Raw genomic sequence first — 57,671 nt, 5'->3', positions numbered from 1 at the left:
CAGGACCTGACGGGTGCGCAGTGATCCGCCAAGAAGACAGGTGAGGATCACGATCGCCATGGTGAGCCCCCAACTGGTGAGTGAGGCGCTGAACGCAACGTCAGGCAGCATGTCTCGCCCGATCAACGCCTGCAAGTGCGAATAGACCGGGCCGATCATCAACACCGCACACCAATAGCCACCACCCCCAGCTAGCGCACCCAGCACCCCGAGTTGCGTGCCCACGAGCAGCGCGACCTGCCGCGGTGTACTGCCAAGCGTGACCCACAGTTGATACTCCCTGCGCAAGGCCTGAATAACTTGCCGGATGACCCCCGCCATCACGAAAAACAGCGTCAGGCCGCCAAAGATCATGGGCGAGACAAACATTGGGGTGGGGTCCACTGAGGGACCGTCCGCGCGCGTAATGACCGCTTGGATCGACGTGAGCCCGATCGTACACAAGGCGATCAGCCACCCCGAGACCCCGAACACAAAGCTGGCGGTCAGCCACAGCCGCCAGGCGTGTTTGAACTGCAAGAGGCCCAATCGGATCATACGTGCACCTCCTCAGACCCGCGCATCGCGGCAAAAAGGGCCCCCTCGCTGGGGTGCCGAAACGCGCATACGATCTGCCCATCACGCAACAACAACGCACGATCGGTCTGCGCGGCTTGCGCAATATCGTGGGTGACCATCACCACACAGGCCCCTGCTTGGGCGAGTGCCTGTAACCGCGTGAAAATGATCTGACGAGACACCGTGTCAAGCGCGCCAGTCGGCTCGTCTGCAAAAACGACTTGTGCGCGTTCAACAAGCGCCCTTGCGATCGCGACCTTCTGCTGCTCCCCACCCGACAACGCGGCAGGCAACTGCGTGAGCGACGCCTCAAAGCGGAGGTCGTTCATCAGCCGTTGCACGGCCGCCGCATCAATATGTCGGTGCGCGAGCCGCAGGGGGAGCACGATATTGTCAAATGCGGAAAGCGCCGGCAGCAAGTTATACGACTGGAAGATGTAGCTGATCACGGTTCGCCTCAGAACAGCTAGTCGCGTCGCAGTCAATTGGCTGATATCGCTGCCTTGAATGAAGACGTGGCCATCACTTAAAGGGGTCAGGCCGGAGAGACACCGCAATAGTGTCGACTTGCCCGATCCAGACGGGCCGAGAATGCTCACGAATTCCCCCGGCGATGCGGCAAAATCGACGCCGCGTAAGATCTCCTGCGTTGGCCGCCCTGCCCCAGACCGGACGCGCTTCATCACGCCGGTCGCTTCAATTATCGTTCCCATTGTTTTTCCCTCTGCTTCCGTCTACTGCCGATCAGGTGCTTTGGCGACCACTTGGTACACGACGGCATCCACATTGTAGCGGTAATACGCGCGCAGGAGCCGTTTCACGTGCCTTGTCTCCTGCCACAGCAGTGGCCGCAGCAGACAGACGATCAGCGCGGCAACGATCGCCCCCAGCAATCGCCCGAATGTGAGCACCTCAAGCCCCGCCCAGTTCTGCCAGAGGATAATGACGGGCGAGAGCAAGCACACGCCTGCCGTGCCCCACAGTGCCAACTGAGTCGAGATCAGCACGACCGCTGCCAGCCAGAAGAACAAGAAGTTGAACGTGAGGCTACCGAACAACGCAAAGAAGTTGAAGTGGCGGGTCACCACTTTGTCTTCGCCAAAAAAATAGCTACTTTCGACATCTAACAGCCGCGCCAGATCCTGGATGGCTGTCACCGGTGGGGTGTGGTGCCCACGCTCCCACCGTGCAACCGTCTGCTGCGTCACAAACAACTGATCGGCCACCTGCGCCTGCGTGAGGCCCTTCTGATGACGTCTGATGCGTATGCGTTCACCGATCGTTTCGACCATACCGTCAGCTCCCTTCCAACCTCCTTCATTAAGCCACATCGCGTCGCTGACGCCTAACAATTTATTTGATCGGTCCACCTTTTTGACCCGTTGCGGCACTTAACCCGGGAAATAACGCTGGTGTCAGCCCAGCGGCCGCCGCTCTGAGGCCGTTCAGTGGCCACGCTGGCGGCGACTGATGGTGATCCGGCTCGCTAAGGTTCACGATACCTACACTAAAAAAACGCACACAGCGCGTGCGCGTCTTGGACCGTCCTCAGTCATGGCCACTGCTCACAGTGCCTTGACCATATGGTTGTACCGGTGCGAGCCGATCATCAGCTCGCCCGCCTTGGTGTAGCCGACTTTGCGGTACAGTTGCTCGGCCCGCGGGTTAGTCTGGTCAACGTTCAGCGATAGCAGGCGTTCGCCGCGTGCCCGTAGCAAGGCCTCGACCCCGGTCAGCAGCGCTGTGCCGACCCCGTGGCCCTGCGCGCTCGGTGCGACCGCTAGGGTGTCGACATACCATTCACCGGCCGCAGTCTCAGTATCCGGGAACAGTTCTTGATCGGGCGCCATCCCCAACTCCGGCAACAAGGGGGCAAAGGCATCATCGATATGCGCCTCGGCCGCGTGGGGGTAACCGACGAGGATCCCGTCGACACCCGCCTCTCCGACGTGGACGAACGTCTGCGGGTAACCATAGCGGTAGTCTTTCAATAAAAAGGCGCGTTCGAAGATGGCGGTCAACTGCGCTGACGGCAACGCCATCAACTCAGGCACTTCCATCTCTTCGAAGACAATGTTGATCAGCGGCACCACAGATCGGGCGTCCGCCGGTTGAGCAGGACGGATCATACGACATCACGGCGTTCTCCCCGTCAACGCACGCCGCCGTGATCTCCCTCCTTTACACGCGCGCTGGCATCGGGTCGTATTCAGTATAGCACACCGCGATCGCACCCCCGAGGCCCGGTCAAAGGGGACCAAGTGCCGATCAGCCCGTCCGGGTCGATCATCGCGCCCGCCTGCTCGAGCAGTCCAGTCGCTTTTATGGCTCACCGCGCAGCCAAAGTCACGCAAGGTTTTTTGTCGGGGCCCACACAGCATGCCGCGCCCCATCATCCGCCGGTGAAAGAAGGCGTCGCCCCGCTTAACCCGCGGGCGCTCAAGGTGTCTCCAATCGTCACCGGTGGCCACTACATCTTGTGTGCAGGCCGGTTCTCTGCTACCATTGCGATGGTGACTCTGACGGCAGAAAGTGGCACCAGAACGACACAGATGAAGGAGCGAACCGGGTTGAAAGTAACGTTTAAAGACGTCACTTTGTCCTACGACGGGAAGAAAGACACCCTCAAGCATCTCAACTTCGAGATTCCTGACGGCGCGCTAGTTTCCCTGCTGGGGCCAAGTGGTGGTGGCAAGACAACGACCCTGAACCTGATTTCAGGATTGCTGCCCGCGACCAAGGGGCAGATTTTTTTTGGCGACACAGACGTGACCAAAAAAGACGCCTTGGCGCGCAAAGTCGGCATGGTGTTCCAAAACTATGCCTTGTATCCGCATCTGAGTGTCCGCGATAATATCGCGTTCCCGCTGAAGATGCAAAAAGTCAAGAAGGCGGACCGCTACAAGCGGGCAGAAGAGCTGGCGAAGCTCGTTCACGTCGACGACCAGCTGGACAAGAAGCCCGGCGAGCTGTCAGGTGGCCAACAACAGCGAGTCGCCATCGCGCGAGCGCTGGCGAAATCGCCGTCGCTACTGCTCCTGGATGAGCCGCTGTCGAACCTCGATGCACGCCTGCGCATCGAAATGCGCCAGGAGATCCGCCGCATCCAGCGGGAGACCGGCGTGACGACGATCTTCGTCACCCACGATCAGGACGAGGCCCTACACATCTCGGATCACATCATGGTCCTTGCGCACGGGTCGATCCAGCAATTCAGCACCCCGACCGCCTTGTACGAAGCGCCGAGCAACTTATTCGTCGCGAAGTTCATCGGCGAGCCAGTGATCAACACGCTACCGGCTGACGCGCTACGCGCCGATCTCGTCGCCAGTGTACCGGCCAGCATTTTGGCGCGTGCCGTCACGGCCGGGGTCCGCAGCGAAGCGATCGTTCCGTTCGACAACGGTCAAGGCATGGTCGCCACGATCCACGCCGGCTTGCGTCAGACGCAGAAGTTCGGGCGTGAGGCGACCGCGGAGCTGACCTACAATGGGGCCGTCCTGTTGTCCACCGAGATGGCCGGGCTGCCCACCGCACAGACGGAAGGCGACTTCTTCCTGACCAAGGCCGGCTTCTTCCTCTTCGATGAGGCCGGCGCGTTGATCTTTGGCGGTGACGACCATGATCAATGAGAAGCCGACGATCAAGTCCTCGCTGAAGGCACTGCTATACCTCTTGCCGATGCTGGTGATCACCCTTGTCTTCAACATCTGGCCGATCATCTCGAGTTTCTTGATGAGCTTCTACACGGACTACAACTTCTACACCGATCAAGTCGGCGGGCTCGGGCTCGACAACTTTATCACGCTGTGGAACGACCCAGATTTTCACTTGGCGGTCCGCAACACGCTGATCTTCGTCGCCGGCGTCGTGCCGACCACGGTGATCTTATCGCTCGTGATCGCCTTGCTGCTCAATCAGGTCAAGTGGCTCTCCGGATTCTTCCGGACCGTGTACTTCCTGCCGTTCGTCACCAGCACCGTCGCCATCGCCATGGTGTGGAACTGGATCTATCACTCCGATTACGGGCTGATGAACTACTTCCTCGGGTGGTTCGGGATCCATCCGATCAATTGGTTGACCGACCCGCACTACGCCCTGCTGGCGCTGATCATCATGAGTATCTGGAAGGGCCTGGGGTTCAACATCATCTTATTTCTCGTGGGGTTGAACAACATCGATAAGGGCTACTACAACGCCGCGGAGATCGACGGAGCCAACGCGCTGCAACGCTTCTGGAACGTGACGATCCCGCTGCTGTCGCCGATCACCTTCTTGGTCTCGGTCAATGGCATCATCGGCTCCTTCAAGGTGTTCGATCAGATCTTCGCCTTGTTCCAAGGCACGCCGGGACCAGGGAAGGCCGACTTGACGATCGTGTATTACCTCTATCAGAAGTTCTACACGGAGTACAAGTATCCGGTCGCCGCTGCCAGCGGTGTGGTCCTGTTCTTCCTCATCTTGCTCGTGACCCTCGTTCAGATGTGGTACTCGCGCAAGCATGTGCACTACTAGGAGGACACTATGGCCAAAAAACTAAGTAAGGTCCTGCTGTACGCGATCGTGGCGCTCGGCGCCTTGACGATGCTGATCCCCTTCCTGTGGATGATCTCAACATCGCTCAAGACCTCGCCTGAGACGATCAAGACGCCACCAGTCTGGATCCCCAAAGCCCTCCAGTGGGGCAACTACCTCAAGGCGTGGCAGGCGGCCCCGTTCGCCCGCTACTTCGTCAACAGCGTGGTCGTCACGACGGTCACCACCGTCGGCCAGCTGTTCACCAGTATCCTCGCGGCCTTCGCCTTCGCCCGCCTGAAGTTCTTCGGCAAGAACCTGATCTTTGTCATCTTTTTAGGGACGATGATGATCCCAGGCGAAATGCTGATCATCCCGAACTTCGTGACACTGTCCAAACTGGGCATGATCGACCACTATGCGGCCTTGATCGTGCCGTGGCTGGCCAGCTTCTTCACGGTCTTCACCCTTCGGCAAGCGTTCCAATCGACGCCAGAGCAGATCTACTACGCCGCCAAGATGGACGGCGCAACGGACTGGAAGTACCTCTGGACCGTCTTGGTGCCGATGAGCAAGTCGACCATCACTGCCGTCACCGTACTTCAAGTCATCGGCTCGTGGAACGCCTTCATGTGGCCGCTGATCGTCACCAACACCGAAACGATGCGGACGCTGCCGGTCGGGCTGCAAGCCTTCACGACCGACGCCGGCACGGAATATCAGCTCCTAATGGCCGCGTCGACGTTCGTCATCATTCCGATGGTCGTGTTGTACATGTTTTTACAAAAATACATTATTGCTGGGATCTCTAAGGCTGGATTGAAAGGATGAGTTCAACTCATGAAAAAGACTGTTTGGGGTAAGTCACTGCTCGGCGTTGCCGCACTCGCGATGGGCCTGGCCCTCGCTGGGTGCTCAAGCAACAGCGCCGACAAGAAGTCTGGTAGCGATTCGAAGGTCACCATCACGTTTTGGCACGGCATGAACGGCCCTTACGCCAAGGCACTGAACACCATCATCAAGGACTTCAACGACTCCGAAGATAAGTACGTCGTCAAAGGGACCGCGCAAGGCGACTACACCGCCCTGCAGCAGAAGATCATGGCCGGCGCGAAGAGCAAGAGCCTGCCGACCATCGCGCAGACCACCTACACCACCGTGCCGGACTACGTGAAAAACGGCTTCATCACCCCGCTCGATCCGTACATGATCGACGGGAGCGATAAGCTGTCTGCCAGCGACCTGAAGGACATCTACCCGGCCTTCATCTCTAGCTCCAAGTACCAAGGGAAGTACTACTCCATCCCGTTCTCCAAGTCCACGCGGATCATGTACTACAACAAGACCCTGATGGACAAGCTGGGCGTCAAGATGCCGACGAGCTGGGAAGACATCGCCAAGATGGCCCCAAGCTTGAAGGCTAAGGGCGTAATGGCCGTCGGCTTCGACAAGTCCTTCGACATGGAACTCGAAGGGCTTGCGCGCCAGAACGGCAACGCCCTGGTCGCGACCAAGGGCAAGTCCTTCAAGGCCAACCTCGACAGCAAGAAGACGCTTGAAGCGACCCACTTCATCTGGGACATGATCCAAAACGGTGAAGCTAAGACAGCCGGCGAAGACATCTACGGCGACAAGGCCTTCACCTCCGGCAAGACCCTGTTCTACGTGGGCTCCTCTGCCGGGGTCTCTCACATGAAGACCGGCGCCCCAAAAGACCTCGACTGGGGCACCATGCCACTGCCGACCTACAAGGGCGAATCCGCGACCGAACTGGCGGGTAACGACATCGTGATGTTCAAGTCCGCCTCTACCGACCAGCAAAAAGGCGCCTGGGCCTTCATGAAGTTCCTGATGAGCAAGAAGGAGACGATCAAGTGGGCCGAAGCGACCGGCTACGTGCCGCTGCGCAAGTCCGCAGTCGAAGACGCCGGCTTCCAGGCTTTCCTGAAGAAGGACCCGACCGCCGTGGCCTCCGTCGATTCCCTGGCCGCAGGGTTCCAGTCCACCGCGTTCATTGGCTTCACAGAGTACCGCAACAACTTGCTCAGCGCCGTTGATGCGATGCTGACCAAGAAGGAGACCCCAGAAAAAGCCATGGGCGACCTGCAGACCAAGACGGAACAGATCATCAAAGACAACAACTAGCCGTAGCACGCCCCCGCCTCAAGGCGTGAGGTGGGGCGAGACCGCTCAGTGAGCGGTCTTTTTTTGCCCGTCGACCCCACGCTAAAAATATGATACAGTAGACCGTTACCCAGAGACCGCCCCTGGGCGCAGAAAGGACCCTTATGACTCAAGTTAGATTTTTGAATGGATTGGCTACGATCGGTGGCAACATCGTGGAATTCACCCAAGGGGACAGTCGGGTGATCATGGACTTCGGCGTCGCTGCCGACCTGAGCGATGAGACCGTCGCGTCAGCGATCGCTGCGGGCAAGCTCCCAAACGTTCCCGACCTGTTGCTGCCAGACCACGCCGATGACTACGCCCATGAGGCGCTCTTCATCTCGCATCTGCACATCGATCACATGGGGGCGTTGCAGTACCTGCAGCGCGATATCCCGGTCTACCTCAGCGCGCCGAGCTACCGACTGTACCAGACGCTGATCACCCTCGGCCTCGAAGCGCCGGTCGCGAACCTCCACCCGCTACCTGCGGAGACACCGCTCACCGTAGGGCAGTTCACCGTCACCGGCTACCCCTCCGACCACGACGAACCCGGTGCGATGGCGCTGCTCGTTCACGACGGCCACCGTTACTACGGCCACTCCGGTGACGTGCGCCTGAACGGGCCGCACCGCGACCGCGTCGATCACTGGGCGGACGTGTTTGCCACTAAGAAGCTTGCGATGTTCCTACTCGAAGGCACGACCTTCTCTTTTGACACCGACACCCCGGTGGAGGACCAGGCCCACCCGAGCGCCCCGCTGACCGAAGCGACACTGGTCACCCAGCTGACGGCACAGCTGCGCACCGCCAAGGCCCTAGTCGCCATCAACCCCTACAACCGGAACTACGAGCGGCTGGCGAACCTACAGGCCGCGGCCCACGCCGCCGGCCGGGAGATGGTCTGGGAACCGGTCGACGCTGAGATCCTGACGACCATGACCGGCACCGCGCCGGATCAAGTGATCGACCAGACGGTGACACGTGATGCACTCAAGGCCGCACCAGCGCACTACCTGCTTGAGACCACCTTTGCCCACCGCGACTGGCTCGCGGATCTGCCGGTCAGCGCTTACGTGCATACGAACGGCGAACCGCTGGGCGACTATGACCCGCGCTTTGCGCAGCTGCAGGCCTTTCTGCAGGCCCACCAGATCCCACTGACTTTCCTTTCCTGCACCGGCCACGCGACCCGCACGGATCTGATCGCCCTGGCGCAGCACGTCGCTCCTCAAGTGATCGTCCCGTGGCACACCTTCAAGCCCGAACGCGAAGCGGAGTCGCTGGACGCGGCGACCCGGGCCGACGTGCTGCTGCCCGAAAAAGACCTCTACTACACGCTCGACGCAGATTAACGCCGACGCCAAAAAACCACGCTCAGTGAGCGTGGTTTTTTCGGTGCTAGATCAGATCACTTGCCGCTGACGAACTGCTGGAAGGCGGCCTTGACCGCGGTCATGAAGGCGGCAAATTTCTCGCCGGCCTTCGCCTTGGTCGTGCTGGTCGCTTCCGCGGTCCCGGTCTTGCCGGCGTCGATGGTCGCCTTGAAGTCAGCCAGGCTGGCTGCGACTTTGGCGCTAACCGCCTTGGCGTTCTCAACGATCGCGCTCAGCTGCGTCTCCGCTTCGGCTGGGGTCAGCTTCCCGGCGGCGGCTTGCGCCTTCAGGTAGTCGACATCGCCGTAGAAGGACCGGCCGGTCACGCTATCCTTGGTGTTGCCGATCCCGGCCTGCGCGAACGCTGCCTTGACCGTCGCGATGTCCCCAAGGACATACGCCTGGTTCAGGATCTGGTTCAGCGTCGTCTGCGCCTGCTTGTCGGTCACCGCGCCGGCCTTGAGCTGGGCCGTCAGGTAGTCGAGGTCGCCGTAGTAGGTACGGCCGGTCGCCGGGTTCTTCTCGTTGCCAAGCGTGCCGATCGCCTGCTTCGCCGCGGCGACCGTGTCCAGCATCGGGCTAGATGGGGTCGTTGTCGGGTCAGTGGTTGGATCAGTGGTTTCGCTCGGGTCCGTCGTCGGATCGGTGGTTGGCGCCGTCGGGTCAGTCGGATCCGTCGTCGGGTCCGTTGGGTCCGTGGTCTCACCGGTCGGGGCCGTTTCGGCGGCCTTTTCGGCCGCAGTCACGAGCGCCGCCAGCTTGGCTGTCGCTTGCTTACCGTCGAGCTGGTTGGCGTTGAAGGCCTGGATCAGCTCATCGAGTGTCGCGGCAAAAGTCTTGCCGGTCGCCGCGTCGGTCCCGTTGAGCTTGTCGCCGAGCTGTTGCTTGGCGGCGGTCACCGCGGCAGAGAAGGCAGCGGCGTCACGGTCGTGGCGGAACTGCGCCGCAGCCTTTTGGATCGCGGCCAGCTGGGCCTGGGCTTCCTCATCACTGAGCTTGCCCGCCTTAGCGGCTGCGAGCAGCGCATCGAGGTCGCCGTAGAAGGTCTTGCCGGTCGTCGGGTCGGTCTTGGCGCCGATGTCTGCCACAGCCTTCTTGGCCGCAGAGATAGCGTCTTGGATCGACTGGGCGACAGGCCTGTCGTAGTAGACGGTCAGTGTCCGGTCGACTTCGTTGCCGGTGCTATCGCCGACTGCCACTTCGATCGTGTTCTTCCCCGGCTTGAGCTTCACCTGGGTGGTGAAAGTCTCATCCGCAGTCTTGGCCCCGTTCCAGTTCAGGTTCCCGCTGGACATCTGGACCGCGTTCCCGTTCACGTAGACCTCCACATAGTCCAGGTTATCGGTCACCCGACCGCTGACAGTGAAAGATTCGTTTTGCGTGTGGATCGGCTGATCCGTCGGTTGATCCAGCGTCAGGACCGGTGCGACCGCATCCAGAATGTAGCTGACCCGCTCCTGCACGGTCTCGCCGGTCAGGGAGTTGCCGTAGACGACACTGAAGTCGTGCTTGCCTTGCGTGCCGATGTTCAGCTTGACACTGAAGGTCAGGTCAGACTTGATCTTGACGTTTTGCCCAGCGATCTGCAGGGTCGTGGTCGGGTGCTTGACCTTCCCAGACAGAGTGACTGTCCCGGTCGCTGCATCATACGTTGACGCGTCCGTCGCGAGGTAGTTGGTACCGAGCGTGATCCCGTTATCGAAGGTCACCGCGTCCTTGAGCGGCTCCGCATCGTACGTCGAGTTGACGGAATAGTCGAAGGTCGAGACATTCCCGTCCATGTCCGCCAGCGCAACGGTGATCTGGTTATCCCCGAAGGCAACAGGGATCTCATCGTCGATCTTCTGGTCGGCCCCGACGGTCAGCGGCAGGTCCACGCCGTTGACGGTGACCATCGCCATCGCCACGTCATCGGACACTTGCCCTTCGATCTTTACCGTGCCTTCGGAGGTCTGGGTCTGCCCGCCGTTGACGGTCAGTGTTCCAGCATCCGGCTGACCCAGCGCCACGTTGGTATCGTAGCTCCCGAGCAACTGGGTGTGTGCGGCATCCGCGTAGAACTTGATGGTCGAGGCGTAGTCTGCTAGCTCGACTGGCATCGTCGCCAGGAAGTTGCTGTGACCCGGTGCGTCTGGATCTGCCGCATTGTCGACCGTCATCTCCTGCGTGTCACCGTTGGCATCAACGTAGGTCCCATAAACATCACCGGTATAACGGCCGGTGAACTGGTAGACGATCTCACCAGCAAGCTGACCGATATCGTCGCTGGCGGTACTGATCGTCGTCGGCACGCCGCTATCGAGGACAAAGCCTGCGCCTGGTTGCCCTGGCATCTGGACCTTATCGTTGATCTCATCCGTGTAGTTCTGCGCGTTATCGCCGATGTAGAATTCGACTTGGTTATCCCCTTGGGCAAGCTGAGCCGCCTGCTTATCGGACAGCGCGACCTTGACCTGGGTGAACCCGTCAGCGGTGGTCCCAGTCTCTTCATACGGCTGGCTCATCGCCACGACGTTGTTGACCGCGGTGCTGATCACATGCGCGATGCCCAGGCCACTGTAGTCGTCCTTGATCGCGCCTGTCATGTAGTACTGGGTCTTGCCGTTGACCGTTTCAGCCGTCAAATCGAGATCCTTGACCTCTGGGGCCACGGAGTCGATCTTGAATGGCATGTCTAGGTATTGGCGCTGGGACTCGTCGGCGCCTTCGGCCACCGCCGAGACGCGGTACGTATACTGGCCATCCGGGGCCGTCTCGTACTGACCGGTCGCGGTGTTGTAGATCTTCGTATTCCATTCTGGCAGCGCGGCAACTTGATAGGTCCCAGCATTCTTATAGAAATAGGTCTTCCGCTGTGATGGGGTCTTCGACAGCGTCGCAACAACGTTCCCGCCTGCATCAAGGATCTGGTATTCCATGTCCTTCGCGTTGCGGAAAAGGTAGGCGTGTCCGGCCACATTCGCCGAGTTCGTCTCCGGGTTCGTCGAGATCGCCATCGCGTTGGTATCAATGGTCGTCCCGGTGCTCGTGCTCCCCAGGATCCCTGACCGCCCGGTGGCGTCCTTCGAGTACAGCAAGGTCTCGCCTGGGATACCGACGAGCTGGCTAACTTGCCCGTTGATCGGGTCGAAGATCGCCTGTGCGCCCCAGTCGCCGTGGAAGCCCATGTACGGGATGTTCAGCTTGGTCGCATCACTACCCGTGAAGCTCAGGAACCCTTCGACGTACTTATTCGCGTCGAACCCTGCCGGCAGCGTCAGCGTGAAGTCAACGGTAGTCTTGCCCCCGGCGGGCACTTCGATCGGGCCATTGGCCGTGACCGAGGCGCCGTCGATCGCTTCGTCATACGTGATCGCCGTCGTCTGATCGACTTTGTCGGTATAGACTGCGTAGGTGCCTTCCGTCGGGTCGAGCGTGTAGCTGAGCGCCTGATCCGTCGGGTTGTTGAAGGTCAGCTTGAAGGTCTTGGTGTCGCCGTCGATGCTCTTCAGCTCGATGCCCGGGTAACCGTTGTCGGCCACGACCGTCGTCGGGTTGGTCTCAAGCCGCTCGATCGCTGCTTCGACATCGACCATCCCAGCCCCTTGGCGCCGCGGCGATTCGATCGCGTCGTTGCGGTCTTGGTCCAAGATCGGCACCGCTGTGTTCATCTCGATCGTCTTCATCAGCCCGATCAGATCCGCGTTGCTCAACCCCTTGTAGTAGTCGTAGAAGGCGTTGGCCGGGTTGGTCATCGCCTGCTTCAACAGCGCCTGTGACCCCGCGATGAACGGTGACGCCATCGAGGTCCCGGACAGGTTCGTGTAGCCGTTGCTGTTCTGGGTGGACCAGATGTTACCCCCTGGCGCCGTGATATCCGGCTTGAAGGACAGATCCGCAGTCGGGCCGTAGGAGGTGAACGTCGACAGCTTGTCGACGCCGTAGTTGGCGTTCGTGGTCTGCTGGATCCCCAGCGTGACGCTCAGCGTGTCAGTCGCGTGCCCATTATCCAGCCAGTCGATCAGCTTTTGGCCACTGACCGAAGACATCCCGATCGTCGGCGCATCGGTCCCCAGCTGCATGCTCGTCAGTGGCAGATTATCGCCGGTGTTGTTCACGATGATCAGCCCAGTCGCCCCGGCCGCCTTGGCGTTAGCCTGCTTGGCGGTGAAGTCGATGTCCCCACGCAGGACGACGGCGACTTTGCCCGCCGCGTCTGCGGTGTACTGGTCCGGCGTGCCGATCCCCGGCTTGCCGCTTGCGTCGCGAGCGACGAAGAACTGCTTCTGGTCAAAATCAGCCTGCGTTGCCCCAACTGAAAGCTGAGTCAGCTCAGGTTCAACGACCGTCTCGTCGCCGTCTTTGATCGCGACCGCGTAGCCGATCGCAGCGGTGTTCTCACCAGAGGCAACGGTCGTCGCGTTCCGTGCGACCCCAGGTGCGCCGACGGTTTCCATGTCTTCGTTGTCCTGGTAGTTTTTGTTGACGCCCTCTTGCATGGAGCCGGTCGTGCCTTCGTTGCCGGCAGAGATCACCGCGGCGGTCCCGCTGTTGATCGCATTTTGGACCGCGGCCTGTTCCGGATCATCTGTTGTCTGTGTCCCGGAGGTGGACCCCAGGGACATGTTCAAGACATCTGCCCCCAGCTTCGCTGAGTCTTCGATCGCCGAAACAACGGTGTCGGACCCCGTCGTGGCCTCGGCGTCAGAGTTACTGAACACCTTCATGCCCAGCAGCTGCGCTTCAGGGGCGACCCCGGTCACCGAGGTGGTCGGGTCGCTGCCGGTGCCGTTGGCACCGATGATCCCGGCCACGTGCATGCCGTGCTGCTCCTCAACGGTGTCGTCGGCGATGTAGGTGTCGGAGTCGTCGGCGTAGTTGTAGCCATACGGGATCTTATCGCTCAGGAAGCGGCCATAGCCGACGGAGTCGGCGAAGGCGTCTGCGTCTTCGCGGCTGATCTTGGCCTTGGTCGGATCACTCAGGCGCATGTCCTTGTGAGACGCATCCACGCCGCTGTCAATAACGGAGACAACGGTACCTTCGCCCTTGTACTTGTAGTTGGCCCAGACGGTCTGGACGTTGGCCATGTCGTTGGATGTCGATTCAACGGAGTAGAACTGACGGTCGATGGTGACCGAGACCACGCCGGCCAGCTTCTGCAGTGCGGCCAGGTCTTCGACCTGGACCTTAGTTGAGAAGCCGTTGACCACGTAGCCGTAGCTCTTGCCGATCGCCTGACCCTTGATTGCCTTGACTTGCGCCTTGACGCCGGCCTGGGCGTCGATCACCTTCTGGGCTTCGGTTTGGATCTCGGCCGTGCTGGAATAGTCCTTGACCAACGTACCGTTTTCGGCCGCCGGCTTGGCCGCTAGCTGCACGATCACGTTCACATACGCGGTCTGCTGTTCCAGCGCACTCAAGGTACTATAGTTGATCCCTTTGGCTGCCAGTTGATCGGCGATCGCCTGTTTGATCGGGCTGGTCTCGCCAGTCGCCAGTGTGGCGGCTGCGTTGGCTTGGACGCCAGTCTTCGCCGCTTGTTGCAGTTGCGACGTGATGTCCGCCTTGACCTGCGTCTCCATCGGTGAGATCGCCAGCGCCCCTAATGCCGCTGTGCTCGCCAGCAGGATCGTGAATTTACGGTTCTTAAGCTTCACATCTACCCCTCCATTTTTTCGGATTATTAATTGTCATACCCCGACAATATGGATATTATAATAAACCCAGCGAATATTGTCATTAAATTTTAACCTTTGATTCATCTTTTCTTCAAAATTGACGATTCGGCGGCGCATGGGGTTGGGTTCGTCGAAATTCATTGAAAAACCATTGTGAATAAATTAGAATCGAAATTGTATTCTCATCGCACGTGAAACGGAGGCTTTGGAGATGAAATTTGGGTTCACCAAACCGTTGCTCCTCGCCGCGCTGACAGTCGGGCTTACGACTGCCGCCGGTTGCAGCAGCACACCAGCACAGACCACCGATCCGGTGATCGCAACATACAAGGGGCATAAGCTGACCGAAGACCAGTTTTACCAAGAACTAAAATCGATGCCCAACAATCAGGCGGCGCTCGCGAACCTGCTGCTCTACCGCGCACTCGATCAGGCGTACGGCGATCAGGTCGCCAAGAAAACCGTCGATAAGAGCTATACCTCGTACAAACAGCAATACGGCTCTCAGTTCACCGCTTTTTTGAGCCAAAACAACCTGACCCCGAGCCTCTTCCGCCGCAGCCTACGCTTGCAACTACTTGGCGAGGCCGCGCTCAAGGCGCTGCGGCCGGTCTCTCAGACCCAGCTCGAAGCCGCTTGGAAGACCTACAAACCGACCCTGGAGGTCCAGCACATCCAGACCACGGACGAGGCCACCGCGCAAACGGTGATCAGCGCCCTGAACGCCGGCCAGGACTTCAAAGCGCTGGCTAGCCAGTACTCCGTGGACACCGCCACTAAAGACAAAGGTGGCGTGCGGACCGTGACCGCCACAGACAAGACCCTGGACTCGACCTTCAAAGACGCCGCCTACGGGTTGAAAGTCGGCGCCTACACGACAACGCCGGTCAAGGTCACCGATGGCTACGAAGTGATCAAGCTGATCAAGGACCCTGGCAAAGGGACCCTGAGCCAGCACAAGGCCGAACTCAAGGCCAGCATCTACAATACTTGGCTGAAGGATACGTCGGTCATGCGCAATGTATTCTCCAAAGTCTTGAAGGCACAAGATGTCACGATCAAGGACAAAGACTTACAAAGCGCCCTGTCGCTTTACCTGTCTGACACCGACGACGCCCAATGATCCCGCAGAAGCGGTTGTGACATACCGCTAGTGGCACGACTATTCCAAAACGTGACGTGCCATAACGCAACGCCCCAGATGTACAAAAACGGCCCTCAGCAAAACCCAAGTTCGGGTTTTACTGAGGGCCGCGCTTATACTCTGGGTTAAACCCGCGTCATGGCACACCCCTTCAGTCTCGTCACCCAAGAACCTCCCAGCGTCCTTCGCCCCATCCTCAAACTGACGGTGGGGCAAAGGGCCGCTGGGAGGTTCTTCATGTACCACCTGGGATCATCCAGGCTCGGTTCAATTACTTACCGCTGACGAACTGCTGGAAGGCGGCCTTGACCGCGGTCATGAAGGCGGCAAATTTCTCGCCGGCCTTCGCCTTGGTCGTGCTGGTCGCTTCCGCGGTCCCGGTCTTGCCGGCGTCGATGGTCGCCTTGAAGTCAGCCAGGCTGGCTGCGACTTTGGCGCTGACCGCCTTGGCGTTCTCAACGATCGCGCTCAGCTGCGTCTCCGCTTCGGCTGGGGTCAGCTTCCCGGCGGCGGCTTGCGCCTTCAGGTAGTCGACATCGCCGTAGAAGGACTGGCCGGTCACGCTATCCTTGGTGTTGCCGATTTCGGCCTGCGCGAACGCTGCCTTGACCGTCGCGATGTCCCCAAGGACATACGCCTGGTTCAGGATCTGGTTCAGCGTCGTCTGCGCCTGCTTGTCGGTCACCGCGCCGGCCTTGAGCTGGGCCGTCAGGTAGTCGAGGTCACCGTAGTAGGTACGGCCGGTCGCCGGGCTCTTCTCGTTGCCAAGCGTGCCGATCGCCTGCTTCGCCGCGGCGACCGTGTCCAGCATCGGGCTAGATGGGGTCGTTGTCGGGTCAGCGGTTGGATCAGTGGTTGGATCAGTGGTTGGATCAGTGGTTTCGCTCGGGTCCGTCGTCGGATCGGTGGTTGGCGCCGTCGGGTCAGTCGGATCCGTCGTCGGGTCCGTTGGGTCCGTGGTCTCACCGGTCGGGGTCGTTTCGGCGGCCTTTTCGGCCGCGGCCACGAGCGCCGTCAGCTTGGCTGTCGCTTGCTTACCGTCGAGCTGGTTGGCGTTGAAGGCCTGGATCAGCTCATCGAGCGCCGCACCAAACGTCTTGCCGGTCGCCGCGTCGTCCCGTTGAGCTTGTCGCCGAGCTGTTGCTTGGCGGCGGTCACCGCGGCAGAGAAGGCAGCGGCGTCACGGTCGTGGCGGAACTGCGCCGCAGCCTTTTGGATCGCGGCCAGCTGGGCCTGGGCTTCCTCATCACTGAGCTTGCCCGCCTTAGCGGCTGCGAGTAGCGCGTCGAGGTCGCCGTAGAAGGTCTTGCCGGTTGTTGGATCGGTCTTGGCGCCGATGTCTGCCACAGCCTTCTTGGCCGCAGAGATAGCGTCTTGGATCGACTGGGCGACAGGCTTGTCGTAGTAGACGGTGACCGTCTGCTGAATGTGGTTGCCCAACGCGTCGAGCACGTCGATCCGGAAGATGTTCTCACCTTCCTTGAGTGTCTCGACTTCACTGAATGGCTCGTCTGCCGTCGCATTCCCGTTCCAGTTCAAGTTCCCACTCGACATCTGGACCGCGTTCCCGTTGATGTAGACTTCCACGTAATCCAGGTTATCCGTGACTTGCCCACTGATCGTGAACGTCCCCGTCGTGGTGTGGATCGGCTGGTCGGTCGGCTGATCGACAGTCAATGTCGGTGCTACGGCATCCAAGATGTAGCTGACCCGCTCCTGCACAGTCTCGCCGGTCAGCGAGTTGCCGTAGACCACACTGAAGTCATGCTTGCCCTGAGTGCCGACGTTCAGCTCAACGCTGAAGGTCAGATCAGAGTTGATTTTGACGTTTTGCCCAGCGATCTGTAGGGTCGTGGTCGGGTGCTTGACCTTCCCAGACAGGGTGACTGTCCCAGTCGCCGCATCGTACGTCGGATCGTCGGTCTCCAAGTAGTTGGTGCCAAGGGCAACCTCGTTGTCGAAGGTCACCGCGTCCTCAAGTGGATCGGCGTCGTACGTCGAGTTGACAGTGTAATCGAAGGTCTTGACGTTCCCATCCGCGTCGGTCAAGGTAAGCGTGAGGTCGTTGTCCCCAAACGCGACCGGCACATCGGCGTCGATCTGGTGGTCCGCAGTCAGTGGCAGTTCAATCGTTGTCTCGTTGACCGTGACCGTTGCCGTCGTCACGTCATCGGAGACCTGTCCGGCAACCTTAACGGTGCCTTCGGAGGTCTGGGTCTGCCCGCCATTGACTGTGACCGTCCCGATCTTCGGCTGGAACATCGCCACCTTGGTGTCGTAGCTCCCGAGCAGTTGAGTGTGGGCGGCGTCCGCATAGAGCTTAATGGTCGTCGCGTAATCCGTTGCAGAGGCGATCGGCATCCGAGCGATGAAGTACTTCGCGTCGTTATTCGTCGGATCGTCTTCGTCCAAGTAGTTCTCGACGATCAGGTCCTGCGTCTCGCCGTTTTCATCCACATAAGTCCCGAAGACTTCCCCAGGGTAGCGCCCAGACAAGGCGTAATCGAGGCGGTCTTGGGAGATATCGATGTACTCGTTGGCCATGCTGATGGTGTCTGGCACGCCGACATCGAGCACCAGGCCATCCGCGGTCTGCTGATCTGGCAACTTCGCCACGTCGTTCATCACGTCGACAAAATTCGTTGCGTTATCGCTCAGGTAGAGTTCGATCGCGTTGTTCCCGGCGGCGACCGTCTTCGCCTGTGCCTCGGTCAACGGCACACGCACTTGCGCGTACCCGTCTGCCGTCGTCCCAACGACTTCAAAGGTCTGGTGCAGCTCGACCACGCCGTTGACTGCCGTGCCGCAATCATTGGTGATGTCCAGACCGCTAAACTCGTCCTTCGTCTCACCGGTCAGATAGTACTTGGTCTGACCGTTCTCGACTTCGCTGGCCAGCGCGATGTTCTGCAACTCAGGCGCAACAGAGTCGACCTTGACTGGCAGGTCGAGCGTCTGGCGTGACGCCTCGTCTGCGCCGGCCGCCACCGCAGACACCCGGTAGGTGTACTGGCCGTCTGGTGCGGCTTCGTATTCGCCGGTGCTCTGGTTGAAGACCGTCCCGTCCCACTTTGGCAACCCCAGCACTTCGAAGGTACTTTCGTTGGCATAGTAATAGGTCTTCGTCTCCGCCGCCGACTTCAACAGGGTCGCGACGACCTCGCCATCGCTGTTGACGATCTCATAGTGAACGTCTTGGGCGTTGCGCAAGAGGTAGATCTGCCCTTGAAGCGTCGTGATCGCCGCGGCTGGACTGGTGGAAAAGGCGATCGCATCCGGGTCAACGCCGGCCGCGCTGGAGCCCAAGATCTGCGCCTCGCCGGTCAGCGCGTTCATCGCCCACAGCACGGTCGAATCCGGGTAGTCGATCAGCTGTGCGGCCTGGCCGTTGAGCGGATCAAAGATCGGTTGTGCGTCCCAGTCGCCGTGGAAGCCCATGTACGGGATGCTCAGCTTGGTCGCATCACTGCCTGTGAAGCTCAGGAACCCTTCAACGAACTTGTCCGCGTCGAACCCAGCCGGCAGGGTCAGCGTGAATTCAACGGTGGTCTTGCCCCCGGCGGGTACTTCGATCGGGCCGTTGGTCGTGACCGACGCCCCATCGATCGCCTCATCGTACATCCCACCGGCCGTTTGATCGACTTTGTCGGTGTAGACCGCGTAAGTGCCTTCCGTCGGGTCGAGCGTGTAGCTGAGCGCCTGATCCGTCGGGTTGTTGAAGGTCAGCTTGAAGGTCTTGGTGTCGCCGTCGATGCTCTTCAGCTCGATGCCCGGGTAGCCGTTGTCGGCCACGACCGTCGTCGGGTTGGTCTCAAGCCGCTCGATCGCCGCTTCAACATCGACCATCCCAGCCCCTTGGCGCCGCGGCGATTCGATCGCGTCGTTGCGGTCTTGGTCCAGGATCGGCACCGCCGTGTTCATCTCGATTGTCTTCATTAGCCCGATGAGATCAGCATTGGCGAGCCCTTGGTAATAGTCGTAGAAGGCGTTGGCCGGATCGGTCATCGCCTGCTTCAACAGCGCCTGTGACCCCGCGATGAACGGTGACGCCATTGAGGTCCCCGACATATTCGTGTAACCATTATTGTTTTGAGTCGACCAGATGTTGCCCCCTGGTGCCGTGATGTCCGGCTTGAAGGACAGGTCTTCGACCGGCCCGTAGGAGGTGAACGTCGACAGCTTATCAACGCCGTAGTTGGCGTTCGTGGTCTTTTGGATGCCCAAGAACACACTGAGGACATCGTCGGCATGCCCATTATCCAGCCAGTCGATCAGCTTCTGCCCAGTCGTTGCGGCCAGCGAGATTGTCGGGAGGCTGTCGTCCACGACCATGGAGGTCAATGGCAGGTCGTCGCCAGTGTTGTTCACGATGATCAGCCCGGTCGCCCCGGCCGCCTTGGCGTTAGCCTGCTTGGCGGTGAAGTCGATGTCCCCACGCAACACGACGGCAACTTTGCCCGCCGCGTCTGCGGTGTACTGGTCCGGCGTGCCGATCCCCGGCGTGCCGCTCGCGTCGCGGGCGACGAAGAACTGCTTCTGGTCAAAATCAGCCTGAGTCGCGCTGACGGACGTCTGCGTCAATTCCGGCTCGGTCACGGCATCATCGCCGTCCTTGATCGAAACGGCGTAACCGATCGCTTCCGTATTCTCCGCGGAAGCGACGGTGGTCGCATTCCGTGCGACCCCTGGCGTCCCGACAGTCTCGGTGTCCTCGTTGTCCTGGTAGTTCTTGTTGACCCCTTCGTTCAGCGACCCCGTGGACCCGTCGTTGCCGGCAGAGATCACCGCGGCAGTCCCGCTTTCGATCGCGTTTTGGACCGCGGCCTGTTCCGGGTCGTCTGCCGTCAAAGTCCCGGACGTGGACCCCAGGGACATATTCAGGACATCTGCCCCCAGCTTCGCCGAGTCTTCGATCGCCGAAACGACGGTGTCGGACCCAGTCGTGGCCGCGGCGTCAGAGTTACTGAACACCTTCATGCCCAGCAGCTGCGCTTCAGGTGCGACCCCGGTCACCGAGGTGGTCGGGTCGCTGCCGGTGCCGTTGGCACCGATGATCCCCGCCACGTGCATGCCGTGCTGCTCCTCAACGGTATCATCAGCGATGTAGGTGTCGGAGTCGTCGGCGTAGTTGTAGCCATACGGGATCTTGTCGCTCAGGAAGCGGCCGTAGCCGACAGAATCGGCGAAGGCGTCTGCGTCTTCGCGGCTGATCTTGGCCTTGGTCGGATCGCTCAGGCGCATGTCCTTGTGGGACGCATCCACACCGCTGTCAATAACGGAGACCACGGTGCCTTCGCCCTTGTACTTGTAGTTCGCCCAGACGGTCTGGACGTTGGCCATGTCGTTGGATGTCGATTCAACGGAGTAGAACTGGCGGTCGATGGTGACCGAGGCTACGCCGGCTAGCTGCTGCAGTGCAGCCAGGTCTTCGACCTGGACCTTAGTCGAAAAGCCGTTGACCACGTAGCCGTAGCTCTTACCGGTCGCCTGCCCGGTGATCGCCTTGACTTGCGCCTTGACGCCGGCCTGGGCGTCGATCACCTTCTGAGCTTCGGCTTGGATCTCAGCCGAGCTGGAATAGTTCTTGACCAGCGTGCCGTTTTCGGCCGCCGGCTTGGCCTTGAGCTGCACGATCACATCGATGTACGCGGTCTGGCGCTGGTGCCCGGTCAACCCGCTGTAGTCGACCCCTTTGGCCGCCAGTTGATCGGCGATCGCTTGTTGGATCGGACTGGTCGCGCCGGTCGCAAGCGTGGCGGCAGTGCTGGCCTTAACGCCAGTTTTGGCGGCCTGTTGCAACTGCGTGGTGATATCCGCCTTGACTTGCGTTTCTAATACCGGCGAGATCGCCAGTGTGCCTAGTGCGGCAGAGCTTGCCAGCAAGAGCGTTAATTTACGGTTCTTGAGCTTCAATTCTACCCCTCCATTTTCTTCAGATCAGATTAATTGTTCTGCCAAGACAATAGGGCCATTATAATCAAGTAGACATATCTTGTCATCAAATTTTAACTAATAATTCATACAAAACCCGATATTGAGGACGTATATCTGGATACCACCGCCGTTCGTCGCACTTTCCTAAAAAAAATTAAGGTCTGATTGCAAAATGAGCGCACAAAAAAGACGGCAGCCACTGCTGCCGTCCGACTGGTTCGTTCAGTCGCGTTCCTTCATCGCCCGAGCGATGTCGCGCTTTTGGTCCTTTTGTTTCAGCGCCTCGCGCTTGTCGTACAACTTCTTCCCTTGTGCAACGCCGATCAAAACTTTGGCGTAGCCGTGCTTGAGGTAAAGCCGCAACGGCACGATGGTCAACCCCTGCTGGGTCATAGCCGCTTCGAGCTTGCGGATCTCCTTTTTGTGTAGCAACAGCTTACGGTTGCGCAATGGGTCCTGGTTGAACTGATTGCCCTCTTTGTACGGGCTGATATGGACATTCTCAAGCCATGCCTCCGCGTTGCGAACGCGGGCGAAGCCGTCCTTGAGGTTCACCTTACCGGCGCGCACAGACTTGATCTCGGTGCCGGTCAGCACCAAGCCCGCCTCGTAGGTCTCCAAGATCGTGTAATCGTGGGACGCCTTCTTGTTTTGCGCCAGCAGGTTATCCGGCTTAGGTCGCATCTTCTTGGCCATCGTCACCCCTCCGTTCGCCGTTCAGTTATGCTCAGTGCTTACTGCGATTCCCGCCGCGGTTCTGGTTGTTACGGACCTGGTTGCCGATCGTGTTGCCGAAGCTCCGGTTATTGCTTCCGCCACGGTTGCCACCGCGGCTATTGCCGCTGCCACTGCCGTTACCACGTGGCCCGCGGTTTTGCCCGTTGCCGTGGTTGTTGCCGCCCGGTCGCCCGCCACCGTTGCCGCCACGGCGATCGTTGCGGCCACCATTGTTACCGCGGCTCCCGCGGCTCGCGGATTCCGCGAGCGCCTGCGTCTCTGCGTCTGCCAGCGGGGCATCTGCATCTGCGACCAGAGAAAAATCGACTTGTCGCTGATCGACATCGACGTTATCGAGGTGGACCCGAAGCGGCTGTCCGATCCGATACATGTGGTGCGTTCGCGATCCGACCAAAGCCATCTGGCTCTCGACGAAGGTGTAGTAGTCATCCGACATGCGGGTGATGTGCACCAGCCCCTCGACGGTGTTCGGAAGCGCGACGAACATCCCGAAGCTGGTGACCCCGCTGACCACGGCGTCAAAGTCGTTCCCGACTTTATCCGCCATGAACTCAGCCTTCTTCAGGTCATCGACCGCACGCTCGGCATCGATGCTGTGGCGCTCGCGCGTCGACGTCTGCACGGCGATGCCGGGCAGCTTCTCGGTCCACTTGGCCTGGATCCCTTCACCGGTACCCTTCAGCGCGTAATCGCGGATGAGGCGGTGCACGATCAAGTCAGGGTAGCGCCGGATCGGGCTGGTGAAGTGGCAGTAGTACTGGGCCGCGATCCCGAAGTGTCCGAGTGGATCTTCCGAGTAGCGCGCCTGCTTGAGGCTACGCAGCATCTTGACGTTGACCATCATCTCTTCAGGCGTCCCGGTGACCTGCGTGTTGACGTCTTGCAACATCTTCGGGGTGACCGGGGTGCCTTTTTTGATCGGCACATTGAGGCCAAACGTGGCCAGGAAGTCGATGAAGTCTTTGATCCGGTCCTCATCCGGCGTCTCGTGAACGCGGTATAGGAACGGCAGGTGCAACTTACTGTAGTGCTCAGCGACCGTCTCATTGGCCTGCAGCATGAAGCTTTCGATCATGCGCTCGGACAAGCCCCGGTCACGCAGCACGATGTCGGTCGGATGGCCGTTCTCGTCCACAATGATCTTGGCTTCGTTCTCTTCAAAATCGATCGCCCCACGGCTGTGTCGCATCGCGTACAGGACTTCGTGCATCTCGCCCATCAGCTCGAGCATCGGCACGAGGTCCGCGTACTGTGCCCGCAACGCCTCATCCTGATCGGTCAGGATCTTGTTCACATTGTTGTAGGTCAACCGGCCGTGCGACCGAATCACGCTTTGGTAAATGTCATGGCTGACCACATGACCCTCATGGTCGATCTCCATGTCGCAGGACATCGCCAGTCGATCCACGTCAGGGTTCAGCGAACAGATCCCGTTACTGAGTCGGAACGGCAACATCGGGATCACCCGGTCGACCAGGTACGTCGACGTGCCGCGCTCGTAAGTCTCGTGGTCCAGTGCAGAGCCTTCGGTGACATAGTAAGACACATCGGCAATGTGCACGCCGAGGTGGTAGTTCCCGTTCGGCAGCTGCCAAGCCACGACGGCATCGTCGAAGTCCTTGCTGTCATCGCCATCGATCGTGACGACAGGTTGGTCGGTGATGTCACGCCGACCGAGCCGGTCTTGTTCCGTCACATGGTCGGGGATCTCGTTGGCTTGAGCCATCGCGTCTTCCGGGTACTCGACGCGGATGTCGTTTTGCATCACCAATGACATGATATCCACACCGGGGTCATTCTTGTTCCCCAGGTTGGACTCGATGATCCCAAGCATCGCAGCCGGGCGTGCCGCCTCCGGATACGCGGTGATGTCCACCTGCAACATGTCACCGAGCTGTGGCATCATCCCCGTATCCTTGACTAGGACCGGGTAGCGCTTCATCTTCTTCTCGTGGCTCGTCACCGTTCCGATGAAGCCGGTGCGCGCACGCTCACCGTCCGACAGCGGAGTGAACTCGCCGACGAGCCGGGTGATCTTGCGTTCGAGGACCTGCGTCACTTCCCCTTCCGGCCCGCGACTATCGCCAGGTGCCGGTTGGCGGGTGATGCGGACCTCAACGGTATCGCCATCGAGCGCAAAGTTCGTGCTCGGTGGGGCGATGAAGACGTCGTTGTCTTGGTCTTCGATGGCGACGAACCCGAACCCTTTTTCGTTGCCGTGGAAGATCCCTTGCAAGGTGGCCGGCTTGCCGCCCAGCAGGTACAGGTCGTCTGCGTTTTGGTGGATCAAGTTGTCGTTCATCAGTGCTTCCAGCGCCTGCACCAAGACCTTGAAGTCTTCGGCATCGCTGAGCTTAAGCGCTCGCTGAAGCGATTGGACGGAGAACCCGACTTGCGGGTTCCGCCTGAACGCGGCGAGCAATTCATTGCGCATGTGGCCAACTGTGGTCATAACTGTCCCTCGTTTTCTACTCTAAAAATTGAATGATATCTTGTTCTAACTGTGTGTGCGCGGCATTCACGGTGATGACATGCCCCGCAGGGTATTCGCGGAAGGTGACCGGCGCCTGATGCAGTGCCGCGACCAGCGCCTGGGCGCGCGCCGGATCGATCATCACGTCCTGGCTGCCCTGCCCAATGAACACTGGCTGCGTGATCCCGCCGAGCAGCGGGACGGTGGCCGCGGCAAAAGCATGGATCGCCGTCAACTGCGCCGTCAACGCCGGCGTGATCGCCGCGGTGTTATCCGGTAACCCGCGCCGCTTGCGCTGGGCGCGGTTCGCCCCGAGAAACTGCCGGGGCACGTCGTCTGTGCCCGGCATCACCGGGCTCGACAACACACCGCCGCACGCGAGTCCCGGTAGTGTGGCCAAAGCGCGCATCGCAAAGAGCCCGCCGAGTGAGAGCCCAAACACCGCCACGCGCGGATAGCGCGCCTGGACCTGGGCAATGGCCGCCTGGGTCTGCGCCCACCACTGCGTCGGGCCGGCCCGAAAGACGTCTTGGGCGTCCCCCGTCCCATGACCGGCGAACAACGGCGCTAGCACCCCTGCGCCGCTGCGGTTCAAGGCGTGCGCCAGCAGATTCACATCGGCCGGGCTCCCGGTATACGCATGCAACAGCACGACGCCAAGGCCCTGCCCCGTTAACTCAAAGGCTTGCATCGCGACCTCCAAAAAAAGGCCCCTGTTTCTGACAGGAGACCTTCGTTAGTGGGATGACAGATACACTAAGGCGAGCGATAAACCGAAGAAGAACACGCCGAGTACGACGGTCACTTTTTCCATAAATGCTTCGAATCCCCGCGATTTTTGTTTACCGAACAAGTCGGTCGCACCGCCTGACAGCGCGCTCAGTGCGTCTTGTTGTTTGCTAGGTTGCATCAATGTCGCGATCACGATCAGGATCGAGTCGATGATGAGTAGTGTGGTCAGAAGACTCTGCAAGTTTTTCCCTCCCTTGCGAAAACCTACTAGTAGTAGCCTATCACAAAAGGACCGGCGTGACCAGCTTAAACCGCGGCGGCCGCCAAAATCCGGCGGCGCACGACTGACCGTTCGCCACCGTCGCCGCTAGTCGCCTGTTCGTTCGGCAAGCTTGGCCGCCTTCGCGTGGATCTGTGCGCGCACCGCCGCGCGCTGGCTGGCCTCCGTCAAAACAACCAGCGTGTCGCCAGCGCGGATCACCGTGTCACCGTGCGGGATGATCGACTGCGAGCCGCGCTGGATGCTCATCAACAAGGTGCTGCGTGGCCACGCGAAGTCACGGACCTGCATGCCTTCTAGCGCACTGCCTTCAAACACCGGCAGCTCCAAGCGGTCCATCCGGTGGATCGCCTCGATCTGGCTCGGCACCGTCAGTCGTTGCAATAGCGATTCGTAGATCGGCGCGCCTCCGAGCACATCGACCACGATGTAGGCGACCAAAGTGAGCACCGCCATGGCCATAAGATTCGTTAGGTTACCCACCATCTCCGTGATCAGCAGGATCGCCGTGAACGGGGCCTTCCCGATCCCGGCGAAGTAGCCGGCCATCGCAAAAATGATCAGGTTCATCTCATAAAGGCGCGGCAGCCAGCCGAGGTCAACCATCAAGACGGCATACACCGCCCCGATCACCGCCCCCAGGCTGAGGATCGGCAGGAAGATCCCCCCCGGCAGTCCAGAACCGTACGAAATCATGGAGAATACGAACCGCACGACGAGCAAGACGCACAAGGGCCCGAGCGCCGGCAATGCCTGACCGAACCCGACGATCAGCCCGTTACCCCCACCTAGGATCTGCGGGGCGACCAGCCCGATCGGGATCACCAGCAGGAACGGCACGATCCCCTGAAACGCGCGTGGGATCCGCGTTTTGGCATACACCGCCGGCATGGCGAGTAGCACGCGCTGGTACAGGTATCCGAGCAGGCCGAGCACAATGCCCAACAATAGCAGATGCCAGTAAAGGGTGATTGGCATCGGTCGGTCGTAGACCAGGTGCAAGACCGGCACTTCACCAAAGACATACAACGAGATGAAATTGGCGCCGATCGCACTCGCTAGGCTTGTGATCCACACCAACGGGCTGAAGTTGTGATAGACCTCCTCCAAGACGAACATGGTCCCGGCGATCGGCGCGTTGAACGCAGCGGCTAACCCACCGGCGGCCCCAGCGGCGATCATGATCCGTCGGTCCGAGCCAGTGCGCTTGAACCCGGCCGCCACCCCCTGACCAACGGCCGCCCCGAGCTGGATCGAAGGGCCTTCACGCCCTAAGAACAGGCCTGGACCAATGCCCAAGACACCGGCGACGAATTTTTTCCACAGCACGGACCACCAATTGAAGTCCATCGTGCCCTGTAGTTGCCCTTCGACCTGCGGGATCCCAGACCCCGAGATGTTCGGCTCCGTCGTCAGCAGCCAGCCAATGAACGCCGCCAGGCCGATGCTCCCCAGCACGACCAGTGCGATCGTTCCTGGTGTCGCGTGCCGGTACACGCCTTGCATGACCATCAGTGTGCGCTCGATCCCGAGCCGAAACAATGAGACCACGCCACCGGCCAACAAGCCGACCACAAGCCCCTGAAGCACGAAGCGTAGCCGCGTCAGATCGATCTGTTTGTGTGCGGACACCATGCCGCCCCCTCCGTCATAGATTCAGTTTCTAGTATACACGCCGCTTGCGCGTCCCCCAAACCCTTTTGAGCACATGCCGCCGCAGGCCCTATCGCTCCCTATCGCTCTTGCCTGCACTCTGTTGAACACCAAAAACGCCTCGGTCAGCCCGAAGCGTCGTCTTGCCTCACTCGTGACTCAACCGGTGCGCCCGCACCACGTTGAGCAGCTGCCAACCGATGTAGGCCAGCGTGCCGCCGCCGAACCCCGCAAGGATCCAGATGGCTTGACCCTGTGTCATCTCGGTGCCGGTGTTCAGCCAGTAACGCCTAAGTAGCGCCGCGCCGAGTAGTAGCACGATCAAGCCCACGTTCGGGTCGAGTAACCGCCGCAACCGAACACCGGCCAGTTGCGTCAGGCCGATCACGATCGCCAAAACGCTGACCCCGATCACCCAATAGTCCCATGGCGTCGGGACGGTCACCGCAGCCCACGCGGGGGCCCAGCGCAGTGTCAGCCCCGCGGCGCCCCCGCAGAGGACGACCGACACAGCGAACCCGAGTAACGGCCGCCACAGGGTCTGCGCGTAAGCCATCTCGGCAAAACTGCGCATCACCCCGGCTTCACCTAGCCCCAGACAGCCCAACAGCACGAGCAGTTGGAAGGCGCTGAGCTGCATCTCGGCCCCAGTACTCGCAGCCGCGAGTAATAGGAGCAGCCAGCTGAATCCGGCGAGTCCAACAAACAGCTTCAACCGCACCGGCCAACCGATCAGCGGCAACTGTGACAGGATCTCCTGCGCCATCTGTCGCGGTGAATTGCCAAAATACGCGGTGGCGTCTTGACCGCCGCGCTCCGCATCGGCTAGATCTTGTGCCATCGCGGTCAACTGGCCGGTGACCGCTGCCGTATCGCGGACCCACCCGCACAGCCGCATATACAGCGTGACCTGCGCGAACCAGCGCCGATCGCCCGCCGTCAGCCGCTCCAGTGCCCGCTCCAGTGCGGCTTCATCATTATCTTTAGTCATGATCGTGTCCCTCCATCACTGCGGCGACCTGTGCCCCGATCTGCGCCCACTGCGCCTGAAATTCGGCCAGGCTCGCCTGCCCCTGCGTCGTCAAGGTGAAATATTTGCGGTCCGGCCCTTCAGGCGACGCCTTCATCACGCCAGTCACGTCGCCTTGCTTTTCTAGCTTGGCCAGCAGCGGATACAGCGTTCCGCCAACGATCGACGTGAACCCGTAGTCGTGCAGTGCCTGCATCAGCTCATAGCCATAGCTCTCTTGTCGCCCGATGATCGCCAACACACAGCCCTCGAGCACGCCTTTGAGTAATTGCGTCTGTTTCATGCATGCCCTCCTAGTTAGTTTTACTAACTAGACAGAGTGTAGCACCCACCGTGCACGTTGTAAAGAACCAAGCACTTCACTCAGCCCTCGACTGCGGGTCACTGCGACGCGAAACAGTGGCGGCCTTAGACCTGCTGGCAGGCGTATATGACGATCTGTAGCGCTACGCCGTGCCGGTCACGGTGGGTGTTGCAAAGCAGCGGCAGCGGTACATTTCACGGCGGTCAGCGGGCCGAGGCATCGCCGCTTGGGGGACAAAAAAAGCGCCTCTCGAAAGAGGCGCAATGGGTCAGACTAGTCGATCGCCTTGACGTTGTAGAAGGACTTGCGGCCCTTGTACAGCGCAGATGCACCGAGTTCGTCTTCGATCCGCATCAGCTGGTTGTACTTCGCGATGCGGTCGGTCCGGCTCATGGAACCGGTCTTGATCTGGCCGGCGTTGGTCGCAACGACCAAGTCAGCGATGGTGGTGTCTTCGGTTTCACCGGAACGGTGGGAAACAACGGCGGTGTAGCCGGCTTCCTTCGCCATCTCGATGGCTTCGAAGGTCTCGGTCAGGGTCCCGATCTGGTTAAGCTTGATCAGGATGGAGTTCGCAACGCCCATGTCGATCCCCTTCTTCAGGTAATCGGTGTTGGTCACGAACAGGTCGTCACCGACAAGCTGAACTTTGTCGCCCAGCTTAGCGGTGATCTTCTGCCAGCCTTCCCAGTCGTTTTCGTCGATCGGGTCTTCGATCGAAACGATCGGGTACTTCGCCACGAAGCCAGCGATCAAGTCGATGAACTCGTCCGTGGTGTAGCTGGTGTCAGGGTCGGACCACTTGAGGGTGTACTTCTTGGTCTCTGGGTCGTAGAACTCAGAGGAAGCCACGTCAAAGGCGATCGCAACGTCTTCGCCCGGCTTGTAGCCAGCCTTCTGGATCGCTTCAACGAGGAATTCGAACGCTTCTTCGTTATCCTTCAGGTTAGGCGCAAAGCCACCTTCGTCGCCGACAGCGGTGATGTCGCCTTTTTCCTTCAGCAGCGCCTGCAGGGCGTGGAAGGTCTCGGCGCCCATCCGGATCGCTTCGCGAACGGTCTTGCCACCAACTGGCATGATCATGAATTCTTGGAAGTCGATCGTGTTGGTGGAGTGCGCGCCACCGTTGATCACGTTCATCATCGGGGTCGGGAGCACGTGGGCGTTAGGGCCGCCAAGGTACTGGTACAGAGGCAGACCAACTTCGGAAGCTGCCGCACGGGCAGCAGCCAAGGAAACCCCAAGGATGGCGTTGGCGCCAAGCTTGCCCTTGTTCGGGGTGCCGTCCAGATCGATCATGGTCTGGTCGATGAGGCGCTGTTCGGTCGCATCCAGGCCGATCACGGCCTTCGCGATCTGATCGTTGACGTTCGCGACCGCCTTCAGAACACCCTTACCGCCGAAGCGGGACTTGTCGCCGTCACGCAGTTCAACGGCTTCGTGTTCACCGGTAGAAGCACCTGATGGGACGAGGGCACGGCCAAAGCCGCCATCTTCGGTGTACAGTTCAACTTCAACAGTCGGGTTGCCACGGGAGTCGAGGACTTCGCGGGCCAAAACATCTGTAATGATAGACATGTTTTTCTCCTTTGTTTTGCCTAACCGGCAGATTCGAATTTAGTGTAACACAGAACGCAGACGCGGTGAAAGCGTGGGCGATCCGGTCTGCGCATGACTGGATGTCCGGACCCGACCGCCTTGGTCAGGCTGCCGCGGGCCACCTTCATACGCCGCCGCTGTGCTCTGGTTAGTCTTGGTAGTTGGCCAAGGCGATGAAGGATTCTGGGTCCATGGACGCACCGCCAACCAGGCCGCCGTCGATGTCTTCCTTCGCCATCAGTTCCTTGACGTTCGCTGGCTTCACGGAGCCACCGTAAAGGATGCGCACGGCGTCAGCCGTTTCTGCATCGTACAGCTTCTTGACCGTTGCACGGATGTGGGCAACCACTTCCTGTGCCTGGTCAGCTGTCGCGGTCTTGCCGGTCCCGATCGCCCAGATCGGTTCGTAGGCAATGACGCTCTTCTTCACGTCTTCAGCGGTGATGCCTGCAAGCGCGCCAGCGACTTGGTAAGCGACCCAGTCGTTGGTTTGGCCAGCTTCACGCTGCTCGAGGCTCTCACCACAGCAGATGATCGGCAGCAGGCCGTTCTTCAGGATGGCCTTCGCCTTCTTGTTGATGTCTTCGTCGGTTTCGTGGAAGTAGCCACGACGCTCGGAGTGACCGATCACGACGAAGTCCAGACCCATTTCCTTGAGGGCCTTAGGGCTGGTTTCGCCGGTGAACGCCCCTTCGTCTTCGAAGTAGCTGTTTTCAGCCGCAGTCTGAAGCGGGGTGCCTTTGGCGCCGGCCACCAGGGTGGTCAGATCGATCGCCGGTGCGGCGATAACGGTCTGGACCTTGCTGGCGTCAGGTAACTTGCCCTTAACGCCGTCGATGAAGGCTTGGGTCTCTTCCGGGTTCTTGTTCATTTTCCAGTTCCCGGCCATGATAGGTGTACGCATTATTCAAAATCTCCTTTTGATCTCTTGTGTCTGGCGTGAACGCGCCCTGCAGTGCGCGTTGCGTGCGATTACTTGTTGGTGATCGCTGCGATACCAGGCAGTTCCTTACCTTCAAGGTATTCGAGGCTTGCGCCACCACCAGTGGAGATGTGGGTGATCTGAGGGGCGATGCCGAGCTGCTTGGCCGCAGCGGTGGAGTCGCCACCCCCGATGATGGTCGTCGCATCCTTCAGTTCGCCGAGGGCCTTGCCGATCTCCAGCGTGCCCTTCGCGTAGTTAGGCATTTCGAACACACCCATTGGGCCGTTCCAAACGACGGTCTTCGCGTCAGCCAAGACCTTCTTGAAGTCTTCGATCGCCTTAGGGCCGATGTCAAGTGCCATGTAGCCATCCGGAATGTTGCCTTCCACGACCTTGTGCGGGGCGTCATTGGCGAATTCAGTCGCGACCACGTTGTCGACAGGCAGGACCAGCTTGTCGCCGGCTTCTGCCATGATCTGCTTGGCCAGGTCGATCTTGTCGGTCTCGACCAGGGACTTCCCAACAGTCAGGCCCTTAGCTGCGTAGAAGGTGTAGGTCATGCCGCCGCCGACGATGATCTTGTCCGCCTTGTTGAGCAGGTTCGAGATCACGCCGATCTTGTCGGAGACCTTCGCACCACCGAGGATAGCAACGAACGGGTGACGTGGGTTCTCAACGGCATCGCCGAGGAACTTGATCTCCTTTTCCATCAAGAAGCCAGCAGCTGCCTGAGGCATGTTGGAGGAAATCCCGACGTTAGAAGCATGTGCACGGTGTGCGGTCCCAAAGGCATCGTTGACGTACAGGTCACCCAGAGAAGCCCAGTACTTGCCCAGCTCAGGGTCGTTCTTGGATTCCTTCTTACCGTCGAGGTCTTCGAAGCGGGTGTTCTCCATCACCAGAACGTCGCCGTCCTTCATGTTGTTGATGGCGTCTTCGAGTTCCTTGCCACGGGTGGCAGGGACGAAGGTCACAGGCTTCTTCAGCAGTTCGGACAGGCGTTCTGCCACTGGGCGCAGGCTCAGCTTCGCCTTGTCTTCTTCGGTCTTGATGCGGCCCAAGTGGGACAGCAGGATGGCCTTGCCGCCGTTGTCGATCACATAGTTGATGGTCGGCAGTGCAGCCACGATACGGTTGTCATCGCCGATGACACCGTCCTTGATCGGCACGTTGAAGTCAACGCGGATCAAGACTTTCTTATCAGTAACGTCTAAGTCGGAGACGATCAATTTAGCCATTAGATAAAACCCTCCTAAATATTGGTTGATTCTATGTTACCGAACGTCTGTGACCAAACCGCGATGCTTGAATGAAGGTCTCGTGTCTGGGCCCCCTCATTCAAACACCGCCGCTCAGCCAAGCGTCGGTGCTAGGGTCACCCCTAGAAAAAAGAGCGAAGGGAGATACTCCCTCCGCTCCTTTTATTGCGGTTAAAAAGGTGTTACTCGAGATTACAGAGTAGCAAACTTCAGCAGGGTACGGATCATCTGGCAGGTGAAGCCATATTCGTTGTCGTACCAAGCAACCGTCTTAACAAGTTGGTAGTCGCCCGCGGTCGTTACTTCGGTCTGGGTCGGGTCGAAGATGGAACCATAGGTGGTACCGATGATGTCGGAAGAAACCACTTCGTCAGCGTTGTAGCCGAAGGATGGGTTGTTTTCCGTGTGCTTCTTGATCGCTTCGTTGATCTGGTCAGCGGTGACGTTCTTGGTCTTCAGGATGGAAACCAGTTCGGTCAGGGAACCGTCAACAACGGAGACACGCTGTGCGTGACCCTGAAGCTTGCCGTTCAGTTCTGGGATAACGATACCGATCGCCTTAGCAGCACCGGTGCTGTGAGGAATCGTGTTAACCGCAGCAGAACGTGCAGCGCGCAGGTTGCCACCGCGAACAGGGCCGTCAAGCAGCATCTGAGTGGAGGTGTAAGCGTGAACCGTCGTCATGGTCCCAACTTCGATGCCGAATTCCTTGTTCAGGAAGTAGGCCATTGGTGCCAGGCAGTTGGTCGTGCAAGAACCAGCGGAAACGATCTTGTCGTCTGCGGTCAGGGTGTCATCGTTAACGTTGTAAACGATGGTGCGGATCTTACCAGCAGGAGCGGAGATCAGAACACGTTCTGCACCAGCATCCAAGTGAGCCTGGGCCTTTTCAGCAGAGGTGTAGAAACCGGTACATTCGAGGACGTATTGAACGCCATCTTCCTTAACCCACGGAATGTTCTGAGCTTGTGGTTCAGCATAAACGCGGTATTCCTTACCGTTAACCACGATGCCGTTGTCGGTTGCGCTCACTTCACCAGGGAAGGTGCCGTGAGTGGAATCATACTTCAGCAGGTGTGCCAACATGGATGGGCTGGTCAGGTCGTTGATCGCAACAACTTCGATGTCGTTGCTCTTTTCACCGAGTTCGAAGATGCGGCGGAAAGCCAAACGACCGATACGGCCAAAACCATTGATACCAATTTTAACAGTCATGCTAAAATTTCCTCCTTTAGGAAATAAGAGTTTTATTCTAACGGGTCTCCCCAGTTAAAATCGCAGTTGAGGCGCCGACATCCGTGATCAGCCACGTGTGGGCCGGCGCATTCTTCATGTATGCGGCGATCGCCTTGGCCTTGCTCTTGCCACCGGCGACCGCGAACACATACGGGATGTGATCAAGGTCCGGAATCTGTAACCCGATTCTTGGGATCTTGTAGATGACCTGCCCTTCGGCGTCAAAAAACGTGCCGAAAGTTTCTGAAACGGCGCTGCGTTCAACGAGCTCGCGGATCGTCTCAGCGGGCATTGACCGGCGCTTGGCCATGATCAAAGCGTCACCTATACTATGAATCACCACCTGAGCGTTGTCAATCATTTGCAACACTTCTTGGACCGCTGGCTCACGCAGCAGCGGCTGGTAGGTCTTGGCGCTGACATTTTCAGGAATGTACAGCACCCGGTAGTTGCTGTCGGTTGCTTCCGCCATCGCGGCGGCGACCGAGTTGGCTTGGATCGCGACGGCCTCGCCCACCCCGCCACGAGCTGGCACGAAGGTCAGCTCGCGGCCGGCGGAGAGCTTGTAGTTCAGCTGCGTTGCCACGCGCGCCATCGTGGTCCCGCCCATGACCGCGACGGTCAGGCGGCCAGACGGCAGCATCACCTGCAGGGTCTGGTTGAGCAGCTTCCCCATCTCGTCCATCACCCGACTGCTCTGGTCAGCGTCACCGTTGACGATCAAGCAGTGGTCGATGCCAAGCTTGGCGGCCAGGCGCTTCTCGTCCTCCTTGAAGCCGAGCAACTGATTCATCAACTGCTCAAGCCCCTGGAAGGCCTCGATGCCCTTGCTGGTCAAGACCATGCCGGACTTCGAGCTTTCGATCAGGCCCTGCTTGCGAAGAAAATCCGTCTCGGTACGCAACACGCGCTCTGAGACCTTCATCTGCTCGGCGAGGTTGCGTCGGCCGACCGGCGCCATCCAACTGATGAACTGAAGGATCTGATACCGTTTGGTGATAATGCCCATCATGTCCGGGGCGATTGCTTCGATCCAGGCGAATTCAGAGTGCATATCGGCTATCCTTCTCAGCGGGTCGTTTTGTGTCCAACCGAGCCGTTCGGCGACCCGGTCAGGCCAAAAAAATTTGGGCACCCAGCGTTTCCCTGTTCAGCCCTACCAACAGTGCCCATTATAACAAGGAAAAAAAGGCCGTGCAAGCCTTTTGCCCCAGTTGACGTTGTCGCGCCAAAAGCGCCAATGATTCGGTTTTATCGGTTAAGTTCTTTCGGTCTGTAACCGCTGCCGCGACTTTCGGCCGCGATTCCCGAAATCGGATCATTCGGGCCCGCTCTCACCGAACGCTCATTTCGCGGTGGGACGCAATTAATCCGGCCGGTGGGCTTGCATTTTGCCCCGCTATCCCGTAGAATAATCAGGTACTTGGGCGGTTAGTGTAATGGATCGCACGTGAGATTCCGGTTCTCGAAATCCGGGTTCGACTCCCGGGCTGCCCATAAAATAGCCTTTTAGGACTAAACAGGACCAAGCAAACGCCTAGAAATAGGCGTTTTTGTTTTGCGGATTGTGCGGGATTTATACGGGAGGTGGCAATGAGGTGGCACTTTACCACTATAGATAGCCAGCTTGCCTCTAAACTGCCACCTCTTATGCCACCTCAGCAGCTCCGTCCCTTGGCGCACAAGGGATAGCGCGTTTCGATATTTTTGTGCCACGCAAAAAGGCCCACCCTACCGAAGCAGAGTGAGCCAAGATTGATGAGCCATGACGAGCTGTGATGAGCCTACTTGAAGTTCCCCCAGTACGAGGTCCGTTTCGTGCCGGACGCGGTCCCAGTCGGTAGATAGCCATAGCCGCCAGATCGTGGCTGCCGGATCCAGACATAGCCGCCAAAGTAGCCATAGGCGTTGTACTTGACCACGGAGCCTTTGGCCAGCACAGCCAGCAGTGGCGCGCTGACCGATGCAGACCCGCTACGGAGCTTAATGCCAGACGAGTCAGTGATCGTGAAGGACCCTGTCTGAGCGTACCATACGCCCTCTTGCTTGCCGGTCGTCGTAGCAGGCTTCGGCGCTGCCGGCTTAGAGGCAGTCTTCGATCCGAGCTGTCGGTTTACTTCGGCCTGGACCGCGGCGTATTGACTGCCCAGGGCCGCCTTGCGCGCATCCCCACTGCCATACTTACCCGCGATCACCTCGGTAGCGAGCTGGGCGACGGTCTTAGCGGGCACCGGATTTGGGACGGGTGCAATCGCCTTACCGATAAACTTGTCCCAGCTTTCGATCGGCATGTTTGAAATGCTCATGTCCTTCGTCCCGTCGCTGGACGTAAACTGCCACATCGTGTAGGTCGGCCATGGTGCGGTCGAGTACGGGAACTTTGCCGGAACCTCAAAGGTCGGGTACATGCGCTGCGTCCCCGGGTAGTATGGGTAACCGGCAAACCACAGGCCGCAGAGGTCCTTGACGTTCGCGCACTCGCGCGCCCCTTCAGCCCCCGTGTAGAGCAGGCACCACTGATTGGTCAGGTCGTGCACGCGAGTTACGAATTGCTTGACCCAGTTTGAATTCTTGCCGTATGCCGCGTTCTGATACCCTTCCCAGTCAACGGCCAGAAGTGCCTCGCCCACGTAGTTATTGATGTTGCTGATGAAGTAGTCGGCTTCGGCGACTGGATCGCCGCCGGCAGCATAGTGGTACAGGCCGAGTTTCTTCCCGGCTGCCTTGGCCGCTGCGTACTGGCCGTTACACTTCGGGTTGACGTAGGTTGTGCCCTGCGTTGCCTTGATGATCACAGCGCCAATCTGGGGCAGTGCTGCGGCATCGATCGTATCGTGAGACGACACATCTGCTACGAAAAAGTTTGTCATTTTGGTTCCCCCTTCTTAGTCGTATCACTTGGATCGACCGAGTCGTGAAAGACGTCAAGGTACTTTGCTAGCGGGCCAACGTTGACCCCCATCGCTGTCACATTTTCCATGATTGAGCCGAACTCGTAAGTCATCAGAATCAGTGTCCAGATCAGGCCGACGTTCACTGGCATGCTCAGACCTGCCAGCGGTGCCACATGGTCGACCGCGGACGCAACGATAATCGTCAGCATTGTGGCAAACTTGGTCATCAGCCCCTGCAAATTGACCGCAGACTTCCATCGGTGTGCTTTCAGCGCCTTCGCGTAGCCGGTGACTAAATCGATTCCAACCATTGCGAGCCACCAACCCATCAGCGGTTGCCCGCCACTAAATAATTGTTGCATTAGGCTTTCGCCTCCTTTTGTGATTGCAAATAACAATAGATTCACTTCTCTCCATCAAAATAGGCGTCCTGCTCGGCCGCCTTCGTAATCTCTTCATATTCGGCTTGGCTGATCGTCAGCCCGACGAAAGGCTTAATGTCGATCCCCCAGGCGTAGAACTGTTTTGCCTGCTCGTATGCTGTCATGCTTTTGCCCCCTTGAGCTTTGCAACCTCAAGTGACAGGGCCGCAAGCATCAGCTGCTCAGGTGTGGGCTGCGGCTTGTCCGCCTCGGCCATCTCATCAAGCTTGGATTGGTCGACTACGATCGCACCGTCCACCAGCATGCTGGCCCCGAGTACAATCTTATCGACCTCAATCTGGGCCAAATCCACCGCATTGGTCGTGTCGAATGGGGCCTGCCACTCCTCGCCATCCCAAAAAGCTTGCTGGTAACCCGTGATGTAGCCTTGATTGTCTGAATCAATGCTGACCTTCAAAACGCATACACCTCCCGCAAAACAAACTTAGCTGCATCGCCAGAACCGTTGCCGCCGCTACCCGACGTATATCCTTTCAGTGTGGCGTTTGTAACAAAGAGATATTTCTGCGTTCTCACCGATCCAGAAGCCGTAGACAACGGCGTCACAATCCCAGTGCCACTGTGAACAGCGGCCCAGTTTTTGTTAATAATCGTGGTGTTCCAGTCAGAGTCGGCTTGCGCGCCGCTGTTGTAGTACGACCAGAGAAGTACCCACCCGTTGAGGCACTTGTTGAGTGGCACGCTTGGGGTAACGCTCTGCGTGCCGGTCATGTAGTACCCACCAGACCAAAGAAGTTTACCTGCCCCGTTAAGTTGCTCCAAATACCCTGCATCAAGTGAGCCGATATGGTCTGGCGTTCGCATGACCATCGACCCTGCAGCGGGGCTCATCGCCATGTAGTACTGCTCTTTCTTGCCCGTGGCGTCGAAAGTCTGCATCATCAATCCCTGGGTAGGGTCATATGCCATCGCAATTTGGTTAACTAGTGTGGTCTTGTCGGCTTTGTAAATGCTGTCATGTGCCTCGAGTTTACCGTTCTTCATCGCCAGGGTCCCCGAGTGGTAAATGTATGCCGGGTTGCCTTCCGCTCCAACATCCTCGGGCACCAACGTGTATGAGTTGGTGAAATCTGACCCAATGAAGTGCATCCCCTGGAAAGTCTTCCCGACAAACGTCTCCGCAGCGATCGTAGAGGCGTCCACAGGCTTTGCAGTCCATGTGGTGCCGCTATACAGGTAGTAGCCAGTGACGACTCCTTTTGCATTTGTCAGCCAGTGGATATCTCCTGATTTTGGACTGGCGGGATAGGCTGAGCCGATTGTAGTGACAGGGACATTTTCGGCCCCGTCTTTACCATCCTTCCCGTTTTCCCCGTCAGCGCCATCCTTCCCTGGCTCGCCATCAGCTCCTTTGATCAGCGTCCAAACGTATTTGGCTGGATCAGTGCTGTCTACCTGCTCAAAGTCCGTGTACGTGCCCCAGTACGTGTATTCAACGCTCCTGATTCTCGAACCAGCGTGCGATCCATCTTCAATCTGAATGTAGTTCTTTCCCATCGTAATTGCATCGGTGGGCGCACCGTCTCGGACTGCCAAAGTAACCAACCCATCGGCCCCCGTTGTAATCGTTCGTGGGTGCGACTTAGATAGAGGGTTGGTAGAAGAAGAGAGGGCCACACCTTTCTTGTCTGTCCAGATGTCGTAGTACGACGTCGTCGGATCGGGATAGTCTGTAGACACGGTGTAGGTGGTGTTCGGCTTCAACGCGATATCCGCCGCGATCTGTGAGTTCGCCGCCTTGGCGCCAGCCATCCACTTGGCAAGGTCAAAGTAGTCGACGCGGTTGTCGCGCGAGGTCGAAAAGTTCTCGGACCCATCTGCTGAGGTCGCCCAGGCAGTGTGGATGTACGGCGTGCGGCCATCCACCCCGGGGATACCCGGTGCACCATTCTCACCGTCCTCACCCGCGGGCCCAGGCTCACCGCGGTCCCCCTTCACCAACTGCCACTTATAGCTTGCTGGATCCGCGCTATCAACTTGGGTGAAGTCGCTGTAGGTTCCCAGATAAGACTTACCCGTCGCATCGGTGGTCGAGAAGTCCAATCCGTCCATACTGTTTGCATAGGCTTTGTGAAAGTACGGGGTTCGACCATCCTTCCCCCCCTCTCCAGGCTCCCCGTCATTGCCGTCCTTACCGGCAGGGCCGACAACCTTCTGCCACTTCCCGGCATAATCGGCTGCATCGTCAGACGGCACCGACGTGTCGCCATAGACGACCGCCATGTATGCTTTGCCAGCTGGTAGCGCACTCAGGTCAGTACCCTGATCGTCGTCCGCATATCGGACCCAGGGGTAGTACTGCACCGTCTTAGGAATCCGCTTGATCTGATCGGCTAGGTCTTGCAGGGCTGGATCGATCTGCGAGGCCTCGATCAAGTAATCGCCAAATGTGGCGGTCCGTGTACCTTCCGAGTAGCTAGTCTCAAGCTGGAGTAGCCGAGCAGACAGATTCAGCTCTTGTTCTTCATCGACCAGGTGCACCGTGTCGCCGACCATGACGCTATCAGGCAGATCAACCAAGTCTACCTCGTAGTTAACAGCTGCATGGTTGTACTGCTTCAGGTCTGCCAGCGCGGACTGAAGTAGCGTTGCCTGTGTCACCGCCTCGTAGGTCTTCACCCGCTGGATGTGGTGGTCAGTCGGATTCGGGTTTTCGTTTGACAGTGCTCGGCTCCACAACTGCACCGCTACGGTATCTCGCAGGATGCCATCTGCGCCCAGAACAAAGCGACCATCCGGATCAGTCCACGTATAACCCTTCAAGTTGATGGGGCTATCCTTACCCTCAGGCATGCCGCCAGTCGGGTTAATGGAGGTGCATAAATCGTAGATATTTCCAGTTGTCTTTATGCTGTTCAGGTGTGTATTAACTTCTAACCGCTGGTTCTTATCTGCACCAATGTGATGATAAATATCGATGTAGTGTTTGATCACTTGCGTGCCAGTGATTTCAAAACGGAAATCCAATTCGGCATCAAACTGCGTTGCCACACTTTCAACCCGGGTCAGTACAGTTTCCTCCTCGGACTCCCATTTGAGCGTGCGCGCTTGGCCCGCAAGTTCGTTGACACCAATTTCAAAGCCGGAATCAGCTGCAAAAAGGTTGATATACTCTGCAATTGACATCGCCTTGGTGGCAGTATAGCTACCAATGGTCTCATTAATCAGGTCAATACCACCATTAATAGCCAAAAAAACTAGAGATCCGCTTTGCGGATCAGACCCAGTGTCTGGCCATTCCATCACAGTCATAAACACGGATCGTCCACTAGCGTCTTGATACAAAACAAAGTTACCAAACGCGGCCATTTCTTCGAGCCTACTCGCGTTGGATGGGTCTGTAGTGAGTGTGCCAATAAGTGTGCGTGCGACCGAATCAGGAACCTGCTGCTTGTCGATCTCCCCAGTTAGCTGAATTGGTCCACTTCCACCGGCTGAGGCAATACCAATAAGATTGTACTTCCGATCGGTAAAATAAAAGTCCACTAGTACCATGCCTCCCTGTACTCAATCTGCGCTTTAAACGGCTCCGCCCACTCAGACGCTACCGGCTGAATGATGGTGTCGCCAGCGGGGAGGATGAAACTGTCCCACATATTTCCCACACGTTGAAGAGTGGCGTCTTCCACGCCGTTTACGTAAACCGTTTTGGTGGCTACGTCAGCCGTCACCACGTCGTCCGCCATAAAGCGGTTCGGGTCGTCTTTCCAGTAATTGACGTTAAGCCAGTCAAAACGCGTATCGTTTAGCGCCATCAGTACGTGTTCCTTATCACGGTAGCGCTCAAACCACACCGAGTATCCATCAACAGGGAGATCAGCGATTTCAGACAAAGTGTATGACTTCACCACGGAGCGATCTAACTGACCAGTAGATTTCTGTGAGACGTGCCCGATCTCAAACCGTAGCTCGTCCTTGATTTTTGAGATTGTGACCTGCCGATAACCTGCTGTGCCAATTTGTGCGCTTGTTAGGGTAAACTCTGCTAGTGCCTTATCCAGTGCCCACAACTCACACCTGTACTGTTCTTCCGAAGCAGAGCTATCGCGAATCACAAACTGATAAGCAGCCTCGGTACCATTTTGCAGGGTGATTTCAAGCCGTCCCTGCCTCGTCACACTTGATCCAAAGTAAAACCGCGTGCGACACGAAAAATTACCGGAACTGCCGCCACTGATAGGCAGATAGATTGACGGCCCACCCCAGTCACCAGTATTCCCATTAGCAAAATACGGCACGGCTGACTGACCACCGGTGTAGTCCTCCTTGTAGTCAATGCGCCCTTGCTGCTTGTTTGGGCGTGACGCATCACCAAGATAGTTTGGGTAGTTCGTAGCCGCAGTGTTGTATGCGACGCCACTTGGAGCACCGCTGTAGCCGGTTGCCAGTGCGTGAACAGACTTTTCTTTCGTCTCACCGTCCAGCTCATCTGGAGAGCCAAACTGGAGCACGCCGCCTTTGTCATTTGTCCATGCCACCAGCCCGTTGTCGCCGGCCATAGTGGCCGTTAGGATAGGCGCCGTCGGGGCGGTGCCGGCGTTGGTGATGCTAATAAGTTCTCCGCTAGCGCCGGAAGTTTGCGACAAGGGATCCTCTGCAAGAGCTACCGCATCTGGAACCCTGCAAGTGATCTGAATAGATCCATGATTGAATACCTCTGACAACGATGTTTGGCCTTCAGCAATGGCCATATAGTACACGTCAGGCTCATCGCTAAACGTTAGCTTCACTGGCTTCGAAGTCATCAATATACGAGCAATATCACGTCGCTTTTCTGGCAGGTCGCGAATCACTAAGCCAGTCACCACAATAGTTCCAGCATCCGCCACTGTGCGTCTGAAACTACGACCATCATTCACACCAACCGCATGCAAATCAGCCGTACGATTCTGACCAATATCACGCTCTACATCAGTCGTACGAATATACTTGCTCATTTCCTCGCCATTGAAGATCCATTTAAAGGTCATTTCGTCGTTTTCCTTTCGCAATTTCTTTCAATCGATTAGCACGGTCGATATTAACCCTTATCGGAGCAGTCATCTCCTGCGCAAGCTCATGCTTGTCAAGGATCGCATGAACATGAACTTCAATTATCCGTGATTCAGCACTTATCTGATTCGTTTTGTAGTTGTTGATGGTCTGGGCACTCGGCACGCGCTGATTCATGCTGCCGATCAGTTGCTCGGCCCGCAGCGCGCCAGAGCGCCCAGTAATCGCCCCCAGCGACACATCGGGGGTATCAAACATCGCGGCAGCAGCCATCTTGTCGGACATGCTCGAAACCTTCGGCAGCATGTCCTTGATACCATTCGTGAAGCCTTGCCCGGTCCAGACACCCATCTGCCGCATGACACGTGAAGGCGAGCCGATGTGCAAGAACTTTTTGACGCCGTCGACCGCCTTCTTACCGATATCCTTAGCTGCGTCCCAGACCTTACCGGCCATTTTTCCAATGCCGCCAATGAAGCCCTTGACGAAGTCAACGCCGGCATTGAGCATATCTTTGCCTTTGTCCGCGATGGCTTTGATGACCTTAGATCCTAGCTTAGTCGCAGCACCGCCAACTTGGCCGAGCAGTTGAAGCAGTCCTTTGATCAGAGCCGCGATCAGCTTGACCCCAGCCGCAAGGATCCGCGGCGCATTTTTGATTAGGGCACCAGCGAGGGCAATGATGATCTGCAAGGCACCGTTGATCAGCGCCGGGATCATCTTGATCAGCCCACTGATCAGGGCCGTCAGGAGCTTGATACCGGCCGCGATGATCTTTGGAAGATTATCGATCAATGCACCCGCCAAGGCCATTACCAGCTTTAGCGCCGCATCGATCAAAGCTGGCAGAATTGAGATCAGTCCTTCGATCAGCGCAAGCAAGAGCTTGATCCCCGCATCAATGATTTGGGGCAGAGCGTCAATCAGCGCACCAGCCAGTGACAAGATGATTTGCACGGCGGCTTGGAGCAGTGCCGGCAGCGCGGCCATGAGGCCGTTGACTAGTGCCATCAGGATCTGAATGGCTGCCGAGATGATCGCAGGTAGCATCGTGATCAATCCATGAACGAGAGCAGTGATGATCTGTAGCCCTGCGCTAATAATCACGGGTAATGCAGCGACAAGCCCTTTGACGATTCCCATGATGATCTGTAGCGCCGCACTCAGTAACATTGGCAGCACCGCAACGATGCCCTGGATCACCGCGGTGAGGATCTGGACCCCTGCATCGACCAGAGTTGGGAGTGCACCGATCACGGCGTCAAGCAGGCCGGTGACGATTGCTAAGGCAGCTGTCACCAGCTGTGGCAGCGCCGTGACAATCGCCTGGACGACCATCAGGAGTATCTGGGTGCCCGCATCTACGAGCGCCGGTAGCGCCTTGGACAGAGCCTCGGCGAGCCCCGTGATAATGTCGGTGGCTGCCGTCACAAGCTGTGGCAATGCAGCCGTAATACCGTCGATCAGCTTGACCAGCAGGTCGGTCCCAATCGTCACGATCTGCGGTAGATACTTGCTAATGGCCCCTGATACGCTTTCGATATTACTGGTCAGCTTATCGAATACGGCCGTGATACCGTCCGCGTTCAGCTGGCCAGTCTTCGCCCACATTCCGAGAAACGAGGCAACCATACTAATGACCATACCCCAGGGACCACTGATACCGACCGCAGCCAGACCAAGCTTGGTCAGGATGCTGATCAATGGGCCGATGAGGGCGCCAGCCTTACCGAAGGCACCTCCCATGGAATCCAGCAAAGGCCCAAGACGGCTCAAACCAGCAGCCATTAGCTTCTGGACGGCAGCACCCAGACTCGCCATGAGCGGTCCAAGTTTGGCCATACCTCCAGACATAAGCTTGCCGGTGCTATTCGACAGCTGGGCGAACCACGCTACCAGCTTCGACAACCCGGTGCTCACGAGTCCAGAGATCGCCACACCCACTGCTTTGAAGAAGGGTCCAAGCTTGGCAAATGCCGCTCCAACAGCTGAGGCTATCGGTGCCAGCTTTGCCAAGCCAGCCGCAATTAGTTGCTTGATCGAGTTACCGACCGCAGCGAAAACCGACCCAGCCTTCTTGATCCATGCGACAAACTTCGCCCATAGTACCTGACCCGTCTTAGTCTTAGTGAAAAAGTAGGTCAGACCAACGACAATCGCCGCTATGGCAGCCGCCAGTATACCCCAAGGTCCGACTCCAAGCGCCGCCTGAAATGCCTTCAGCACAGTGGCTGTGTCTGCGATCGACTTCTTGAAGTTAGTGACCATCTTGATTGCTTTGAACGCAATCAGAAAGGTCGCCACTGCAACGGCCGCAGCCTTGAGTTCATCTGCGTGCCGCGAGACGAAGGCGATTGCGTTGGCGACTGCATCAAGTGCCGTGACAGTCGCGTTAGCCAGACCGGTGAAGTCCATTTCGCCGACTGCGTCGACCATTTTGGAGATCACCCCGATCAGAGCACTGTTGACCTTATTGAAGGAAGGCAGCAACTGGTTGGTCAGAGTCTCTCGCAACCCGTCAGTCGCTTGACCAACGGTCTTGTACTGCGTCGCCATCTTTTGGAAGCCCGGTGCGTTACCGGCCTTGTTGATCGCATCGAAGAAGCTCTGCGTCGATACCTTGCCAGCCTGAATGTCGGTGATCAGTTGGCTCGTGGACTTGCCCATGGTCTTAGCGACCGCCGCGATCCCTGCAGGTGTTTGCTCAAGCATCAGCTTGAAGTCTTCCCATTGGACCTTAGGCTTGGCGGCCATCTGCGTGGCCTGCTGACTTAACGTCTTCATGGCCTGCCCGGGGTTCTCTGCCGCGGCGGCAAGACCGCCAAAGCCCTTGATCAGCTGCGTGGTGTTCTTGGTGCCGACAGCCCGAAGCTGGCTGAATGTGGTCGCCATGTCAGATGATGAGTAGATCGTCGCCTGAGCAAACTTTTGCAGTTGCTTCGTCGTCGACTTGATCTCCTGGTCTGGCATGCCGATGTTTTTCATATTGGCGTTGAAGGTCTGCCAAGTGGCGCTGGCTGAGCTAAGATCACCGGCCATGCTGACAAGGCCATCCTTGATAGCACTGATACCAGTTGTAATGGCGCTGCTGATTAAATTGGCTCCGAGCACGCTCTTGAGGATCCCGCCAGCCTTTCGACCGGCGCCGCCGATGCCATCCAGTCTGGTGACCAGGTCGTCGACTGAGCCGATGGCCTCCTTGCCGTCGGCTTGAATCAGGATCTTCACTGTCCCATCAGCTGCCATATGCGTCACCTCCTTCCTCTTCGCCGTCTTCGACTGCGACTAGCGCCACCTCTCGTTTGAGCTTCGCCATTTCGGCGCGCTCCTTTTTGTCTTTGATATCGGACAACTTGGTACCGCGGATCTGCCGAACACGGCTGAACTTCGTGTCATCGGGCAACCCAGCCAGTAGGGATTGAAATTTGTACCAGTGCATCTGGCCCCGCTGCTCAAAAAGGTCGAGCCCATACGTCTGCCAGAACGCCGCGTAGATAAGCTGCGCGTCTTGGCCAAAGTCAAAGTCCGGCTTACGTTGCTGGATGTGCTGCGGCATCGGATCGCCGTTTTGGTCGTATTCGACCGCGTGAACATCCTCCGCCCGGAGTACCCCTGTGATGGCGTCCCACAGGTCAGGCCAGTCCTCGAGGTCTGGCAGGTCCTCACCCGCCATCAGCATCAATGCCGTCTCCAGTCGGTCATGGCTCGTCATCTCTTTGTCCTGCAGCGCGTCGAAGGCTAGCAGCACGTTCGCAAAGTCGAGATTCAAGTGATACATCGTTCCGCCTACCGCGACACTGTCGGGCAGGTCTTCATAGAGACGGAACATGCAATCACCCCATTACTTCTTGCCGTGCTTCTTGAAATACTTGGCCTGGCGATTGGCAGACTGCTTGTTGAGCTTCTCAAATTTCTGATCAAGCCGCGCACCCACGAAATCGTTGACCTGTTGATATAGGTCCATCATGTTGATGACGCTGTTGCCTCCGCCGAGCTCAACCACCTTGTCGTACTCGCCCGTTCCGTAGTCGGCGTCGAACTGCGCGCGCATGACTTCGCCAATACCCGCAATAGCATCGGACAAGTTGTCATCAGTGACCTCGCCGTCATCGCCAAGAACCGCATTGTACTTGGCGCGGATGTCAGCCAGCGCCTTGTCAGTGACAGCCTGACGAGACTTGAGATCTTTGACAGCCGAGTCACTGATGTCGTAATGCAGCGTATAGTCATGGACCTTTTCCGGGTCCTCCTTGTCGCGGACGCCGATCGGGATTGCGATGACACTGGAATCAATAAGTAAGCGTTCAGTCATGAGTATTCCTCCTAAAAAAAGCGGTGAGAGTTATCTCTCACCGCTGTGCAATGCGCCGCCCGGGCCGCAGCCCGTACTATGTCTTTCATGTGGCGACGCGAATCAAATTAGCCTTCGGTTGGCGCGATCACGGTGACTGCAACCGTCGCGGTCTTACCGCCAACCGTCACCGTCACCGATACCGGCGTATCAGTCGCGGCCACGCCGGTCAGTGTGACCGTGGTGCCAGTCACAGCAGCCGTCACCTTAGACTCATCCGCAGACTTGGCGGTGACCGTCTTGTCCGTAGCGTCTAGCGGCGCGATTGTCACTACGACGTCAGCGGTCTTGCCGACTTCGAGACTAGTCGTGGTCGGTGCCAGGGTCACCCCCGACACCGCTACGGTTTTGGGCTGGCAGGCGTCACCTCCGGCGTCTGGATATAGTCCAGATGGCCTTCGAAGGTTTCGTACTCGGTAGCGTCCCCGCCCCCGGCCTTGATCTCCATTGCCTTGGCGACCCCTTCGATCGTATCGCCGTTGGTCTCGACGATCTTATGCCAAACCTTTCGATCGTCGTCGTTAACCTGGCGGCGTAGATCGGCAAGCAACTTCTGTGCCGGATCCTCAGCATCGTAGTAGCCCTCGAAGGTCCACTTTTCAGTGCGACCGTTTAGGATCGTCTGTGCCGTGCCGTCGCCGGCGTAGTCACCGAAGTCATCGGTGTCTTCATCCGAGTCGTCTTCGATCGTCTGAATTTGGTGCGCTAATGGCAGGTACGCATCTTCTGCCGGCTTGTCTTCATCACTGGTCCACGGTGCGATGAAGTGCTGTCGCTTTGCGTTTTTCTGTTTCACTATTGTCACTCCTTCTTAAAGGTTGTCAGGTCGGCCGAGAAGTCGACCGTCCAGTAATAAAAACCGGCCTCATCCGCATTGGATTGAGCCGGCTGGCTGGTGATCATGATGCTATCGAAGTGATACGACCCATCGCGGCTGGGCACCGTCTCCAAGCTTTCAAGCAGGTTGGTGACCGCCCACAGCTGCACGTTAGCGACAGCACTGCGGGCGGCCTGGCATTTGATGGCGTACTGGTATTGCAGTCGTTTGTCCATCTCGCCGTCCATATATGACCTGATGACTTGGCCGCCAGGCATCGTCGTCAGGGCCGCTGACTCTTTTTCGGTCAGGGTGCCCAGAATTGTCTGGATTGGTTGCCCAAGGGCATTGATTTTGTCTCTCAGCCGTTCTGCAAAGTCCATTACAGTCCTGCTCCCTTCATAAGCGCCTTGATCCAGCTATCGGTGTACTTCGCCTTTGCAACCTCGGTCCACTTTGGACCAGTTCCCGGCGTCGTATATCGCCAACCTGCCGGCGCATCGAACTGCCTCGCTGCGTACGGTGCCATCCACGAAACGAAGGACGCGTCGGCCGCGATCACTTGCGATGAGCGCAAGTGCCCCGCCTGCGGTGGCCCTTTTGGGACGAACCGATTGGAGTCCATCCCGACTTGGCTCGCCAACGCACGTTGACCTGCTCGAAATGAGGCTGGGCTGACCTTCTTGCGCAATCGAGCCACGTTAGTCGTCACCTTGATACCAGTCATCAGATCACCTTCAACTCAATGCTGAACGGCGCCCCGGTGTCTGGATCCTGATAATCCGACCAGTCCTTGACGCAATACTCATGGCCCTTGTAGGTCAAACGCGCCCGGAGCCAACTGTCATCGATATCAGATGGGAAGTTGGTCGTGTATCGCGCAATCAGGAACACCGTTGCATTGGCGGTGATTGTCCGATCATTACCGACTCCGGCGTAGTCCTTGGTCAGGTCGACCCGTACTAAGTCAAGAGTCACCGGATCCGCGTACTTGCCAACATTGTAGTCGCCATCATCCAGGTACTTCTCGACAGTGACGGTGTCACGTAGCCAGGCCTGATCGGGTTGCAATGTGCTCATAAGTGCATCACCCCCCGATACAATAGCCCCGTCCCAGACAGCGCACGCAGCGCATCATCGCAGACGATCGTCCCGCTGACGTTGGCTGCAGTCTCTCCTAGTGTCTTAGAGACCGTGGTCGCACCGATCGACTGGCTGACCGATTGGGCCTGTGTAGCCTTATAGCCAGCAGATGAAGTGATACCGGTCTCGGCCATGTACCTGATCTGCAACATCACGGCTCGCTTGAAGCGCGTCACGCGCAGCTCAAACGGGTCGCTGTCGATGCTGTTGATCTGATAGCGAAATGCAGTGATCTCGTCCAGGTACAGACCGGCCAGTGCGGCCAGCTCCTCGTAGTTCTCAGGCGCGGCCGTGACGTGCATCGCCTCGACGTATTCAGGCGCGTCGACGTACAGTTTGGTCGTCATGTCTGATCACCGCCTAAGCTGCTGCAGAGACAGTGACCTTGACGCTAGCGGTGAAGCTGCCACTGGTCGCTGTGATGTTCGCAGTGCCTTCAGCGACCGCGGTGATAGTACCGTCTGCTGCTACTGTGGCGACCGCCTCATCGCTCGAAGCGTAGGTGATCGCGCCATTGACCGCCGCCGCGTCGTCCGCGTCTACCGGGTCAGCGGCCGCGGTGACTGTCTTGGTGTCGCCGACCTTCATGCTAGCCGTAGCCTGGCTCATCGTCAGACCAGTAGCTGGCTTAGGGGCCGGCGTTACGCTTTTGGGACTGCACTCACGTAAATAGCCTTCTTGGCGTTTTCAAACACAATAGCATCGTAGTAGTCCAGGCCCTTGATGGTGTCGCGGTAGCCAGAACGGTCGGAGTCAGCAGACACAGTGTCAACCGTCCCGTACTTGACGATTGGTGCGATGGCAGTCAATGGAGTCACGATGAACTGGACCGTGTCCTCGATCTCAGTACCGGCGATGCGCTCCTTGGCCACCTTAATGATCGGCACTCCACCGTCAAGCATGGCTACACGACGGTCAATGCCGTTAAGCTGTTGCTGATTGGTCGTGAAAGACCGCGCTACCTTGGCCGCATTCTTCAGCAACCGGTAGAAGGCGGCGCTGACGAACATCACATAACCACCTGGTACTTCATTGTCGGTCATGTACTCTTCCGCGGCGTCGTACAGGCTGAGAACATTGTCTTCCGTTGCTGCCGTGTCGACGGTAGTGCCAGCGTTGTCGAACAGTGCCTGAATAGCAACTTTGTCGCGGTGTGGAACAGTCACAAGGCGCTTGTGCTCGGTCACGATATTGTTGATGGTCAGCGCAGCACTTTCAGACTGGTCGAGACGATCGACGTCGTAACCGAACCAGTCTTCATGGGTCAACTTGACAGTCTCTTTCTCGATAGAGATCTGATTGCGTGCATTGTCGCCGTTTCGCTTGTACTGGGTGGCGTCCATGAACCCACTCATCTTGTTGATCCGCACTTCGTTTGCGCCCACAAAATCGGCTGCGGTGATGGATTTGGCACCCTGGGTCAACACGTCCCAGACTTGAGAATCGGCCTTGAACTCCTGGTCAATGGTAGCCAGGTCTTTGCTGTCTAATACTACTGGCATGTTATGCCCTCCTTAGATTGTCTTGCCAGCAAGCCGAGCGGCGATTTTGTCGACCATGCTCGTGCCGCCAGCTGGGTCTGCATTAGGGTTGCCCGGTGGGGTGATCTGTGGGCTGTTTGGCTTCTTGTCGGCTGGATCTGCCGTCTTGAATAAGAACTTGCTGTCGTCTGCTTCCTTAAGCGCCTTGAGCTGGTCATCCAGCCCGGTCAGGTTGCCCTTGTCGTCAAGCTTCAATGTGTCCTTGTTCAGCAGTGCGGTGACCGCCTTGGCGTTGAGCGCGCCAGACTGCAGCAGGGCGAGGTTGGTCGCACTGTCGAGCTTCACCTGGTTCAACTGTGCCGCCGCGTCCTTCTCGGCCTGCGTATTGGCTTCCTTGAGCTTGTCGATCTCAGCCTTGAGTTCGCTATCGCTCTTGTGGTCCTTCTGCAGCTGGTCGAGTTGCCCAGTGACCGTGGTCACTTGTGCCTTGGCCGCGTCACGCTCAGTCGTCAGGCTAGTCACCTGCTCCTTAAGCGGGTTCAGGTCCTTGCCGTACAGCACCATGGTGCCCTTGATTTGCTCATCATTCAGTCCTAATGCTTTCAATGCTTCTGGATTCATACCGATCTCCTAAGCAGTTGTTGAGCGGGTCTGCTCCCGCGTGGATTTGGGTACAAAAAATAAGCAGTTTAGCGACTTACCCAGGTCGCGGTGCATAAGAAAACGCCCACCAGCTGGCGAGCGTTAGGTTAGTGCGATTGTCTCAATGTCATCCAGGTAAACATTCCGCATGCCCGGATTAGTGCCCAGCGAGAACGACACACGTCCCGTGTCGTCATCGTCGGCCGGATAAGTGACTTCAACATATCCGGTCAATTTTTCGCCCGATTTGAGCGTCATCGTCACGTCTCGATTTTCATAATCGCGAACAAAGTCATAATACTGATCGTCCATGCTAGTCCTTCCTTTCCGGGTTGATTGGGTAAATGTGATACCCCGTCTTACTGTATTTTATCATACCACGATTGGTGTGACGTACTTCTCCAGTCCTCTGATCAACATACTCGCCGATACTGAACTCCGCGGTGAACACCTTGGACATGGTAGTCATATCCTTGACTCCATAAGTGTCGCCTAGCAACTTGGTCTGCTCTGCATTAATCGTCAACCAACTTTGCGTCTGAGCCCCGCGCGCCTTGCGCTTCTGCCGTTCTTCCTCGAACTCTTTGGTGCCCGGAAGGTGACGGTTTTGCTTTTCAGCATTGAGCGTCGACCGTTTCTTGATAGCCGCAGTCTCCTTGCTGTTGAACCCAAACGCTTTTTCGCGCGAGTAGTCGCGGGCTAAGAAGTCGTTGTCCTTGACCAGCTGGCGCAGGGCCGCTTGGTTCTTGCGAATCAGCAGCTTGTACTTCTGTATGCCCCGATCGTCGCCTAGCTGCTCGGCCAGCTCAAGCTGATTCTTATAGCCGCGCACGCGCCGCTCAAGGGCGCGCTGCTTCTGCTGCGTCTGACCGTTCTCAGCGGCCTTTTTTGGATCGAATTGCTCCTGGTGGTTCGAGTTGACCCCAGGAATGAAGGGCCACTTGATATGACCGCAGTTGATCCCAAACGTGCCACCTGGCTCGCCGTAACCGTATGAGTCAAGCGGATAAACAACCTCACCGTCCGACGTAACGAACCCGGTGGTCCTAGTGGTCACCAGCTTCCCCTGGATCGGCGCGCAGGCTTCCCGACTGGCAGCGTGGCTGCTCATCAGGAAGACATCGATGCCATAATCGGCGGCGGCCTGATCGCGCACAGCCTGGAAGGCGCGGTTGCTGGTCGTGGTGATCACCGTGCGCGCGTAACTGTCGATCGACCACATATGCCCGCCCTTATCGACTAGCCCGCGGCTGATGCCTTTGTCTCGCCAGCGATAGATGGTATCACTAAGAGCCCTGACTGGCGTTTTAAGCCCCGTCAGCACATCTGCGGTAGTTTCCTTGGCAATCTGTTGAAATGTGCTGATCGCCGGATTTTGGGCCGCGTTAGTGGTGAGCAGTGTCTGGTTGATGTTGTTGTCCAGATCCAAGAAGGTTTGGTCCAAGTAGCCATCGAGCACCTGCTGTACCAGATTCGGGGCAATCGTCTTGCCCGTCGCCTTCGCCAGCTTGCCGTACTCCTGAGACGCGACCTCATAGCCCGCCTTCTTGAATAGGTCAGTCAGGGCCGGTCGAGCCAAGTTCGTCGCCTGGCTGACTGACTTGATCACATCGTCGTTGATCAGGTTCAGATCGTTGAGCACCGACATCTGCCACTTGAACACGTTGGTCTCGTCGTAGTCCTCAATGCCGTGGGCTTTAAGCCGCGAGACAAAAGCCTTGAAGATTGCTTGCTCCAGATGCTGGTAGATGTCACCGATCAGCGACTGCTGCACCGTCAGCTGGTGCCGCGTAACCTTGGGCATTAGGCATCACCGTCCCCAAACATACCCTCGTTGGTGTCTGGCTGATTGTCGGCTGTGGCGCCTGCAATCTCGGCCGCAATGGACTTAGCCCTGTCCTCGGTCACGCCTTGGATGTGCATGATGGCCTGCCAGTCGGTGCATAGGCCGGCCGCCTGCAGCTTGATCCAGTAGTCTGCCGTGGCGCCCTTGTCGGTGAAGATGCCGTCGTCGAAATCGACAGCCACCTGATCGGCGGTCGGTATCGGACCGGTGTATAGGCTCTTGCCGTCGATTGTGGTCGCCTCTGCCAGTTCGCAGATCGACACCACCAGCTCCTTGATCGCCCGCTCGACCATCGTCAAATGGCTGTTGCGCGTTTGGTAGGTCATGCTGTTCTCACTGATGACCTCAGTGGCCGTCTTGACGGCTTGGCCATCAAACGAGAAGGTTCCGGCAGACAGCCCCACCTGCATCTCCAGTGTCTTGAGGAACTGATTCAGGCTGGTCACGTAGTCGGTGGCGCGGATCGGCGCGGTCAGGTCGACCACTTCCATCTTGTCCGGATTACCAGGGACTTGCACGAAGACGTTCTGATCAGGGTCAAATGTCTGCTTGGGGCCTTCATGGCCGCCCTTGATAAAGGTTACATCAGTCATGGATTCAGGCACCGCGTACTTGCGTTGGCCGTTGCGCACCTCCCAGTTGAACTGATCGTATGCGTCGTTGAGCTGCTTGAGTGTGGTCAGTGCGTTGTCACACACGCCAATGCCGAGCGGACTGTTGAGGCTCTTGTTGTTGAAGCCAGCGGGCTTGAGATAGACAAACAGCGGGCGACTGAAACCGGGCAAGCTGGCTGTGTCGGCCAGCTCCGGATACAGTGCGCCAAGCGGCACCTGTTTGCCGATCTCCGTCTTCATCTCGGACCGATACAGCTCGTTCGTGATGGTGTAGCCCGCCGGATGCCACTCGTGGAACTCCAGTAGCGTGTAGTAGACGGTGCGGCCGCTTTCGGTGACAGTAGTCGGGGTGGCGATCGCCGCGGCGCTCACGTCATTAGTGTTGCTCCGCAGCGGGTAGAAATTCGGCGCCTGGATCCAGGCCAGCTTGATACTGCCAGTCTCGGCATCAACATATGGCCGGATAGCCAGCCCGCCCATGGCTAGGCAGCTCTCCAAGTATCGCTCGAAGTTCTTGCTGAAGTCATTGGCCTGCAGCACAGACTGCACGAAGTCATTAGCTTCGTCGTCTGCCGGAGTGGCCGGTACGCCATCCCCCTTCGTCACTTTGCGAGTGTCGACTGACACCTTACTCTGCTCGTTGTACAGCAGACTAGCCAGGCGCCGGCAAACAACCTGCATCATGTTGAGGCTGACGTATGGGCGCTTGACCGGATCGCCATAGGTGTTGGAGAACTTGATGTCTGGGAATGTGCCCTTGAAATAAAGCTTGTCCCGGTCGATGCGGTCATACTCATGCGCATCCACATTAATCTTAGGGTGATCGGTGATCTTGCTCAGGTTTTGTCCCATACCCATAGCCACACCCCCTTTCCGAAATAGATTGCGAATCTTGTCGATGAGGCCCACAGGCGCCACCTCCTTAGCGTTTGAGACCTAACCGGCGGCGGTTGTCCAAGCACATGTACTTGAACTCGTCACACGTGTGGTCATTCTCTTTGATAACCTTCGGGTCGCTTGACTCCATGGTCTTCTCGTCCCACTGATACTGCTGATGCTCAGTCATGAAGACTGCGTTGCCCGGAGTGTCGAGGACATAGACGCGCCCCTGCGCCAGCAGATCCTGTGCCACATCGATCATGTCGGCCTCCTTGGCCTTGGCCACCGGGTGCCAGTCGTCGTGATAGTCGTGACTGTATTGGTTGCGGATCGCGCCCTCAGCCGAGTCAATCGTTTTGTTGATGATCGGCGCGCCCGGATAAGCGGCACTGATCTGCAGCAGGAAGGCGTGCATATCCTTCACCAGCTCACTGGGCGGCTTCTTGTTGACCTGGCGCGCCGGTGAGTAGTAGTAGGTGTCCAAGACGTAAACGTTGCCCTTAGCACTGAAGCCATACCCCGATACGGCCGTGGCCGACTGCATGTGCCCGGTATCGACCGAGAAAGTCAGCGCCAGGATCTCGTCGTCTGGCGGCACCGCCTGCAACAGGTGAAACAGGTTCATGTTGTAGACGTTGGTCCCCAGGCCGACGACCTCGCCGAGATACAGCCAGCGATAGTAGTCAAAGTCGTTGTCCTTGTACTTCTGGATCAGCTTGAGCGTCTGCTCATCGGTGATCCCGAGCTCGTCGTCTAAGTACGTGCTCGTGTCGATGAAGTAGTCATCATCCCCGCGTAAGCTGTCGATCCACTCGTTGATCCACTCATACGGACTCTTGGGCGGGTTGTACGTGTAATACACGGCCACATGATCGACCCATGGCGATCGCTGACGAATGAACGTGGGGTTCGCCTGGTCGAAGACCTCTGGCCCGCTGAAGTTCGCCGCCTCTTCATACCAGACAGCCACCACATCACGCACGGTGTTTGACTTGAGCTTGTTCGGGTCCTGAGCGCCGTAGAAGTAGAAGGTGCTGCCGGTGCGCCGGTGAATGATCTCCATCGGTGACACCCGGAACTCGAACTCATCCGTCATGTGCAGCATGTCCAGCGCCCAGACGATCTGCTTGTAGATCGAGTCGCGCAGGTATTTGCTGTTCTCTCGAATGCAGATCACATTGGCCTTGTGACCTGCCTGCGTCAGCCGCTTGACCTTGGTCACGATTTTGAGCGACACGGTCGAAGATTTGAAGCTACCACGGCCGCCGTTCAGGATCGAGTACGGCGCGTGAGACCGCCAAAATGGGTAGAAGTGCGGCTGCACCATGTCGGACAGCTTAATCTTGATGGTCATCTTCGACTTGATCGCCTGATCCGATGTCATCAATGATCACCGTCCCCTCTGTCACGTCTCCGCCGCCGGTCAGCAGGTCTGTCTTGTATCTAGCCAATCCAGCCTCTGCACCGGCCTTGTCAGCCTGGGCTGCAGCCAGCCGCTCTTGCCAGTGGTCCGGATCGCGCACCTTGAGCCAGTAGATCATGGCCGCTGTGTCCGGCGGCACATACTTGGTGACACGCTTGGTCACCGTCAGCTTCGGCTGCGGTGACTTTTTCGGCAGTCGGAGCATAAGATCGATATAGTCGGTGATCTTCGCGGCCCGCTGCTTGTCGTAGAACTTCTGCTTGCCGAACCAGGCTAGCCACTGACGATCCTTCTTCGACGAATTGCATCGCTGACAAGCCGGCACGACGTTGAAGCGATCGAGCTTACCGCCATTTTCAAGCGGATCCAAATGGTCCTTGGTCAGATCAGTCTCTCGACCGCAGTATGCACAGGCACCAGCAAAGTACGCTTTGGCAAAGGTCCAGTCGTCTTCGGTCAGGGCGGGCACCTCGTCATGTCGCTTTTTCTGACCCGTGTCCTCGATCAGCTCCTCGGTCTCCTCGACAGTCTCGAAGCCTTTGGCGCGCTTTAGGAGTGCGTTTTCGACCTCGAAGTCGACGACTTCCTTACCCTTTTTTATAGCCTCTAAAATCTCTAAGTGAGACCTTTTGTAGTTATACAGGGTGGCGACTGATACGCCCATATTGTGAGCGAGCTGCTTGTCACTAAGACCCTGTCGCGCCCAGCCCTGAAGCAAGGTCTGTCCGTCATCAGTCAACCAGTACTCGAACTTACCCTTAGCCATTACATATCACCACACCTCCCTGACTGCATCAAAAAAGACGCCGAAGCGCCTAGGATTTAAGAGTTATTTTGTTCTCATCAATTAGTTGAACGACCCATGGTTGCAGCATGTAGTCCCACTGAATATTTGAAAAATCGTCTCCAAATACAATTTGTGTGTTCATTGTCCGCCCAATCACCAAGTTTTCTTCGAGCTCCCTCACCTGTTCGACATTATATTTTAGCTTCAATACATGCGTAGGCGCTAAATAGAGCTTTGAGATAATCATCTTCTTATCAGATGTTAGGTTGTTCAAATATGCAATTTTAGATAGCCATTCCTGCTTTTGCCTACGCATTCTCCAAAAGTACAGAATAAGCTCAATTACTAAGAACGAATAGGCTAGTAATGTGATTACAGCAAACCACACCCCATATTTCAAAAATAGTTCTGAGCCGCCGCTGTATCGTTTCAACAAAGGCTCTCCAAGCAATAAAGCGGTCCCCGCAAAAGATATCACTCCCCAAATTTTAGTAGGAAGCGTCAAGACGCTTTTTATATTTGGCATATAGTCACCTCCACAAAAAATAGTACCCGACATCGCTGCCGAATACTACGAGGTGATTCATATTTTCGATGCTATAACCATACCACAGTCCAAGCAAGCTGTCTGTGACTTTAGTGTGCGCACATTTAGTGCACAATTTCTTGCAGGTCCCATTTGTTGAGAAAGTCCAGGCGCCGCTTGAGTTCGGCGTGAATTTTGCGGATAGTGTCGTAGCTGTACCCAATACCATCGATGTCGGCAATCTCGCTCAGGCTCATGCCGCGCACGTACTTGCATTTGAGTATTTGATTCTCGATGCCGTCGAAGTGCTCGATCAGGTCGAGGGTCTGATCACGCAGCCGGAGGTCTTCGTCCAGCAGCTGCTGATTAGCGGTGATGATCGTTTCAATCTTAGCCGCGTGCGACTGCTTCGCGATGCGCACATTCTTGAGGTCGCCTTCGGTCCACCGCCGCAACTCGAGGCGGCTCCGGGTCAGACTGATCTCCAAACTCGCGATCTCCTCCTCGTTGGCCAAATAGCTCTCGAGCCAGCTGAACCGCGCTTTTGTATACTTTTTCATTATGGCCACCCCTTGTGCTAGAATTGAGTGTCGAATCAATTCGTGGCCGTCCTTCGGGGTGGCCCTTTTTATTTTCCAAATTAGCCTTGCGCGCGGCGGAAGCCCCATTGCGCCGGAGCTGGCTTATTTTCCAAACTGACTGCACCAGTCTTCGACCGTTCCATGTTTGCCTTCCTGGCGGCGCGCTGCTTGCGGCGCTTGGCTTTGATGCGCTGGCCCTTCTTACCCACTACTTTCGCTCCTTCAACATTTGACGATAATCATCTGCCTTGGCCTTGAACTCCGCATCAAGCGCTGATTGCTTAGCCTCAAACTCGCGATCAAACTCATCGTTCTCTTTTTTAATCTCACGCCAAGCGTGATGACCGATAATGGACACTATCACGAGAAAGGCCAGTACGATGCCGACAAGCACGAAGAAGATGGTGAGGATCACTGCTTGCCAGCTCATTGTTCATCACCTTCGATGAGCTCGGTCTGCCCGTCCGCCTCTTTGCCCTTACCGTCCAGATCAAGCTCGGTCTGGCCAGGCACGAAGGTCAGCTGCGCAGTGCCCTTAAGTACCTTGGCGAAGCCGTCTCGCTTGCCCTCCAGCTCTTTCGACGGGATGCGCACCTTGAGCTCCATCACCTGGTCGTCGTTGACGGTCTTCTCGGTGGCGGTGAGTACGGTGCCGGTTACCTTGATGCTG

At 57.8% G+C, this 57,671-nt stretch carries 53 protein-coding genes and 1 tRNA gene (1 of these 54 running past the window's edge); 7 read left to right on the top strand and 47 right to left on the bottom strand.

Annotated elements, in window-relative coordinates:
- The 4 genes from HII33_RS05225 to HII33_RS05210 all read right to left on the bottom strand — a co-directional run.
- A protein-coding gene (locus HII33_RS05225; protein WP_179394762.1) for a hypothetical protein crosses the window boundary here: on the bottom strand, positions 1–537 show its 5' portion. It extends 807 nt beyond the left edge of the window; 537 of the gene's 1,344 nt are visible here — the first part of the coding sequence; it begins with the start codon at positions 535–537; its stop codon lies beyond the left edge, outside the window.
- Complete coding sequence (locus HII33_RS05220; RefSeq protein ID WP_179394761.1) at positions 534–1,271, bottom strand: ABC transporter ATP-binding protein; 738 nt, start codon at positions 1,269–1,271, stop codon at positions 534–536. Before HII33_RS05220 ends, HII33_RS05225 begins: the two co-directional genes overlap by 4 nt.
- 21 nt (positions 1,272–1,292) lie before the next feature.
- The gene (locus HII33_RS05215) at positions 1,293–1,850 is read right to left on the bottom strand and encodes a helix-turn-helix transcriptional regulator (protein ID WP_179394760.1); all 558 of its coding nucleotides are present in this window, start codon (positions 1,848–1,850) and stop codon (positions 1,293–1,295) included.
- A gap of 273 nt (positions 1,851–2,123) precedes the next feature.
- On the bottom strand, positions 2,124–2,687 hold the full coding sequence (locus HII33_RS05210) for a GNAT family N-acetyltransferase (RefSeq protein WP_179394759.1): 564 nt from the start codon (positions 2,685–2,687) through the stop codon (positions 2,124–2,126).
- 423 nt (positions 2,688–3,110) lie between these two features.
- On the opposite strand from HII33_RS05210, the gene HII33_RS05205 reads away from it, so the two are divergent.
- The 5 genes from HII33_RS05205 to HII33_RS05185 all read left to right on the top strand — a co-directional run bounded on the left by HII33_RS05205 (position 3,111) and on the right by HII33_RS05185 (position 8,594).
- Complete coding sequence (locus tag HII33_RS05205; protein WP_179394758.1) at positions 3,111–4,190, top strand: ABC transporter ATP-binding protein; 1,080 nt, start codon at positions 3,111–3,113, stop codon at positions 4,188–4,190.
- Complete coding sequence (locus HII33_RS05200) at positions 4,180–5,073, top strand: carbohydrate ABC transporter permease (protein WP_179394757.1); 894 nt, start codon at positions 4,180–4,182, stop codon at positions 5,071–5,073. The genes HII33_RS05205 and HII33_RS05200 overlap by 11 nt, the downstream gene beginning before the upstream one ends.
- Before the next feature lie 9 nt (positions 5,074–5,082).
- Complete coding sequence (locus HII33_RS05195) at positions 5,083–5,904, top strand: carbohydrate ABC transporter permease (RefSeq protein ID WP_179394756.1); 822 nt, start codon at positions 5,083–5,085, stop codon at positions 5,902–5,904.
- Positions 5,905–5,913: 9 nt separating this feature from the next.
- On the top strand, positions 5,914–7,218 hold the full coding sequence (locus tag HII33_RS05190; RefSeq protein ID WP_179394755.1) for an ABC transporter substrate-binding protein: 1,305 nt from the start codon (positions 5,914–5,916) through the stop codon (positions 7,216–7,218).
- A gap of 143 nt (positions 7,219–7,361) precedes the next feature.
- On the top strand, positions 7,362–8,594 hold the full coding sequence (locus HII33_RS05185; protein WP_179394754.1) for an MBL fold metallo-hydrolase: 1,233 nt from the start codon (positions 7,362–7,364) through the stop codon (positions 8,592–8,594).
- Positions 8,595–8,650: 56 nt separating this feature from the next.
- Here HII33_RS05185 and HII33_RS05180 read toward each other — a convergent pair whose 3' ends face one another.
- The gene (locus HII33_RS05180) at positions 8,651–14,254 is read right to left on the bottom strand and encodes a S8 family serine peptidase (protein WP_179394753.1); all 5,604 of its coding nucleotides are present in this window, start codon (positions 14,252–14,254) and stop codon (positions 8,651–8,653) included.
- Between the two features lie 232 nt (positions 14,255–14,486).
- Here HII33_RS05180 and HII33_RS05175 point away from each other — a divergent pair, with 232 nt between their 5' ends.
- Positions 14,487–15,398, top strand: a complete 912-nt coding sequence (locus HII33_RS05175; RefSeq protein WP_179394752.1) for a peptidylprolyl isomerase — start codon at positions 14,487–14,489, stop codon at positions 15,396–15,398.
- 292 nt (positions 15,399–15,690) lie between these two features.
- Here the strand turns inward: HII33_RS05175 and HII33_RS05170 are convergent, their stop codons facing one another.
- The 14 genes from HII33_RS05170 to HII33_RS05105 form a co-directional block, all read right to left on the bottom strand.
- Positions 15,691–16,425 (bottom strand): hypothetical protein, encoded by a 735-nt coding sequence (locus HII33_RS05170; protein WP_179394751.1) that lies wholly within the window; start codon positions 16,423–16,425, stop codon positions 15,691–15,693.
- Positions 16,426–16,487: 62 nt separating this feature from the next.
- Positions 16,488–21,332 carry a S8 family serine peptidase gene (locus tag HII33_RS05165; protein ID WP_179394750.1) on the bottom strand — a complete coding sequence of 1,615 codons (4,845 nt, stop codon included), beginning with the start codon at positions 21,330–21,332 and terminating at the stop codon, positions 16,488–16,490.
- Positions 21,333–21,575: 243 nt separating this feature from the next.
- Positions 21,576–22,049, bottom strand: a complete 474-nt coding sequence (gene smpB / locus HII33_RS05160) for an SsrA-binding protein SmpB (protein ID WP_179394749.1) — start codon at positions 22,047–22,049, stop codon at positions 21,576–21,578.
- A 31-nt stretch (positions 22,050–22,080) separates the two neighbouring features.
- The gene (gene rnr / locus HII33_RS05155) at positions 22,081–24,543 is read right to left on the bottom strand and encodes a ribonuclease R (RefSeq protein WP_179394748.1); all 2,463 of its coding nucleotides are present in this window, start codon (positions 24,541–24,543) and stop codon (positions 22,081–22,083) included.
- Positions 24,544–24,559: 16 nt separating this feature from the next.
- The gene (locus tag HII33_RS05150) at positions 24,560–25,255 is read right to left on the bottom strand and encodes an alpha/beta hydrolase (RefSeq protein WP_179394747.1); all 696 of its coding nucleotides are present in this window, start codon (positions 25,253–25,255) and stop codon (positions 24,560–24,562) included.
- A 45-nt stretch (positions 25,256–25,300) separates the two neighbouring features.
- Complete coding sequence (secG, locus tag HII33_RS05145) at positions 25,301–25,537, bottom strand: preprotein translocase subunit SecG (RefSeq protein ID WP_125704823.1); 237 nt, start codon at positions 25,535–25,537, stop codon at positions 25,301–25,303.
- Positions 25,538–25,663: 126 nt separating this feature from the next.
- Positions 25,664–27,211 carry a ClC family H(+)/Cl(-) exchange transporter gene (locus tag HII33_RS05140; RefSeq protein ID WP_179394746.1) on the bottom strand — a complete coding sequence of 516 codons (1,548 nt, stop codon included), beginning with the start codon at positions 27,209–27,211 and terminating at the stop codon, positions 25,664–25,666.
- Between the two features lie 166 nt (positions 27,212–27,377).
- Positions 27,378–28,220 (bottom strand): hypothetical protein, encoded by an 843-nt coding sequence (locus HII33_RS05135; protein ID WP_179394745.1) that lies wholly within the window; start codon positions 28,218–28,220, stop codon positions 27,378–27,380.
- The gene (locus tag HII33_RS05130) at positions 28,213–28,542 is read right to left on the bottom strand and encodes a PadR family transcriptional regulator (RefSeq protein ID WP_179394744.1); all 330 of its coding nucleotides are present in this window, start codon (positions 28,540–28,542) and stop codon (positions 28,213–28,215) included. The genes HII33_RS05135 and HII33_RS05130 overlap by 8 nt, the downstream gene beginning before the upstream one ends.
- Before the next feature lie 294 nt (positions 28,543–28,836).
- Positions 28,837–30,141, bottom strand: a complete 1,305-nt coding sequence (gene eno, locus HII33_RS05125; protein WP_179394743.1) for a phosphopyruvate hydratase — start codon at positions 30,139–30,141, stop codon at positions 28,837–28,839.
- 169 nt (positions 30,142–30,310) lie between these two features.
- Positions 30,311–31,066 (bottom strand): triose-phosphate isomerase, encoded by a 756-nt coding sequence (gene tpiA / locus HII33_RS05120; RefSeq protein WP_179394742.1) that lies wholly within the window; start codon positions 31,064–31,066, stop codon positions 30,311–30,313.
- 68 nt (positions 31,067–31,134) lie between these two features.
- Positions 31,135–32,325, bottom strand: a complete 1,191-nt coding sequence (locus tag HII33_RS05115) for a phosphoglycerate kinase (RefSeq protein WP_179394741.1) — start codon at positions 32,323–32,325, stop codon at positions 31,135–31,137.
- Between the two features lie 213 nt (positions 32,326–32,538).
- Positions 32,539–33,561 carry a type I glyceraldehyde-3-phosphate dehydrogenase gene (gap, locus tag HII33_RS05110; RefSeq protein ID WP_179394740.1) on the bottom strand — a complete coding sequence of 341 codons (1,023 nt, stop codon included), beginning with the start codon at positions 33,559–33,561 and terminating at the stop codon, positions 32,539–32,541.
- A 37-nt stretch (positions 33,562–33,598) separates the two neighbouring features.
- Entirely contained in the window at positions 33,599–34,636 is a 1,038-nt protein-coding gene (locus tag HII33_RS05105) for a sugar-binding transcriptional regulator (RefSeq protein WP_179394739.1), read from the bottom strand.
- A gap of 371 nt (positions 34,637–35,007) precedes the next feature.
- Between HII33_RS05105 and HII33_RS05100 the strand changes: the two genes are divergently transcribed.
- A tRNA-Arg gene (locus HII33_RS05100) sits at positions 35,008–35,079 on the top strand.
- 287 nt (positions 35,080–35,366) lie between these two features.
- On the opposite strand, the gene HII33_RS05095 is transcribed toward HII33_RS05100, so the two are convergent.
- From HII33_RS05095 to HII33_RS04960, 28 genes are all read right to left on the bottom strand, one after another.
- The gene (locus HII33_RS05095; RefSeq protein WP_179394738.1) at positions 35,367–36,452 is read right to left on the bottom strand and encodes a GH25 family lysozyme; all 1,086 of its coding nucleotides are present in this window, start codon (positions 36,450–36,452) and stop codon (positions 35,367–35,369) included.
- Complete coding sequence (locus HII33_RS05090; protein WP_179394737.1) at positions 36,449–36,838, bottom strand: phage holin family protein; 390 nt, start codon at positions 36,836–36,838, stop codon at positions 36,449–36,451. The genes HII33_RS05095 and HII33_RS05090 overlap by 4 nt, the downstream gene beginning before the upstream one ends.
- 41 nt (positions 36,839–36,879) lie before the next feature.
- A complete protein-coding gene (locus tag HII33_RS05085; protein WP_179394736.1) occupies positions 36,880–37,023 on the bottom strand; it encodes a hypothetical protein in 144 nt (47 codons plus the stop codon).
- Positions 37,020–37,316: a phage infection protein gene (locus tag HII33_RS05080; protein WP_179394735.1), complete on the bottom strand. Its 297-nt coding sequence runs from the start codon at positions 37,314–37,316 to the stop codon at positions 37,020–37,022. The genes HII33_RS05085 and HII33_RS05080 overlap by 4 nt, the downstream gene beginning before the upstream one ends.
- Positions 37,313–40,414 (bottom strand): phage tail spike protein, encoded by a 3,102-nt coding sequence (locus tag HII33_RS05075; protein WP_179394734.1) that lies wholly within the window; start codon positions 40,412–40,414, stop codon positions 37,313–37,315. The genes HII33_RS05080 and HII33_RS05075 overlap by 4 nt, the downstream gene beginning before the upstream one ends.
- On the bottom strand, positions 40,405–41,889 hold the full coding sequence (locus tag HII33_RS05070; RefSeq protein ID WP_179394733.1) for a distal tail protein Dit: 1,485 nt from the start codon (positions 41,887–41,889) through the stop codon (positions 40,405–40,407). Before HII33_RS05070 ends, HII33_RS05075 begins: the two co-directional genes overlap by 10 nt.
- A complete protein-coding gene (locus tag HII33_RS05065; protein ID WP_179394732.1) occupies positions 41,879–45,157 on the bottom strand; it encodes a tape measure protein in 3,279 nt (1,092 codons plus the stop codon). Before HII33_RS05065 ends, HII33_RS05070 begins: the two co-directional genes overlap by 11 nt.
- Positions 45,147–45,740, bottom strand: a complete 594-nt coding sequence (locus HII33_RS05060; RefSeq protein WP_179394731.1) for a Gp15 family bacteriophage protein — start codon at positions 45,738–45,740, stop codon at positions 45,147–45,149. The genes HII33_RS05065 and HII33_RS05060 overlap by 11 nt, the downstream gene beginning before the upstream one ends.
- A 12-nt stretch (positions 45,741–45,752) precedes the next feature.
- On the bottom strand, positions 45,753–46,223 hold the full coding sequence (locus HII33_RS05055) for a hypothetical protein (RefSeq protein WP_179394730.1): 471 nt from the start codon (positions 46,221–46,223) through the stop codon (positions 45,753–45,755).
- Between the two features lie 107 nt (positions 46,224–46,330).
- On the bottom strand, positions 46,331–46,591 hold the full coding sequence (locus HII33_RS05050) for an Ig-like domain-containing protein (RefSeq protein ID WP_179394729.1): 261 nt from the start codon (positions 46,589–46,591) through the stop codon (positions 46,331–46,333).
- A gap of 11 nt (positions 46,592–46,602) precedes the next feature.
- Positions 46,603–47,058, bottom strand: a complete 456-nt coding sequence (locus HII33_RS05045) for a phage tail tube protein (RefSeq protein ID WP_343036832.1) — start codon at positions 47,056–47,058, stop codon at positions 46,603–46,605.
- 5 nt (positions 47,059–47,063) lie between these two features.
- Positions 47,064–47,462, bottom strand: coding sequence for a phage tail terminator protein (locus HII33_RS05040; RefSeq protein WP_179394728.1), 399 nt, complete (start codon positions 47,460–47,462; stop codon positions 47,064–47,066).
- Positions 47,462–47,806 carry a minor capsid protein gene (locus tag HII33_RS05035; protein ID WP_179394727.1) on the bottom strand — a complete coding sequence of 115 codons (345 nt, stop codon included), beginning with the start codon at positions 47,804–47,806 and terminating at the stop codon, positions 47,462–47,464. The genes HII33_RS05040 and HII33_RS05035 overlap by 1 nt, the downstream gene beginning before the upstream one ends.
- The gene (locus HII33_RS05030) at positions 47,806–48,159 is read right to left on the bottom strand and encodes a putative minor capsid protein (RefSeq protein ID WP_179394726.1); all 354 of its coding nucleotides are present in this window, start codon (positions 48,157–48,159) and stop codon (positions 47,806–47,808) included. Before HII33_RS05030 ends, HII33_RS05035 begins: the two co-directional genes overlap by 1 nt.
- Positions 48,156–48,569 (bottom strand): head-tail connector protein, encoded by a 414-nt coding sequence (locus HII33_RS05025; protein ID WP_179394725.1) that lies wholly within the window; start codon positions 48,567–48,569, stop codon positions 48,156–48,158. Before HII33_RS05025 ends, HII33_RS05030 begins: the two co-directional genes overlap by 4 nt.
- 13 nt (positions 48,570–48,582) lie before the next feature.
- Positions 48,583–48,837, bottom strand: a complete 255-nt coding sequence (locus tag HII33_RS05020) for an Ig-like domain-containing protein (protein WP_281362274.1) — start codon at positions 48,835–48,837, stop codon at positions 48,583–48,585.
- A 26-nt stretch (positions 48,838–48,863) separates the two neighbouring features.
- The gene (locus tag HII33_RS05015; protein WP_179394723.1) at positions 48,864–49,724 is read right to left on the bottom strand and encodes a capsid protein; all 861 of its coding nucleotides are present in this window, start codon (positions 49,722–49,724) and stop codon (positions 48,864–48,866) included.
- A 12-nt stretch (positions 49,725–49,736) separates the two neighbouring features.
- Entirely contained in the window at positions 49,737–50,324 is a 588-nt protein-coding gene (locus HII33_RS05010) for a phage scaffolding protein (RefSeq protein ID WP_179394722.1), read from the bottom strand.
- Between the two features lie 123 nt (positions 50,325–50,447).
- Positions 50,448–50,657 (bottom strand): hypothetical protein, encoded by a 210-nt coding sequence (locus tag HII33_RS05005; protein WP_179394721.1) that lies wholly within the window; start codon positions 50,655–50,657, stop codon positions 50,448–50,450.
- Between the two features lies 1 nt (position 50,658).
- Positions 50,659–52,149, bottom strand: a complete 1,491-nt coding sequence (locus tag HII33_RS05000; protein ID WP_179394720.1) for a phage minor capsid protein — start codon at positions 52,147–52,149, stop codon at positions 50,659–50,661.
- On the bottom strand, positions 52,149–53,663 hold the full coding sequence (locus HII33_RS04995; RefSeq protein ID WP_218841919.1) for a phage portal protein: 1,515 nt from the start codon (positions 53,661–53,663) through the stop codon (positions 52,149–52,151). The genes HII33_RS05000 and HII33_RS04995 overlap by 1 nt, the downstream gene beginning before the upstream one ends.
- Positions 53,664–53,727: 64 nt before the next feature.
- Positions 53,728–55,068 (bottom strand): PBSX family phage terminase large subunit, encoded by a 1,341-nt coding sequence (locus tag HII33_RS04990; RefSeq protein WP_425483989.1) that lies wholly within the window; start codon positions 55,066–55,068, stop codon positions 53,728–53,730.
- Complete coding sequence (locus tag HII33_RS04985; protein WP_179394718.1) at positions 55,022–55,873, bottom strand: HNH endonuclease; 852 nt, start codon at positions 55,871–55,873, stop codon at positions 55,022–55,024. Before HII33_RS04985 ends, HII33_RS04990 begins: the two co-directional genes overlap by 47 nt.
- A gap of 49 nt (positions 55,874–55,922) precedes the next feature.
- Positions 55,923–56,420 carry a super-infection exclusion protein B gene (locus HII33_RS04980; RefSeq protein WP_179394717.1) on the bottom strand — a complete coding sequence of 166 codons (498 nt, stop codon included), beginning with the start codon at positions 56,418–56,420 and terminating at the stop codon, positions 55,923–55,925.
- A 125-nt stretch (positions 56,421–56,545) separates the two neighbouring features.
- Positions 56,546–56,980, bottom strand: coding sequence for a hypothetical protein (locus tag HII33_RS04975; protein ID WP_179394716.1), 435 nt, complete (start codon positions 56,978–56,980; stop codon positions 56,546–56,548).
- An 80-nt stretch (positions 56,981–57,060) separates the two neighbouring features.
- Positions 57,061–57,210: a hypothetical protein gene (locus HII33_RS04970; RefSeq protein WP_179394715.1), complete on the bottom strand. Its 150-nt coding sequence runs from the start codon at positions 57,208–57,210 to the stop codon at positions 57,061–57,063.
- The gene (locus HII33_RS04965) at positions 57,210–57,431 is read right to left on the bottom strand and encodes a hypothetical protein (protein ID WP_179394714.1); all 222 of its coding nucleotides are present in this window, start codon (positions 57,429–57,431) and stop codon (positions 57,210–57,212) included. Before HII33_RS04965 ends, HII33_RS04970 begins: the two co-directional genes overlap by 1 nt.
- A partial coding sequence (locus HII33_RS04960; RefSeq protein WP_179394713.1) for a hypothetical protein occupies positions 57,428–57,671 on the bottom strand: 244 nt, incomplete at its 5' end. The genes HII33_RS04960 and HII33_RS04965, both read right to left, overlap by 4 nt.

This window comes from Lacticaseibacillus absianus (assembly GCF_013407595.1).
GTDB classification, from domain to species: Bacteria; Bacillota; Bacilli; order Lactobacillales; family Lactobacillaceae; genus Lacticaseibacillus; species Lacticaseibacillus absianus.
This window is presented reverse-complemented; position numbering and strand designations above follow the sequence as displayed.

What these genes read in the sequence shown, in the direction of transcription:
- HII33_RS05220 (WP_179394761.1), bottom strand. Translation starts at nt 1,271, where the DNA reads ATGGGAACGATAATTGAAGCGACCGGCGTGATGAAGCGCGTCCGGTCT.
- HII33_RS05215 (WP_179394760.1), bottom strand. Translation starts at nt 1,850, where the DNA reads ATGGTCGAAACGATCGGTGAACGCATACGCATCAGACGTCATCAGAAG.
- HII33_RS05210 (WP_179394759.1), bottom strand. Translation starts at nt 2,687, where the DNA reads ATGATCCGTCCTGCTCAACCGGCGGACGCCCGATCTGTGGTGCCGCTG.
- HII33_RS05205 (WP_179394758.1), top strand. Translation starts at nt 3,111, where the DNA reads ATGAAGGAGCGAACCGGGTTGAAAGTAACGTTTAAAGACGTCACTTTG.
- HII33_RS05200 (WP_179394757.1), top strand. Translation starts at nt 4,180, where the DNA reads ATGATCAATGAGAAGCCGACGATCAAGTCCTCGCTGAAGGCACTGCTA.
- HII33_RS05195 (WP_179394756.1), top strand. Translation starts at nt 5,083, where the DNA reads ATGGCCAAAAAACTAAGTAAGGTCCTGCTGTACGCGATCGTGGCGCTC.
- HII33_RS05190 (WP_179394755.1), top strand. Translation starts at nt 5,914, where the DNA reads ATGAAAAAGACTGTTTGGGGTAAGTCACTGCTCGGCGTTGCCGCACTC.
- HII33_RS05185 (WP_179394754.1), top strand. Translation starts at nt 7,362, where the DNA reads ATGACTCAAGTTAGATTTTTGAATGGATTGGCTACGATCGGTGGCAAC.
- HII33_RS05175 (WP_179394752.1), top strand. Translation starts at nt 14,487, where the DNA reads ATGAAATTTGGGTTCACCAAACCGTTGCTCCTCGCCGCGCTGACAGTC.
- smpB (WP_179394749.1), bottom strand. Translation starts at nt 22,049, where the DNA reads ATGGCCAAGAAGATGCGACCTAAGCCGGATAACCTGCTGGCGCAAAAC.
- rnr (WP_179394748.1), bottom strand. Translation starts at nt 24,543, where the DNA reads ATGACCACAGTTGGCCACATGCGCAATGAATTGCTCGCCGCGTTCAGG.
- HII33_RS05150 (WP_179394747.1), bottom strand. Translation starts at nt 25,255, where the DNA reads ATGCAAGCCTTTGAGTTAACGGGGCAGGGCCTTGGCGTCGTGCTGTTG.
- HII33_RS05140 (WP_179394746.1), bottom strand. Translation starts at nt 27,211, where the DNA reads ATGGTGTCCGCACACAAACAGATCGATCTGACGCGGCTACGCTTCGTG.
- HII33_RS05135 (WP_179394745.1), bottom strand. Translation starts at nt 28,220, where the DNA reads ATGACTAAAGATAATGATGAAGCCGCACTGGAGCGGGCACTGGAGCGG.
- HII33_RS05130 (WP_179394744.1), bottom strand. Translation starts at nt 28,542, where the DNA reads ATGAAACAGACGCAATTACTCAAAGGCGTGCTCGAGGGCTGTGTGTTG.
- eno (WP_179394743.1), bottom strand. Translation starts at nt 30,141, where the DNA reads ATGTCTATCATTACAGATGTTTTGGCCCGCGAAGTCCTCGACTCCCGT.
- tpiA (WP_179394742.1), bottom strand. Translation starts at nt 31,066, where the DNA reads ATGCGTACACCTATCATGGCCGGGAACTGGAAAATGAACAAGAACCCG.
- HII33_RS05115 (WP_179394741.1), bottom strand. Translation starts at nt 32,325, where the DNA reads ATGGCTAAATTGATCGTCTCCGACTTAGACGTTACTGATAAGAAAGTC.
- gap (WP_179394740.1), bottom strand. Translation starts at nt 33,561, where the DNA reads ATGACTGTTAAAATTGGTATCAATGGTTTTGGCCGTATCGGTCGTTTG.
- HII33_RS05105 (WP_179394739.1), bottom strand. Translation starts at nt 34,636, where the DNA reads ATGCACTCTGAATTCGCCTGGATCGAAGCAATCGCCCCGGACATGATG.
- HII33_RS05095 (WP_179394738.1), bottom strand. Translation starts at nt 36,452, where the DNA reads ATGACAAACTTTTTCGTAGCAGATGTGTCGTCTCACGATACGATCGAT.
- HII33_RS05090 (WP_179394737.1), bottom strand. Translation starts at nt 36,838, where the DNA reads ATGCAACAATTATTTAGTGGCGGGCAACCGCTGATGGGTTGGTGGCTC.
- HII33_RS05085 (WP_179394736.1), bottom strand. Translation starts at nt 37,023, where the DNA reads ATGACAGCATACGAGCAGGCAAAACAGTTCTACGCCTGGGGGATCGAC.
- HII33_RS05075 (WP_179394734.1), bottom strand. Translation starts at nt 40,414, where the DNA reads ATGGTACTAGTGGACTTTTATTTTACCGATCGGAAGTACAATCTTATT.
- HII33_RS05070 (WP_179394733.1), bottom strand. Translation starts at nt 41,889, where the DNA reads ATGACCTTTAAATGGATCTTCAATGGCGAGGAAATGAGCAAGTATATT.
- HII33_RS05065 (WP_179394732.1), bottom strand. Translation starts at nt 45,157, where the DNA reads ATGGCAGCTGATGGGACAGTGAAGATCCTGATTCAAGCCGACGGCAAG.
- HII33_RS05060 (WP_179394731.1), bottom strand. Translation starts at nt 45,740, where the DNA reads ATGTTCCGTCTCTATGAAGACCTGCCCGACAGTGTCGCGGTAGGCGGA.
- HII33_RS05055 (WP_179394730.1), bottom strand. Translation starts at nt 46,223, where the DNA reads ATGACTGAACGCTTACTTATTGATTCCAGTGTCATCGCAATCCCGATC.
- HII33_RS05040 (WP_179394728.1), bottom strand. Translation starts at nt 47,462, where the DNA reads ATGGACTTTGCAGAACGGCTGAGAGACAAAATCAATGCCCTTGGGCAA.
- HII33_RS05035 (WP_179394727.1), bottom strand. Translation starts at nt 47,806, where the DNA reads ATGACTGGTATCAAGGTGACGACTAACGTGGCTCGATTGCGCAAGAAG.
- HII33_RS05030 (WP_179394726.1), bottom strand. Translation starts at nt 48,159, where the DNA reads ATGAGCACATTGCAACCCGATCAGGCCTGGCTACGTGACACCGTCACT.
- HII33_RS05025 (WP_179394725.1), bottom strand. Translation starts at nt 48,569, where the DNA reads ATGACGACCAAACTGTACGTCGACGCGCCTGAATACGTCGAGGCGATG.
- HII33_RS05015 (WP_179394723.1), bottom strand. Translation starts at nt 49,724, where the DNA reads ATGCCAGTAGTATTAGACAGCAAAGACCTGGCTACCATTGACCAGGAG.
- HII33_RS05010 (WP_179394722.1), bottom strand. Translation starts at nt 50,324, where the DNA reads ATGAATCCAGAAGCATTGAAAGCATTAGGACTGAATGATGAGCAAATC.
- HII33_RS05005 (WP_179394721.1), bottom strand. Translation starts at nt 50,657, where the DNA reads ATGGACGATCAGTATTATGACTTTGTTCGCGATTATGAAAATCGAGAC.
- HII33_RS05000 (WP_179394720.1), bottom strand. Translation starts at nt 52,149, where the DNA reads ATGCCCAAGGTTACGCGGCACCAGCTGACGGTGCAGCAGTCGCTGATC.
- HII33_RS04995 (WP_218841919.1), bottom strand. Translation starts at nt 53,663, where the DNA reads ATGGGTATGGGACAAAACCTGAGCAAGATCACCGATCACCCTAAGATT.
- HII33_RS04990 (WP_425483989.1), bottom strand. Translation starts at nt 55,068, where the DNA reads ATGACATCGGATCAGGCGATCAAGTCGAAGATGACCATCAAGATTAAG.
- HII33_RS04985 (WP_179394718.1), bottom strand. Translation starts at nt 55,873, where the DNA reads ATGGCTAAGGGTAAGTTCGAGTACTGGTTGACTGATGACGGACAGACC.
- HII33_RS04980 (WP_179394717.1), bottom strand. Translation starts at nt 56,420, where the DNA reads ATGCCAAATATAAAAAGCGTCTTGACGCTTCCTACTAAAATTTGGGGA.
- HII33_RS04975 (WP_179394716.1), bottom strand. Translation starts at nt 56,980, where the DNA reads ATGAAAAAGTATACAAAAGCGCGGTTCAGCTGGCTCGAGAGCTATTTG.
- HII33_RS04965 (WP_179394714.1), bottom strand. Translation starts at nt 57,431, where the DNA reads ATGAGCTGGCAAGCAGTGATCCTCACCATCTTCTTCGTGCTTGTCGGC.